Origin of the sequence: Staphylococcus sp. TE8 (assembly GCF_000692055.1) — a bacterium.
Taxonomy (GTDB): domain Bacteria; phylum Bacillota; class Bacilli; order Staphylococcales; family Staphylococcaceae; genus Staphylococcus; species Staphylococcus capitis.
Window position 1 is genome coordinate 621,797 of sequence record NZ_JMGB01000001.1, and the last position, 57,671, is coordinate 679,467.

The 57,671-nt window shown below is 33.0% G+C and carries 43 protein-coding genes and 4 pseudogenes (1 of these 47 cut by a window edge); 43 read left to right on the forward strand and 4 right to left on the reverse strand.

What is annotated here, in order from left to right; genetic code table 11:
- Positions 1 to 260: 260 nt before the first annotated feature.
- The 10 genes from CM54_RS03045 to rplS all read left to right on the forward strand — a co-directional run bounded on the left by CM54_RS03045 (position 261) and on the right by rplS (position 10,737).
- Positions 261 to 494, forward strand: coding sequence for an acyl carrier protein (locus tag CM54_RS03045; protein WP_001830184.1), 234 nt, complete (start codon positions 261 to 263; stop codon positions 492 to 494).
- A gap of 140 nt (positions 495 to 634) precedes the next feature.
- The gene (rnc, locus tag CM54_RS03050; protein WP_211181602.1) at positions 635 to 1,348 is read left to right on the forward strand and encodes a ribonuclease III; all 714 of its coding nucleotides are present in this window, start codon (positions 635 to 637) and stop codon (positions 1,346 to 1,348) included.
- 126 nt (positions 1,349 to 1,474) lie between these two features.
- Positions 1,475 to 5,044 carry a chromosome segregation protein SMC gene (gene smc / locus CM54_RS03055; protein ID WP_037548814.1) on the forward strand — a complete coding sequence of 1,190 codons (3,570 nt, stop codon included), beginning with the start codon at positions 1,475 to 1,477 and terminating at the stop codon, positions 5,042 to 5,044.
- The gene (ftsY, locus tag CM54_RS03060; protein WP_037548822.1) at positions 5,041 to 6,300 is read left to right on the forward strand and encodes a signal recognition particle-docking protein FtsY; all 1,260 of its coding nucleotides are present in this window, start codon (positions 5,041 to 5,043) and stop codon (positions 6,298 to 6,300) included. Before smc ends, ftsY begins: the two co-directional genes overlap by 4 nt.
- Complete coding sequence (locus CM54_RS03065; RefSeq protein WP_037548824.1) at positions 6,287 to 6,619, forward strand: putative DNA-binding protein; 333 nt, start codon at positions 6,287 to 6,289, stop codon at positions 6,617 to 6,619. Before ftsY ends, CM54_RS03065 begins: the two co-directional genes overlap by 14 nt.
- Positions 6,620 to 6,648: 29 nt before the next feature.
- Positions 6,649 to 8,016: a signal recognition particle protein gene (ffh, locus tag CM54_RS03070; protein WP_002435148.1), complete on the forward strand. Its 1,368-nt coding sequence runs from the start codon at positions 6,649 to 6,651 to the stop codon at positions 8,014 to 8,016.
- 486 nt (positions 8,017 to 8,502) lie between these two features.
- A complete protein-coding gene (gene rpsP, locus CM54_RS03075) occupies positions 8,503 to 8,778 on the forward strand; it encodes a 30S ribosomal protein S16 (RefSeq protein ID WP_002453071.1) in 276 nt (91 codons plus the stop codon).
- Between the two features lie 262 nt (positions 8,779 to 9,040).
- A complete protein-coding gene (gene rimM / locus CM54_RS03080) occupies positions 9,041 to 9,544 on the forward strand; it encodes a ribosome maturation factor RimM (RefSeq protein ID WP_030064768.1) in 504 nt (167 codons plus the stop codon).
- Positions 9,544 to 10,281 (forward strand): tRNA (guanosine(37)-N1)-methyltransferase TrmD, encoded by a 738-nt coding sequence (gene trmD, locus CM54_RS03085; RefSeq protein WP_002436296.1) that lies wholly within the window; start codon positions 9,544 to 9,546, stop codon positions 10,279 to 10,281. Before rimM ends, trmD begins: the two co-directional genes overlap by 1 nt.
- 105 nt (positions 10,282 to 10,386) lie before the next feature.
- The gene (rplS, locus tag CM54_RS03090; protein WP_002436293.1) at positions 10,387 to 10,737 is read left to right on the forward strand and encodes a 50S ribosomal protein L19; all 351 of its coding nucleotides are present in this window, start codon (positions 10,387 to 10,389) and stop codon (positions 10,735 to 10,737) included.
- Positions 10,738 to 11,313: 576 nt separating this feature from the next.
- Here rplS and CM54_RS03095 read toward each other — a convergent pair.
- The 4 genes and pseudogenes from CM54_RS03095 to CM54_RS03110 form a co-directional block, all read right to left on the reverse strand.
- On the reverse strand, positions 11,314 to 11,652 hold the full coding sequence (locus CM54_RS03095) for a hypothetical protein (protein WP_037548826.1): 339 nt from the start codon (positions 11,650 to 11,652) through the stop codon (positions 11,314 to 11,316).
- A gap of 39 nt (positions 11,653 to 11,691) precedes the next feature.
- On the reverse strand, positions 11,692 to 11,919 hold the full coding sequence (locus CM54_RS03100; RefSeq protein WP_231469361.1) for a hypothetical protein: 228 nt from the start codon (positions 11,917 to 11,919) through the stop codon (positions 11,692 to 11,694).
- 451 nt (positions 11,920 to 12,370) lie between these two features.
- The gene (locus tag CM54_RS03105) at positions 12,371 to 14,983 is read right to left on the reverse strand and encodes a YfhO family protein (RefSeq protein ID WP_037548828.1); all 2,613 of its coding nucleotides are present in this window, start codon (positions 14,981 to 14,983) and stop codon (positions 12,371 to 12,373) included.
- Positions 14,976 to 17,576: pseudogene (locus CM54_RS03110) on the reverse strand (YfhO family protein). Before CM54_RS03110 ends, CM54_RS03105 begins: the two are co-directional and overlap by 8 nt.
- A gap of 279 nt (positions 17,577 to 17,855) precedes the next feature.
- Between CM54_RS03110 and ylqF the strand changes: the two are divergent.
- The 33 genes and pseudogenes from ylqF to CM54_RS13130 form a co-directional block, all read left to right on the forward strand.
- Positions 17,856 to 18,739, forward strand: a pseudogene (ylqF, locus tag CM54_RS03115) (ribosome biogenesis GTPase YlqF).
- Positions 18,723 to 19,493, forward strand: a complete 771-nt coding sequence (locus CM54_RS03120; protein ID WP_037548829.1) for a ribonuclease HII — start codon at positions 18,723 to 18,725, stop codon at positions 19,491 to 19,493. The pseudogene ylqF and the gene CM54_RS03120 overlap by 17 nt, the downstream one beginning before the upstream one ends.
- Positions 19,494 to 19,600: 107 nt before the next feature.
- Positions 19,601 to 20,767 (forward strand): ADP-forming succinate--CoA ligase subunit beta, encoded by a 1,167-nt coding sequence (gene sucC, locus CM54_RS03125; protein WP_037548831.1) that lies wholly within the window; start codon positions 19,601 to 19,603, stop codon positions 20,765 to 20,767.
- A 21-nt stretch (positions 20,768 to 20,788) separates the two neighbouring features.
- Complete coding sequence (gene sucD / locus CM54_RS03130) at positions 20,789 to 21,697, forward strand: succinate--CoA ligase subunit alpha (protein ID WP_002436344.1); 909 nt, start codon at positions 20,789 to 20,791, stop codon at positions 21,695 to 21,697.
- Between the two features lie 225 nt (positions 21,698 to 21,922).
- The gene (gene dprA / locus CM54_RS03135) at positions 21,923 to 22,795 is read left to right on the forward strand and encodes a DNA-processing protein DprA (protein WP_037548833.1); all 873 of its coding nucleotides are present in this window, start codon (positions 21,923 to 21,925) and stop codon (positions 22,793 to 22,795) included.
- Positions 22,796 to 22,972: 177 nt separating this feature from the next.
- A complete protein-coding gene (gene topA, locus CM54_RS03140; RefSeq protein WP_030064789.1) occupies positions 22,973 to 25,048 on the forward strand; it encodes a type I DNA topoisomerase in 2,076 nt (691 codons plus the stop codon).
- A 25-nt stretch (positions 25,049 to 25,073) separates the two neighbouring features.
- Positions 25,074 to 26,381, forward strand: coding sequence for an FADH(2)-oxidizing methylenetetrahydrofolate--tRNA-(uracil(54)-C(5))-methyltransferase TrmFO (gene trmFO, locus CM54_RS03145; protein ID WP_037548835.1), 1,308 nt, complete (start codon positions 25,074 to 25,076; stop codon positions 26,379 to 26,381).
- Between the two features lie 236 nt (positions 26,382 to 26,617).
- The gene (xerC, locus tag CM54_RS03150; protein WP_037548837.1) at positions 26,618 to 27,508 is read left to right on the forward strand and encodes a tyrosine recombinase XerC; all 891 of its coding nucleotides are present in this window, start codon (positions 26,618 to 26,620) and stop codon (positions 27,506 to 27,508) included.
- Between the two features lie 3 nt (positions 27,509 to 27,511).
- Positions 27,512 to 28,054 (forward strand): ATP-dependent protease subunit HslV, encoded by a 543-nt coding sequence (gene hslV / locus CM54_RS03155; RefSeq protein ID WP_023350393.1) that lies wholly within the window; start codon positions 27,512 to 27,514, stop codon positions 28,052 to 28,054.
- Positions 28,055 to 28,137: 83 nt separating this feature from the next.
- Entirely contained in the window at positions 28,138 to 29,541 is a 1,404-nt protein-coding gene (gene hslU / locus CM54_RS03160) for an ATP-dependent protease ATPase subunit HslU (RefSeq protein ID WP_037548840.1), read from the forward strand.
- Between the two features lie 22 nt (positions 29,542 to 29,563).
- Positions 29,564 to 30,337 carry a GTP-sensing pleiotropic transcriptional regulator CodY gene (gene codY / locus CM54_RS03165; RefSeq protein ID WP_002436324.1) on the forward strand — a complete coding sequence of 258 codons (774 nt, stop codon included), beginning with the start codon at positions 29,564 to 29,566 and terminating at the stop codon, positions 30,335 to 30,337.
- A 253-nt stretch (positions 30,338 to 30,590) separates the two neighbouring features.
- Entirely contained in the window at positions 30,591 to 31,379 is a 789-nt protein-coding gene (gene rpsB, locus CM54_RS03170) for a 30S ribosomal protein S2 (RefSeq protein ID WP_037548843.1), read from the forward strand.
- Positions 31,380 to 31,529: 150 nt separating this feature from the next.
- Positions 31,530 to 32,408, forward strand: a complete 879-nt coding sequence (gene tsf / locus CM54_RS03175) for a translation elongation factor Ts (protein WP_030064793.1) — start codon at positions 31,530 to 31,532, stop codon at positions 32,406 to 32,408.
- Positions 32,409 to 32,544: 136 nt separating this feature from the next.
- Entirely contained in the window at positions 32,545 to 33,267 is a 723-nt protein-coding gene (gene pyrH, locus CM54_RS03180; RefSeq protein ID WP_002436299.1) for a UMP kinase, read from the forward strand.
- A 17-nt stretch (positions 33,268 to 33,284) separates the two neighbouring features.
- On the forward strand, positions 33,285 to 33,839 hold the full coding sequence (gene frr, locus CM54_RS03185; protein ID WP_037548845.1) for a ribosome recycling factor: 555 nt from the start codon (positions 33,285 to 33,287) through the stop codon (positions 33,837 to 33,839).
- Between the two features lie 275 nt (positions 33,840 to 34,114).
- Entirely contained in the window at positions 34,115 to 34,885 is a 771-nt protein-coding gene (locus CM54_RS03190) for an isoprenyl transferase (RefSeq protein ID WP_002436351.1), read from the forward strand.
- Between the two features lie 3 nt (positions 34,886 to 34,888).
- Complete coding sequence (locus CM54_RS03195; protein ID WP_002436308.1) at positions 34,889 to 35,671, forward strand: phosphatidate cytidylyltransferase; 783 nt, start codon at positions 34,889 to 34,891, stop codon at positions 35,669 to 35,671.
- Positions 35,672 to 35,908: 237 nt separating this feature from the next.
- Positions 35,909 to 37,195, forward strand: a complete 1,287-nt coding sequence (gene rseP / locus CM54_RS03200; RefSeq protein WP_037548847.1) for an RIP metalloprotease RseP — start codon at positions 35,909 to 35,911, stop codon at positions 37,193 to 37,195.
- A 19-nt stretch (positions 37,196 to 37,214) separates the two neighbouring features.
- Complete coding sequence (locus tag CM54_RS03205; protein WP_037548850.1) at positions 37,215 to 38,918, forward strand: proline--tRNA ligase; 1,704 nt, start codon at positions 37,215 to 37,217, stop codon at positions 38,916 to 38,918.
- Positions 38,919 to 39,173: 255 nt separating this feature from the next.
- Positions 39,174 to 43,484, forward strand: coding sequence for a PolC-type DNA polymerase III (locus CM54_RS03210; protein WP_155980151.1), 4,311 nt, complete (start codon positions 39,174 to 39,176; stop codon positions 43,482 to 43,484).
- Between the two features lie 224 nt (positions 43,485 to 43,708).
- On the forward strand, positions 43,709 to 44,176 hold the full coding sequence (gene rimP, locus CM54_RS03215; protein WP_002436317.1) for a ribosome maturation factor RimP: 468 nt from the start codon (positions 43,709 to 43,711) through the stop codon (positions 44,174 to 44,176).
- Between the two features lie 20 nt (positions 44,177 to 44,196).
- Complete coding sequence (gene nusA, locus CM54_RS03220) at positions 44,197 to 45,420, forward strand: transcription termination factor NusA (RefSeq protein WP_002436342.1); 1,224 nt, start codon at positions 44,197 to 44,199, stop codon at positions 45,418 to 45,420.
- Positions 45,421 to 45,436: 16 nt separating this feature from the next.
- Positions 45,437 to 45,721, forward strand: coding sequence for an RNase P modulator RnpM (gene rnpM, locus CM54_RS03225; protein ID WP_002436310.1), 285 nt, complete (start codon positions 45,437 to 45,439; stop codon positions 45,719 to 45,721).
- Positions 45,718 to 46,035, forward strand: a complete 318-nt coding sequence (locus tag CM54_RS03230) for a L7Ae/L30e/S12e/Gadd45 family ribosomal protein (protein WP_002436350.1) — start codon at positions 45,718 to 45,720, stop codon at positions 46,033 to 46,035. The genes rnpM and CM54_RS03230 overlap by 4 nt, the downstream gene beginning before the upstream one ends.
- A gap of 4 nt (positions 46,036 to 46,039) precedes the next feature.
- Complete coding sequence (infB, locus tag CM54_RS03235; RefSeq protein WP_023350386.1) at positions 46,040 to 48,214, forward strand: translation initiation factor IF-2; 2,175 nt, start codon at positions 46,040 to 46,042, stop codon at positions 48,212 to 48,214.
- Positions 48,215 to 48,370: 156 nt separating this feature from the next.
- Positions 48,371 to 48,721, forward strand: a complete 351-nt coding sequence (rbfA, locus tag CM54_RS03240; RefSeq protein ID WP_002436301.1) for a 30S ribosome-binding factor RbfA — start codon at positions 48,371 to 48,373, stop codon at positions 48,719 to 48,721.
- Positions 48,722 to 48,869: 148 nt separating this feature from the next.
- Positions 48,870 to 49,787 carry a tRNA pseudouridine(55) synthase TruB gene (gene truB / locus CM54_RS03245; RefSeq protein WP_037548857.1) on the forward strand — a complete coding sequence of 306 codons (918 nt, stop codon included), beginning with the start codon at positions 48,870 to 48,872 and terminating at the stop codon, positions 49,785 to 49,787.
- Between the two features lie 15 nt (positions 49,788 to 49,802).
- The gene (ribF, locus tag CM54_RS03250; RefSeq protein ID WP_002436322.1) at positions 49,803 to 50,774 is read left to right on the forward strand and encodes a riboflavin biosynthesis protein RibF; all 972 of its coding nucleotides are present in this window, start codon (positions 49,803 to 49,805) and stop codon (positions 50,772 to 50,774) included.
- Positions 50,775 to 50,895: 121 nt separating this feature from the next.
- Positions 50,896 to 51,165, forward strand: coding sequence for a 30S ribosomal protein S15 (gene rpsO / locus CM54_RS03255; protein ID WP_002436359.1), 270 nt, complete (start codon positions 50,896 to 50,898; stop codon positions 51,163 to 51,165).
- Between the two features lie 317 nt (positions 51,166 to 51,482).
- The gene (gene pnp, locus CM54_RS03260; protein WP_002436345.1) at positions 51,483 to 53,582 is read left to right on the forward strand and encodes a polyribonucleotide nucleotidyltransferase; all 2,100 of its coding nucleotides are present in this window, start codon (positions 51,483 to 51,485) and stop codon (positions 53,580 to 53,582) included.
- A 233-nt stretch (positions 53,583 to 53,815) separates the two neighbouring features.
- On the forward strand, positions 53,816 to 55,489 hold the full coding sequence (rnjB, locus tag CM54_RS03265) for a ribonuclease J2 (protein WP_002469869.1): 1,674 nt from the start codon (positions 53,816 to 53,818) through the stop codon (positions 55,487 to 55,489).
- A gap of 257 nt (positions 55,490 to 55,746) precedes the next feature.
- Positions 55,747 to 56,602, forward strand: a pseudogene (locus CM54_RS13125) (DNA translocase FtsK 4TM domain-containing protein); the annotation flags it as partial.
- A gap of 95 nt (positions 56,603 to 56,697) precedes the next feature.
- Positions 56,698 to 57,671 (forward strand): annotated as a pseudogene (locus tag CM54_RS13130) (DNA translocase FtsK); its annotated part runs 490 nt beyond the window's last position; the annotation flags it as partial.

The window sequence follows — 57,671 nt, forward strand, 5'->3', positions numbered from 1 at the left end:
GAAAGAAGTATTAAGGCAATTACTTTTTAATGATCACAATGGACAAGCCATTGTGTAAGTATCACTAATCATTAAAATGAAAGTGATACTATATTAGCACTAAAGTGCATCTTAAGGATTACAGTTACTAGCGTAACTGCATAAGAAACACTAAGCACTAAAGTGCTAAGTGTTTCTAAAAATTCTACTTGTATTTTAGAAAGTAAAATGGGAAAATATAGTAGTCTATGGATAGACACTTTTAAAGGAGGTGAATCGACGTGGAAAACTTCGATAAAGTAAAAGATATCATCGTTGACCGTTTAGGTGTTGATGCTGACAAAGTAACTGAAGATGCATCATTTAAAGATGATTTAGGCGCTGACTCACTTGATATCGCTGAATTAGTAATGGAATTAGAAGACGAATTTGGTACTGAAATTCCTGATGAAGAAGCTGAAAAAATCAACACTGTTGGTGATGCTGTTAAGTACATCAATAGCTTAGAAAAATAATAAACTTACATCTGAGTCGTCACTCACGTCGGCTCAGATTTTTTCTTTAGTTTTACTTTATTTTCACGTAAAATTAAGATGTATAATTATTTATTTTAGAGTTAGGAGGTTAGGCAGTGGCTAACCATAAAAAGAGAGAGATGGTCAAAGAATTTCAACAAAAATTTACCAAAAAAATGAATGAGTGGGGTTTTAATTTTAATAATATCGATTTGTATCAACAAGCGTTCTCACATTCGAGTTTTATCAATGATTTTAATATGAATCGACTTGATCATAATGAACGTTTAGAATTTTTAGGTGATGCGGTATTAGAATTGACGGTTTCACGCTATTTGTTTGATAAGCATCCTCATTTGCCAGAAGGTAATCTGACAAAGATGCGTGCAACAATTGTTTGTGAGCCCTCACTTGTAATATTTGCAAATAAAATTGATTTAAATGAACTTATTTTATTGGGTAAAGGTGAAGAAAAAACAGGCGGTAGAACTAGACCATCATTAATATCTGATGCTTTTGAAGCATTTGTAGGTGCTTTATATTTAGACCAAGGTCTAGATACTGTATGGAAATTTGCTGAGAAAGTCATTTTCCCATATGTAGAAGATGATGAATTAGTTGGTGTGGTCGACTTTAAAACACAGTTTCAAGAATACGTACATCGACAAAATAAAGGTGATGTGACCTATCGCCTTATTAAAGAAGAGGGTCCTGCCCACCATAGGTTATTTACTTCTGAAGTTATTTTAGAAAATAATGCAGTTGCAGAGGGTAAAGGAAAGACGAAGAAAGAATCCGAACAAAAGGCAGCCGAGCAAGCTTATAAGTCAATGAAGAAAAATGAGTCATTTTAATGTAGATGAGTGACATCTATAGAGAAGCATACGCATACATAATTATTAATTAATTAGAAATAGTAATAATGAGATTGTATTGTGACATGCTGATAAACTCAACATGAATGTGATAAGGAGAATAAGATGGTTTATTTAAAATCAATAGATGCCATAGGATTTAAGTCTTTTGCCGACCATACCAATGTCCAATTTGATAAAGGTGTGACAGCTATTGTTGGTCCTAATGGTAGTGGTAAAAGTAATATTACTGATGCAATTAAATGGGTATTGGGTGAACAATCAGCTAAATCGTTACGTGGTTCTAAAATGGAAGATATTATCTTTTCAGGAGCAGAACATAGAAAGGCTCAAAACTATGCTGAAGTAAAACTCAAATTAGATAATCATTCTAAAAAATTGCAGATTGATTCAGATGAATTAGTAGTCACTCGGCGTCTATACCGTAGTGGAGAAAGTGAATACTACTTAAATAACGATCGTGCTCGTTTAAAAGATATTATTGAAATCTTTTTAGATTCAGGTTTAGGAAAAGAAGCATTCAGCATCATCTCACAAGGTAGAGTTGACGAAATTTTAAACGCTAAACCTATCGACCGACGACAAATTATTGAAGAATCAGCTGGCGTATTAAAATATAAAAAGCGGAAAGCTGAATCTATTAACAAGTTAGATCATACTGAAGATAATCTAACTCGTGTTGAAGATATCTTATATGATTTAGAAGGTCGAGTTGAACCACTTAAAGAAGAAGCAGCAATTGCTAAAGAATATCAACAGTTATCCAAACAAATGGAACAAAGTGATGTTATCGTTACGGTACATGACATCGATCAATATACGGAAGATAACACTAAATTAGACCAACGTTTAAATGAGTTGAAAAGTCAGCAAGCAGATAAAGAAGCACAACAAGCTCAGGTAAATCAATTGTTGCAAAAGTTCAAGGGCGAACGTCAGCAAGTTGATTATGATATTGAAAAATTAAACTATGAATTAGTTAAAACAACAGAAACATATGAACAACTCACTGGGAAATTAAATGTATTAGAAGAACGTAAAAAGAATCAATCAGAAACAAATGCTAGATATGAAGAAGAACTTGAGAACTTGAATGCTCAGATTGAATCGATTAATCATGAAAAGCAACAAACAAAAGAAACGTTAAATGAACTTAAAGATAAACAGAAACATTTAAATAAAGAAATACAAAATCTAGAGTCAATTCTGTACGTATCTGATGAACAACACGATGAAAAGCTTGAAGAAATTAAGAATAATTATTATACGCTAATGTCTGAACAATCGGACGTTAATAATGATATACGTTTCCTTGAACATACGATTAATGAAAACGAGGCAAAAAAATCTAGATTAGATTCGAGACTTGTTGAAGCATTTAATCAGTTAAAAGAGATACAAAATAATATTAATGAAACTGAAAAAAGTTATAAAATTTCCAAAAAGGCTTTAACAGAAGCGGAACAACACATTCACCGTATTGAAAAAGATTTAACCAAATCTAAAAAACAGCAATCTGAATATGAAGATAAGCTGTATCAAGCCTACAGATATAATGAAAAATTAAAATCTAGAATTGATAGTTTAGCTACTCAAGAGGAGGATTATACGTATTTCTTCAATGGGGTTAAACATATTCTCAAAGCTAAAGATAACGAATTGAGAGGAATTCATGGCGCAGTAGCTGAAGTGATTGATGTTCCATCTCAAATGACTCAAGCAATAGAAACAGCTTTAGGTGCATCACTTCAACATGTCATCGTTGATAATGAGAAAGATGGGAGACAGGCGATTCAATTTTTAAAGCAACGCAATTTAGGGCGTGCGACATTTTTACCTTTAAATGTTATTAAGCCACGACATATTGCGTCAGATATTAAAGAGATAGCTCGTCAAACTGAAGGGTTTATTAATATTGCGTCAGATGCTGTAAATGTTTCTTCCAAGTACCAAAGTGTCATTGAAAATTTATTAGGAAATACAATCATCGTTAATGATTTAAAACATGCTAATGAATTAGCTAGAGCTATACGTTATCGTACTCGAATTGTAACTTTAGAAGGAGATGTAGTTAATCCTGGTGGTTCAATGACTGGCGGTGGTGCACGAAAATCGAAAAGTATTCTTTCTCAAAAGGATGAACTATCAAAAATGCGTCATCAACTTGAGGATTATCAACGCCAAACTGCTGATTTTGAACGTCATTTTAAAGAATTAAAAGACAAGTCCGAACAATTAAGTGAGCAGTATTTCGATGCGAGCCAACAATATAATACGTTAAAAGAAAAAGTGCATCATCATGAATTAGAGTTAGATCGTTTAAAAACACAAGAGACGCATCTTAAGAACGAACATGAAGAATTTGAATTTGAGAAAAATGATGGTTATCAAAGTGATAAAAGTAAAGAAACTTTAACGCAAAAACAGGCGCGTTTATCTGAAATCCAACAACAATTGACTGAATTAGAGAGTGAAATTGAACGTTATACTCAATTGTCTAAAGAAGGAAAAGAATCAACAACTAAAACCCAACAACAACTTCATCAAAAACAATCCGATTTAGCAGTGGTGAAAGAGCGAATAAAATCTCAAAAAGTCGAGATTGAACGTTTAGTTAAACAACAAGAATCAACGCAGCAACAAATTAAGACTGTTGAAGAGAAAATAAGGCTGTTTAATTCTGACGAAATGATGGGTGAACAAGCATTTGAGGATTTGAAATCTCAAATTCAAGAACAAGAAGAGGCACGTGATCAGCTTAATCAACAACATGAAGAACTTAAACAACAACGTATCAATCTAAATGAAACGATTGAGAATAATGAAAGTCAGCTTCAAGTTTGTCATCAAGATATTTTAGCTATCGAAAATCATTATCAAGATATTAAAGCAAAACAATCAAAATTAGATGTGTTGATTAATCACGCAATAGACCATCTGAATGATGTATATCAGTTAACTGTAGAGAGAGCACGCGCTTTATATGAATCTAATGAACCTATTGAAAGTCTACGTAAGAAAGTCAAACTTACGAAGATGTCTATAGATGAGTTGGGTCCAGTAAACTTAAATGCTATTGAACAGTTCGAGGAATTAAATGAACGTTATACCTTCCTCAATGAGCAACGCACAGATTTAAGAGAAGCTAAAGAGACACTTGAACAAATCATTAATGAAATGGATCGTGAAGTAGAAGGACGTTTTAAAGAAACATTCCATGCGGTACAAGACCACTTTACAACTGTCTTCAAACAATTATTCGGTGGCGGACAAGCTGAACTACGTTTAACAGAGGATGATTACTTATCAGCAGGTGTTGATATTATTGTTCAACCTCCTGGTAAAAAGCTTCAACATCTTTCTTTATTAAGCGGTGGTGAACGTGCATTAAGTGCTATAGCATTATTATTTGCAATTCTTAAGGTACGTTCTGCTCCATTTGTTATACTAGATGAGGTAGAGGCAGCGTTAGATGAAGCGAATGTGATTCGCTACGCTCAATACTTAAATGAACTATCAGAACAAACACAATTTATAGTTATTACTCATCGTAAAGGAACGATGGAGTTCTCTGACCGTTTATATGGAGTCACAATGCAAGAGTCAGGTGTTTCTAAGTTAGTTAGCGTTAACCTAAACACTATAGATGAGGTTATGAAGGAGGAACAAGCATGAGTTTTTTTAAACGCTTAAAAGATAAATTTTCAGGTAAAAGTGAAGATGAGATTCAAAAAGAATTAACTGAAGATGTGGAATCAGACGTAACAAGTGATTCGGATGCATCAAGTGAATCAGGTGAACCCAATGTCACTGATACAATCGAAGAGCCTAAACCTAAGAAAAAACCAAAAAAATTAAGTGAAGCTGATTTCGACGAAGATGGTTTAATCTCAATTGAGGACTTTGAAGAAATTGAAGCCCAAAAAATTGGTGCGAAATTTAAAGCTGGTTTAGAAAAATCACGTCAAAATTTCCAAGAACAGTTAAATAATTTAATTGCACGCTATAGAAAAGTAGACGAAGATTTCTTTGAAGCACTTGAAGAAATGCTTATAACGGCTGACGTTGGTTTCAATACAGTAATGAAATTGACAGATGAATTACGTACGGAAGCGCAAAGACGCAATATTCAGGAAACTGAAGATTTACGTGAAGTTATTGTTGAAAAAATTGTCGAGATTTATCACCAAGAAGACGATCATTCAGAAGCAATGAATCTTGAAGATGGTAGATTGAACGTTATCTTAATGGTTGGTGTCAATGGTGTTGGTAAGACCACTACAATTGGTAAGTTAGCATATCGATATCAACAAGAAGGTAAAAAAGTGATGCTTGCAGCTGGAGATACATTCAGAGCTGGCGCAATCCAACAATTAAAAGTTTGGGGAGACCGTGTAGGCGTGGAAGTTGTAAGTCAGAGTGAAGGCTCTGATCCAGCAGCAGTAATATACGATGCAATTAACGCCGCAAAAAATAAAGGTGTAGATATTTTAATTTGTGATACTGCAGGTCGTCTACAAAATAAATCTAACTTAATGCAAGAACTTGATAAAATGAAACGTGTAATTAGTCGAGCAATCCCTGATGCACCTCATGAAGCATTACTATGTTTAGATGCTACAACAGGTCAAAATGCGTTGTCACAAGCGCGTTCATTTAAAGACGTGACAAATGTTTCAGGTATTGTATTAACCAAATTAGATGGTACTGCTAAAGGTGGTATCGTTCTTGCCATACGTAATGAATTGCATATCCCTGTTAAATATGTAGGCTTAGGTGAAAAACTTGATGACTTACAACCATTTAACCCTGAAAGTTACGTATACGGTTTATTTGCTGATATGATCGAACAAAATGAAGACATTCCTGATGAATTAATTGATGAATCATCGAATGAAACTGAAGAAGGTACTCAAGATGGGCCAAGATGATTTAGTTAAAACAATTAGAATGAATTATTTGTTTGATTTTTATCAATCATTATTAACTCAAAAGCAAAAAAGCTATTTGGAATTATTTTATTTACGAGATTATTCATTAAGTGAAATCGCCGATACATTTGAAGTGAGTAGACAGGCAGTTTATGATAATATAAGAAGAACTGGCGATTTAGTAGAAGATTATGAAACTAAACTAGGTTTATATAGAAGATTTGAGAAACGCCAAGAAATTTATGATTTAATGAAACAATCTCTTAATAATCCAAAGTTACTTAAAGAATATATCGCTCAATTAGAAGAGTTAGAGTAGTAATAATTAAAAAAAGGAGGGCACTATTAATGGCATTTGAAGGATTATCCGATCGATTGCAAGCCACGATGCAAAAAATGCGTGGTAAGGGTAAAGTTACTGAAGCGGATATCAAAACAATGATGCGAGAAGTACGATTAGCATTATTAGAAGCCGATGTTAACTTTAAAGTTGTTAAAGAGTTCGTTAAAACTGTTTCTGACCGTGCTTTAGGTTCAGATGTTATGCAATCTTTAACACCCGGCCAACAAGTGATTAAAATTGTTCAAGAAGAACTTACAAGCTTGATGGGTGGAGAAAACACATCTATTAAAATGGCAAATAAACCACCTACTGTTGTCATGATGGTCGGTTTACAAGGTGCCGGTAAAACTACAACTGCTGGTAAATTAGCATTATTAATGCGTAAAAAATATAATAAAAAGCCGATGTTAGTTGCAGGAGATATTTATCGTCCAGCTGCGATTGACCAATTACAAACTGTTGGTAAACAAATTGACATACCTGTATATAGTGAAGGTGACCAAGTTCAGCCTCAACAAATTGTTGAAAATGCATTGAAACATGCTAAAGAAGAACATTTAGATTTTGTCATCATCGATACAGCGGGACGTTTACACATTGATGAAGCGTTAATGAATGAGTTACAAGAAGTTAAAGAAATTTCTAAACCAGATGAAATTATGCTAGTTGTTGACGCAATGACAGGTCAAGATGCTGTCAATGTTGCGCAATCATTTGACGATCAACTAGATGTATCAGGTGTAACTTTAACGAAACTTGATGGTGATACACGTGGTGGTGCTGCACTATCTATACGTTCGGTGACTCAGAAACCTATTAAATTTGTAGGTATGAGTGAGAAATTAGATGGTTTAGAACTATTCCATCCTGAACGTATGGCTTCTCGTATCCTAGGTATGGGTGACGTTTTAAGCTTAATTGAAAAAGCACAACAAGATGTTGACCAAGAAAAAGCTAAAGATTTAGAGAAGAAAATGCGTGACTCTTCATTTACATTGGATGATTTCTTAGAACAATTAGATCAAGTTAAAAACTTAGGTCCTTTAGATGATATTATGAAAATGATTCCTGGAATGAACAAAATGAAAGGATTGGATAAGCTTAATATGAGCGACAAACAAATTGACCATATTAAAGCGATTATTCAGTCTATGACTCCTAAAGAACGTTCAAACCCAGAAACACTAAATGTTTCTCGTAAGAAACGTATAGCTAAAGGTTCTGGACGTTCATTACAAGAAGTCAATCGTCTTATGAAACAGTTCAATGATATGAAGAAAATGATGAAACAATTTACTGGTGGCGGCAAAGGTAAAAAAGGTAAGCGAAGCCAAATGGAGAATATGTTAAAAGGTATGAATTTACCATTTTAATAAACATTTTTAAAACATCGGACAATTTTGTTGATTGTTCGATGTTTATTAATTGTGGAAACCCTAGCTAAAAGCTAGTGTGTAAGTCCCACTAACTAAATAAATATAAAGGTTCGCCTGAGCTAAAGCTCATATACGCCGTGATTGATTGGGAATTATGCTTATAATACCCTAATCAATTGTGCGGGGGCGAGAAGACGAATTCATGATGAATTCTGTCTCGCTCCCATAACCAAATCTACGATTTATTTCATAAATTCAGTAAAGGAACGCCTGAGCTAAAGCTCATGCATAACCAAAACTACGATTTATTTCATAAATTCAGTAAAGGAACGCCTGAGCTAAAGCTCATGCATAACCAAAACTACGATTTATTTCATAAATCTAGATTTGGTAAAGAAAAAAGTCTTTACAAACTTTTGTGTAACTGTTAATATTTATTCTTGTAGAAAATAAAATGAAAACACATAAAGGAGAGTAATTTAAATGGCAGTTAAAATTCGTTTAACACGTTTAGGTTCTAAAAGAAACCCATTCTATCGTATCGTAGTTGCTGATGCACGTTCACCACGTGATGGTCGTATCATCGAGCAAGTAGGTACTTACAATCCAGCAAATGTTAATGCACCAGAAGTTAAAATTGATGAAGAGTTAGCTTTAAAATGGTTACACGATGGTGCTAAACCAACAGATACAGTTCACAACATTTTATCAAGAGAAGGTATCTTGAAAAAATTTGATGAACAAAAAAATGCTAAATAATTAGCTTAAATTGTTGTAAGTCTGAGACATTATTAATGTCTCAGACTTTTTTAACTTTTGGATAGAATTAAACACATTTAAAAGAGGCATGACTTATTCTCTTTTTTCTAAAGTTTCTCTTATATATCATGCTTACATCGTAATTTCCAAACAATTTGAAATGATTGTTATATCACTTTTTATATAACCACGCATACGTGATAAAATATACATAATTCATTTTCAAAAAAGTTAAAAATAGATAGACTAGGAGGGGCGTTGAATGGAAGTAGAAGTAGGACAAATTGTAAATACACATGGAATTAAAGGCGAAATTAAAGTTAAGTCGAATTCAGATTTTACAGAAACACGATTTCAACCAGGTGAAAATTTAATTGTTAAACACAATAATGAAGATATCGAATATACTGTTTCATCTTATCGCATACATAAAGGGTTTCACATGTTAAAATTTGAAGGAATCAACAATATTAATGATATTGAACATCTCAAAGGTGATTATCTATATCAAGAACGTGATCATGAAGATATCGAGTTGGATGAACATGAGTTTTATTATTCGGATATCATAGGATGTACAGTTTTTGATGATACAGATACTCCTATCGGTCGCGTAATTAATATCTTTGAGACTGGCGCCAATGATGTGTGGGTTGTTAAAGGAGATAAAGAGTATCTTATTCCATACATTGAAGATGTGGTTAAAGATATAGATGTGGAAGGTAGATCAATTAAAATTACACCTATGGAAGGATTGTTAGATTAATGAAAATTGATTATTTAACGTTATTTCCAGAAATGTTTGAAGGTGTGCTGAATCATTCGATTTTGAAACGCGCTCAAGATAAAGAAATTATTGATGTAAATACAATAAATTTTCGAGATTATTCAATCAACAAACATAATCAAGTAGATGATTACCCATTTGGCGGTGGGCAAGGCATGGTGTTAAAACCTGAGCCTGTTTTTAATGCTATGGAAGATTTAAAAAGAGATGACGATACGCGTGTGATATTAATGTGTCCTCAAGGTAAACCTTTTACTCAAGAGATAGCTCAAGAGTTAAGTAAATCGCAACATATTGTATTTATTTGTGGTCATTATGAGGGCTATGATGAACGAATCAGAGAGCATCTTGTTACTGATGAAATTTCTATGGGAGATTATGTGCTTACAGGTGGAGAGTTACCTGCAATGACTATGACTGATGCAATTGTGCGCTTGATTCCTGGAGTGTTAGGCAATGAAGCTTCCCATCAAGATGATTCATTTTCAGATGGATTATTAGAATTTCCTCAATATACAAGACCAAGAGAATATAAAGAAATGAAGGTGCCGGATGTCTTATTATCCGGAAATCACGCTCACATTGAACAATGGAGACATGAACAAAAATTGATTCGCACTTACGAAAAACGACCGGATCTTTTAGAAAATTATGAGCTCAGTCAAAAAGATAAAGAAATTTTAGAAACGTACAAAAAGCAATTGAAAAACAAGTAGCGTTATGCTAACATAATTTAAGTGTGAAAAAACACTAAAAATCACTATGATCCGCTGCTATACTTTTGTCTAGGCAAGAACATAGGTTGAAGGAGAGAATTTATAATGAGTAATCATAAGTTAATCGAAGCAGTAACTAAATCACAATTACGTACTGACTTACCTACTTTCCGTTCTGGTGACACTTTACGTGTACACGTTCGTATCGTAGAGGGTTCACGTGAACGTATCCAAGTCTTCGAAGGTGTTGTAATTAAACGCCGTGGTGGAGGAATTTCTGAAACTTTCACAGTTCGTAAAATTTCTTCAGGTGTAGGTGTGGAAAGAACATTCCCATTACACACTCCAAAAATTGAAAAAATCGAAGTTAAACGTCGCGGTAAAGTACGTCGTGCTAAATTATACTACTTACGTAGTTTACGTGGTAAAGCTGCTAGAATCCAAGAAATTCGTTAATCAGCAAACTCGACATTTTCAACACAAGTTATTTGTAACTTGTAATAAAGATAAAGCTTTCAAACATCTTAATCAAAGGTGTTTGAAAGCTTTTTTGTTTCATTTGAATGTTAAGTACTTACAAAATCGTATAAATAAAACACACCATTGTCTTTAAGAATGATATGCCTCCTAAAAGTTGGACTGAAAATCTAAAATTAGGGGCGGACATTTTATAAGTAAATATTACAAATTTTAAATCAAGTTAAAAATAGTTCAAGACTATTTAAATGAATGTCTAAGAATGTCATATTTATACAAAATAACCCATCAACAACTCTGTTGATGGGCAATATTCTAACTTATATTTAATTATTACAATTTAACATTCACTAAAAGGAAATCATTTTCCTCTTAAAAACAGAATTAATATAATAAATCCTGCAACAATATAGTAAAATAATAAAAAATATATCGCATGTATTGGATTGTTGTCTACAATAATTCCTTTATTCCAAATTACTTTAGATATTGTGTACAGACATACAAAAGCCAATGGAAATGCTAATAATATGTATTTTTTCAAAGAACCACATCCTATTTCACTTTACTATTTGCATATCTACTACATTCACCATAAGTCCATGTCAAACTAGCTGCTAATCCAACTACAGTACCTTTACCGCCTAATTTCAATATTATTTTAGCTGCTTTTTGCCAACTTCCTGTAGTCATTGCGTCAATTAAAGTACCCGTAGCAGACACACCTAATATTTCAGGAATTTTATTGTAAAGGCAACCATTACGTACTTTCAGCCATTTCTTCGCATGTTTTTGTTCTGCTGGACTTGCATTTGGCGCATCATCTCCATAATTACCGGCGGCTCTTGATGCTGTTCCGCTATGTTTATATTGATTTGCATCTTGATCTGACAAAAGTAGTCCTTTTTTACTTAACCCATTTATTATTTCTGATTAATATTTGTTATTTTGCAAATTATTCACAATGGTAGATTTTTGATATTCTATAATTTTACCTTCTGACTTTATTGAAGACTGTTCAAACGTAACCTGTAATGCTTGTGCTAATTCATCGACTTCTTTTTGATTAAATTTATGCTCTTCCTCAGCTTTAGAAGAAAATGGAGAAACTACAGTTAATGCTAATACAAACGACAGCAAAGAGATTACAAATCTTGACAATAGTTTATTCATTTTTACAAACAAAACCAAAACTCCAATCTTGATATTTTGTGATACATTTTACTTTTATCATATTGTATAGTTAGGTTTTGTATTATTGCCTATATGTCTGAGTTAATTTCTTAAAGGTCCTATATTAGTTTTTGACTATTGTTTTAAATAATATTATAAATTAATGTCCAAGCGTTATTTATCGCCTGAGAGTTCGCTTTGACTATGTGTAGCATGACCTAGAAAGAAGTATATATGTTCAAAGAGAATCACATATTTCAAAGTATGTCTAAAAAAGGTAACTGGCTATATAATTTTTATAATAATACTAGAATTAAATCAAAATTTAAAGACTTGTCTCCTAAACAACATTGGAAACAAATCTTTAAAATAACATACTGAACTAACGTAGAACTTTTAGGGTTCAATACATAAGTTAACGCAGTGCAAATCAAAATGATTAAACTTTATTTTTTCTTACTTTTTTAGTAAACATGATACTTAAAATGACTCCAATGATACTTAAAATAATTAACCAATAAAAATGTGGCGGTGTGTAAGTCAATCTAATCGTTGTTTGTCCAGCTTTAGCTGGAATTGTAGTCATAATTCCGTTACCTTTTTTTACATCTAAAGGCTTACCGTTGGCTCTAGCTTGCATGCCATTTTCATAAGCTATAGGTAACACGATATATCCGTTATCGTTTTTATTTTTAGTAATCGTATAACCATTTCTCTCTTTTTTTACTTTTACTGAATGTAATTGTTTAGAAGCTTTTTTAAGTGTGTGATAATTTTCCCCATAAATTCCTTTAATCTTAAATCTATACGTACCTTCAGACATATGAATATTAAGTTTGTCTGAAGCTTTCACACGCATTGTCACAGGTGATACCACACGTCGATATTTATATGACAACGCATTTCGATTTTGACTATATTCATTTACGCCAATACTATGTTCCTTATCAGGAGTGAGCAGTTCAACATCCATTTCGAGATACATGTCTTTATACTTTTTAGTTAAAGAATGAGGTAATGTGAGTTGAACGCCTCCATTATTTTTATCTACCTTTAGCTGATTTTTCTTTTTCCATTGTGAATCTTTTAATTGTAGTTGAGCATCATTTAATAGATTTTTATTAGGGCTAAACGTAGTGTTAACACTTTTCGTATTATTATCGAATACCACACCTTGAAGCATCGCTTGTTCTCTATCTAGAGGTGATTTTAAGTTATTAGAATCATAGACTTTATGCGTAATGTGTGCGCTTGGATAAGAAATCGTATTCTTTGAGTGGATCCATTGATCTTTCCCATCTTTGATAAGATTTTTCTTTTTAAATCCATAAGGCATGTTTAAGTCATTGGGATGTCTTAATCTATCTTGTACATTCCATAAAGCCATCAAATTCGCTCGATTACCTAAATAGCGATATGTACTATTTTTATCTACAGGCATGTTGATTTGCATTGTTTTATCATAGTATTTTAAAATTTGACCGTTGAAAATGCTTGAATATAAAGATGTACCATTGTAGTGATATATAAATGGTGAGTTAAGTGCGTAAAATGAAAAATAATCTAATCTTTTCAAAGGATCTAGTTTATCACTAGTCATTTGATTAATTTTATTGTTTAATACTTTACTTCTATAACTTGAATCGTTAATAGTGTCCATCGTAGTTTGGTATGGTTCAATAGTTATTTTTTTTGAATCATTTACCATAATAACTTGTTCAACTAAAAATAGAATAACTAGCCCGATTGCTATCCATTTTCTTTTTAAAAGTGATTTTCTGTATAATAATAAGCCAATAACTATCATTATTATAATTGCAATATACATCCAATTTACAGAGCGATCAGTGTAAGTGATGTAAAAACAGCTATATAAAAATATAGGTATAGCTATAATTAAATAATTCTTTAGAGATAATTCGCTTAAATGTTGTATGAAAAGTGCAATTAAAGCGCCTGATGATAATGCTAAAAAGTAAACCCAACGTCTTTGAGGTAATGAGAACCCATTGAATGCACTATCAAACCATTGTGATAAAGAACCAATGAGTAGTAACCAAGTTGCAACGGCGAATAACTTATAATAATAATGTTGATATAGCTTGAATGAAAATAACGCAATAATTACAATAATAGAAATTGTTATATAAAAACCATCAGTAAATATATTATAATTTTTTTCAAATAAATTGGTTAAAATGGTAATTCCAAATTTAGGATTCTGTGATCTATCATTATTTAAAAATGAAGAAACACCAGTATAAAGACCAAATAAACTTGATAAAACACTTAATAAAGTAGCGATAACTAATATGTAAAATTTTTGCCAACGATTAACAATATCTTGCGGATGTACTGCAATGAGGCGATATATTAAATAAAATCCTAATACAACCGCTTCATAATAACTAAAATAGAAATTAGTGAATAGTGTAAATGTAATTGCAAAGATAAACCATCCTAACTTGCGCTCTCTAAAAAATCTTTCCATAGCCCAAATTGACATAGGTAGCATGATAAGTAAGTTACCATAAAATGACCAAGTAAAATTATAATATGTCATAACGGTAGACATGCCATACAAAATAGTTGCAATAAACATAGGTGCGGGTTTGAATTTCAAATACATAAACAAATAAAAAGTAAAAATCAAAGTAATTACAGTTCGCACATATGCCATAACAAGTTGATTAGTTGGCCAAAAGCTAATGTCATGTGGATTAATATGAATAGTATGTTCAAGTCCCCAAATACATGCAAAATTGATCCACATAAGTGGTGACATTGAGTAGTAATATGCTAATGATTTCACATAATCTCCACCCAAACCAAAAGAGGCATCATAGAACCCTTTAAAAGAAGCAAAATGTTCATACAGATACATTTGGAAAGGCATCATTTGCCTAAAACCATCACCACTTCCACTGAAAACGTCGCCTTTTGTAATGTATTGATAGATAAATGGAAAGTAGAGTATTAATGAAAAGATACAGCTTAATATTAGGATGGATAGAAATCGCCTTTTAGGTGTTTGCCAAAACTTTTTAATCACGGTGAATCCTCATCTTTCTTTTTATTGAATTCGTATATCTTATATATATCATACTAAAAATAATACTTATAAATGAAATAAACATCATTGTTTTCCAATAAGGAGGCTGATATTTAATAATTATAGTTTGATCATTCTTGTTTACTGGAACACCAGTCATCATATAATTTATTTTATGGATGTTAACTTGATGGCCGTCAATATAAGCACGCATACCAGCTCGATAAGGAATATTTATGGTAGCTAAACCTTTAGAGTGTTGACCGAGATTCACTTTCACACCATTTTTAATATCATTGTAATCCATATTAAAGTTTGCATTATGATGTGCAGTTTTGAGTGTCTTATAATTTTCTCCACTGAGATTGAGTAACTTAAATTTGAAACCGCCATTTGGAGATAATTTAATAGAAATATTGCCGTTTTTATCAGGTTGGGTCCGATAAAGTTGTGTGTTTATCCCAGTTTTGTAGACTGAATTATTATAAAGACGGTTATTAAAGTAATTATTAACATTTACAGTGTAATTACTGTCTGGATTACCTCGTTTAATATATAAAGTTATATAAAAGTCCTGATATTGCTTACGGATTTTTTTAGGTATATGAATGTTAACAGTTCCTATATTATTTTTAACTTCTAACTGATTATTTCCTTTACTTTTAATATTCTTAGTAGTTATACGTGCATGTTTTAGTAAATTCTTACTTTGAGAATTGAAATCTTTGCCATTTGAATCTACAATCGCTCCTTTAAGCATTGCATGTTCACGGTCTATCGGTGTTTTTAAGCTTTGACTATTATATAGGTTATTAGTCACTTTAACGCTAGGTAAATTAAGCTGATTTTCATATATGTCATATTGGCCGCTCGATTTCACTTTTTTGAAGTAAGTAGGTATATTATTTTGATATTTTTTTAACATTACATATTTAATTGAGAATAAACTATCGATATTTTGTCTAGCATTAGTCGATTGATAACGACTAAGTGATTCCTATGCTAAATTAATTTTCAAAGCATCATAATAGAAATCCAAGATATTGTGATGAAAGATACTTGAATAGAGACTCAAACCTTTAAAGTTTTGATACATCGGCGTATTGTCCTGCTCGTTAACCCGCCAATCAATACGTTGGTCATCCTTCTTACTATTCTTCATTTCTTTAACTAATGCTCTTTGTAAATCAGAGCTATATAGACTTGAATTCGCATAAAATGTATTCGCACGATCCTGATGGTCTTGGAAGTAAATTTGATTTTTTATAAAAACAAAACTCACCATCATACTTAAGGCAACAATTGAAATAATATAAATATATGTAAGTTGTATGCGAACCTTTCTCTCTTTTAAAAATAAAATTAATAATCCAATAATTGAAACTACCGGTACAAGTATTAACCATGGTAAGAATTTATGATAACAATAGGCGCTAATATAAATAATGAGTTGGGCGATCAAACTTGTAGTGATATATGATTTAACACTCACCGTTCTAAAGTACTTTACATATAGTCCGATTAATAAAGATGATGAAAAGGCTAAAATAAAATGCCAACGCTTCTGAGGTGCTGAAAATCCATTAAAAATTTGATCTATAAGTGGTATAAAAGTAAATATGATGAGTACTACGGTCATCAGTGCAAATAATCGATAATAGTAGTGTCTATATAATTTAAAGGTTAATATACTTTGAATTGTTAAAAATAAAATGACGATAAGATAGTTATCGAAGAATATGTTTGTATTAATATTCAGATGCTCAAAAGTTGGAACATTTCCAGAGAATGATACCCGTCTATTGTTTACGAAACTTTGTACGCTGTGAAAGAAAATAAATAAGCTATTTCCTAAAGCTAATACTGCTGGGATAAGTAAAGTGCACAAGGTTCTTATTCGTGTTGAATCATCATCAGGATGCCTAAACATGATTCTAATTAATGCATAAACACTAGCAATAATTAAAAAATAGTAAGCAAAATAGAAATTATTTATTAATACTAATGTAATAGTTAAGATTAACAGACCACTTTTACGCTGTTGAATTGATTTTTCCATGGCCAATAAAAGTAAAGGTAACCAAATAAACACATCACCGAAAAATGGCCAATAAGCTGTAAATCTGAAATAGAGTGGTGAGATTACAAATAAAAATGCGGTAAATATACTCAAAATTTTATTTTTAGAAATGTATTGAGCATATAAAAATGTACAATAAAGCGCAATCGCCCCCTTAAAAATTGAGACGATTAAAGCGTTATTCATCCAAAACATCACTTGATGTGTATCTAAAGATATGAATAATTTTACAAACGAAATAATTAGAACATTAATGATAAATAATAAATTTGTTGAAAAATAATAACTCAAATCAGTGAAGAAATCCCCACCTAAGCCAAAGTTAGACGCATAAAATAGATTCCCTTGATGCCACTGATTGTAAAGATACATTTGTATTGGAACCATTTGTTCCATGCCATCATTTGGACCAGTTGATAAAATACCATCGTGATAAAAACGATATACGACATAACTATGTCCAATAAGTGATAGCACTATAAATATTACGGTATAACTTAAAACTCTTTTCATTAATTACTCCTAAATAACTTGATGCTTGTTATCTAATTCTCTTATTAGTTATTTAAATTGTAGGCGATAGCGTCAATGAATGAAAGTGATTTTGTTTAAGATATGTGATGTTTACACAAACTTAAATTTTGAGTTATTTAATGTTGTTATTCATTTTTAAAAATAAAAGATAAGCATGTTACACTTAAAGTGGTTGTATAAACAGAATTAAAGTATAATTAATAAGTCGAATTAATTATACGATTATTATAAATTGAACATGAAAGTAAGGTGATATTAATGGCGATACAATGGTATCCAGGACATATGGCGAAAGCTAAAAGAGAAGTGAGTGAGCAACTCAAAAAGGTTGATGTAGTATTTGAGTTAGTTGATGCTCGTATTCCATATAGTTCTAGAAATCCTATGATCGATGAAGTTATTAAACAAAAACCGCGAGTGGTTATTTTAAATAAAAAAGACATGACTAACTTAAAAGAATTAGAAAAGTGGGAAGGATTCTTTAAGGAACAAGGGTTCTTTCCGGTAGCAGTTGATGCTAAACATGGTAAAAATTTAAAAAATGTAGAGGCTGAAGCAATAAAAGCTACGAAAGAAAAATTTGAACGTGAAAAGGAGAAAGGGCTTAAACCGAGAGCGATACGTGCAATGATTGTTGGTATTCCAAATGTCGGGAAATCAACTTTAATTAATAAATTGGCGAAACGTAGTATTGCAGAAACAGGTAATAAACCAGGTGTTACTAAACAACAACAGTGGATTAAAGTTGGGAAATCACTTCAATTGTTAGATACACCAGGAATATTATGGCCTAAATTTGAGGACGAGGAAGTCGGTAAGAAATTAAGTTTGACTGGTGCAATCAAGGATAGTATCGTTCATTTAGATGAAGTAGCAATTTATGGCTTAAACTTCATGATTGAACATGATTTAGAAGGTCTCAGACAACATTACAATATAGATGTAGACAAAGATGCAGAAATTTTAGAGTGGTTTGATGCGATTGGTCGTAGGAGAGGCCTTCTTCAAAAAGGTAATGAAGTAGATTATGAATCAGTCATTGAATTAATCATTAATGATATGAGAAATGCTAAGATAGGTACATATTGTTTTGATATTTTAAAAGAAATGAAGAGTGACTTATAAATGACATTAACAATTAAAGAAATACGTGATCAACTTGCATTAATTCAATCTATAGAAGAACTTGAAGCGCATGTAGCTAATGAAGATACCCGAAAAGGAGTTCAAAAAGCTATAGAATCACGTAAAAAGTATTTAATCAAACAACAAGAACTAGAAAACAATTATATTAGTATGAATCACTATGAAAATGAAATATTGAATCATGACAACGAGGCATTAATATGTGGAATCGATGAGGTAGGACGAGGACCACTCGCTGGTCCTGTTGTTGCTTGTGCAGTCATATTAAATAAAGGCCATCATTATCTTGGGTTAAATGACTCTAAAAAGGTACCAGCTAAACAGCGCTTAATTTTAAATGAAGAATTGAAAAATAATGTTACGAGTTACGCTTATGGAATTGCAACTCCACAAGAAATTGATGACTTGAATATTTATAAAGCTACACAGGTAGCCATGCAAAGAGCGCTTAATCAATTAAGTATTCAACCTACACATTTACTTATTGATGCAATGAAACTCGATAATGATATTCCTCAAATATCAATTATAAAAGGAGATGCTAAAAGTGTTTCAATTGCTGCAGCTAGTATTATGGCGAAAGAATATCGTGATAATTATATGAAAGAATTAGCTAATGATTATCCTAATTACGGATTTGAAAAAAATGTTGGATATGGTACTAAACAGCATTTAGAGGCAATTGACACATTTGGTGTAATAAATGAACATCGCAAATCCTTTGAACCTATCAAGTCGATGTTAAAATAATTTGAATTTTAATTTAATTGCAAAAAATATGGTCTTTCAGTTTACAATAGCGCTTTCATTTTTTATAATTAAAAGGGAACTTAACCTAAGAAACAGGAGGATGGAAGATGAATATCCACGAGTATCAAGGTAAAGAAATATTTCGTTCTATGGGCGTAGCCGTTCCAGAAGGACGAGTAGCATTCACTGCTGAAGAAGCGGTGGAAAAAGCGAAAGAATTAGATTCAGATGTATATGTGGTTAAAGCACAAATACACGCTGGGGGTAGAGGTAAAGCAGGCGGTGTAAAAATTGCTAAATCACTTTCTGAAGTTGAAACTTACGCTAATGAATTATTAGGGAAACAATTAGTTACTCACCAAACAGGACCTGAAGGTAAAGAAGTTAAACGCTTATATATCGAACAAGGTTGCGATATTCAGAAAGAATATTATGTTGGTTTCGTAATTGACCGTGCAACAAACAAAGTTACTTTAATGGCGTCTGAAGAGGGTGGTACTGAGATTGAAGAAGTGGCAGCTAAGACACCTGAGAAAATCTTTAAAGAAACAATCGACCCAGTTGTAGGTTTATCTCCTTATCAAGCACGTCGTATTGCTTTCAACATTAATATTCCTAAAGAATCTATTGGTAAAGCAACTAAATTCTTATTAGCACTCTATAACGTGTTCATTGAAAAAGATTGCTCTATCGTAGAAATTAATCCACTAGTAACTACTGGTGATGGACAAGTATTAGCTCTAGACGCTAAATTAAACTTCGACGATAATGCATTATTTAGACATAAAGATATCGTTGAATTACGTGATTTAGAAGAAGAAGATCCTAAAGAAATCGAAGCATCTAAATATGACTTATCATATATCGCTTTAGACGGTGATATCGGTTGTATGGTTAACGGTGCAGGTTTAGCTATGGCAACAATGGATACTATTAATCATTTTGGTGGAAATCCAGCTAACTTCTTAGATGTTGGTGGCGGTGCTACTAAAGAAAAAGTTACTGAAGCTTTCAAAATCATTTTAGGTGATGACAATGTTAGAGGTATCTTTGTAAATATCTTTGGTGGAATTATGAAATGTGACGTTATCGCAGAAGGTATCGTAGCAGCAGTTAAAGAAGTAGAATTAACTTTACCATTAGTAGTACGTTTAGAAGGTACAAATGTTGAGCGCGGTAAAGAAATCTTAAACGACTCAGGTTTAGCAATTGAACCAGCAGCTACTATGGCTGAAGGTGCACAAAAAATCGTTAAACTTGTTAAAGAAGCGTAAGGAAAGGATGGGAGCACTAAGATGAGTGTATTTATTGATAAAAATACGAAAGTAATGGTACAAGGTATCACAGGGTCTACTGCCCTTTTCCATACAAAACAAATGCTTGATTATGGAACACAAATTGTCGCAGGGGTAACACCAGGTAAAGGTGGACAAGTTGTAGAAGGTGTTCCTGTTTATAATACAGTTGAAGAAGCTAAAAATGAAACTGGCGCTAACGTATCAGTTGTATACGTTCCAGCACCATTTGCTGCAGATTCAATTTTAGAAGCAGCTGAAGCTGAATTAGATATGGTTATCTGTATTACTGAACATATTCCAGTTGTGGATATGGTTAAAGTTAAACGTTATTTACAAGGACGTAAGACACGTTTAGTAGGACCAAACTGCCCAGGTGTTATTACGGCAGATGAGTGTAAAATCGGAATTATGCCTGGTTACATTCATAAAAAAGGTCACGTAGGTGTTGTATCTCGTTCAGGTACTTTAACTTATGAAGCCGTACATCAATTAACTGAAGAAGGCATCGGTCAAACAACGGCTGTTGGTATCGGTGGTGACCCAGTTAATGGTACAAACTTCATTGATGTATTAAAAGAATTTAATGAAGATCCTGAAACTAAAGCAGTAGTAATGATTGGTGAAATCGGTGGTACTGCTGAAGAAGAAGCTGCACAATGGATTAAAGATAATATGAATAAACCAGTAGTAGGATTTATTGGTGGTCAAACTGCACCTCCAGGAAAACGTATGGGACACGCTGGTGCAATTATCTCTGGTGGTAAAGGTACTGCAGATGAAAAAATCAAAACATTAAATGATTGTGGTGTTGAAACTGCAGATACACCATCAGAAATTGGTACAACTTTAATCGAAGCAGCTAAAAAAGCTGGAATCTATGATGAATTATTAACAGTTGATAAATAATTGATAGATTTTTATTAGACTCGAACCTTTAATTAGGTTCGAGTTTTTTTATAGTCTTAGTAGAAGTGATATATATAATAGTAGAAACTCGTCACCGTTTAATGAAAAATGAGTTTGAAAAATTACTCCTTACAATCACATTAAATTTAACACTTATATGTCTTTGAATAGTAATAACCAACTGGGTTAAATTGAGCTATAATACTTCTAAAGGAGTAATGCTTAGTGATTCAACACACTTTATTGAAGCTCTATTGGGCTAATTTCGCCACAACGCAAGTTCATCAATTTATTAAAGAATATCCAGAAGTTATTTCAGAAAACTTACTAATTCAATATGAGATGATTGAGGATTGGGCTAAAAGACAAACCTCATCCACAGTCAGGAGAAAATTGAGCTTATTTAAATCACTTAATACAGAAGTTATATTTCAAGAAATGACTAAAATGAACCTCAAATATTTAACTTACTTTGATAAACATTATCCTCAATTACTTAAAGAAATTTATGATTTTCCATATGTAATTTTTTATAAAGGAAATAAACAACTATTTAACTGCCCTCATACTTTAGCTGTTATAGGCTCAAGAAAGTCAACCTTATATACAACTCAAGCTTTGGAATATCTTTTCCCATCATTTAAATCACTAAAAATGACGATTATTTCCGGATTAGCATATGGTGCAGATACTATAGCTCACCAAGTTGCACTAAAAAATAAACTTCCAACAATAGGCGTTCTTGGCTTCGGCCATTCATATCATTATCCTAAATCATCTTTAAAGACAAGAGAGAATATCGAACGAAAAGGACTAGTTATAAGTGAGTATCCACCTCATTCTCCCATAACCAGATATAAATTTCCTGAAAGAAATAGATTGATTAGTGGACTCGCTCGGGGTCTATTAATTACAGAGGCAGAGAAAATAAGCGGTAGTCAAATAACAGTAGACTGCGCTTTAGAACAAAACCGGAATGTATATGTTTTACCAGGATCAATGTTTAATCCTATGACCAAAAGTAATTTACTTAGACTTCAAGAGGGGGCACAAGTCGTTTTAGATGAAAGTAGTATTCTTTCAGACTACATTTTCTAAAATACTTTTGAATATACCTCTATTTATAGTGAATGACATGTATTAAATTAGTTAAAGTTTTATGTGACAAAATTAATAATATTTGTAACAAAATGTGAATTTAAAAATTAAAACGTTGACAAACACAAAATTAAGCGTTTATCATTTATCTTTAGTAATTCAATTTGCAAGGGGGAAATCACTTTGGCAGATAATTTAGTCATAGTTGAGTCGCCTGCAAAAGCTAAAACCATTGAAAAATATTTAGGAAAAAGATACAAAGTTATCGCTTCAATGGGACACGTACGTGACTTGCCTAGAAGTCAAATGGGTGTCGATACTGAAGATAACTATGAACCAAAATATATTACAATTCGCGGTAAAGGTCCGGTTGTTAAAGATTTAAAGAAATATGCTAAAAAAGCTAAAAAAGTTTTTCTCGCTAGTGACCCCGACCGTGAAGGTGAAGCGATTGCCTGGCATTTATCAAAAATTTTAGAACTAGAAGACTCAAAAGAAAACAGAGTAGTATTCAATGAAATTACAAAAGATGCGGTAAAAGATAGTTTCAAACACCCTAGAGGTATTGAAATGGATTTAGTTGATGCTCAGCAAGCACGTCGTATTCTAGATAGACTCGTGGGTTATAATATTTCTCCTGTATTATGGAAAAAAGTTAAAAAAGGTTTATCTGCAGGACGTGTTCAGTCAGTAGCTCTTCGTTTAGTTATCGACCGAGAAAATGAAATACGTAATTTCAAACCAGAAGAATATTGGACTATTGAAGGGGAATTTAGATATAAAAAGTCTAAATTTAATGCTAAGTTCCTCCATTATAAAAATAAACCTTACAAATTAAATACAAAAGAAGACGTTGAGAAAATTACAACAGCTCTTGATGGAGATCAATTTGAAATTACGAATGTAAATAAGAAAGAAAAAACACGTAATCCAGCTAACCCATTTACTACTTCAACCCTTCAACAAGAAGCTGCACGTAAGTTAAACTTCAAAGCTCGTAAAACTATGATGTTAGCGCAGCAACTATATGAAGGTATTGATTTAAAACGTCAAGGTACTATCGGTTTGATTACTTACATGCGTACAGATTCTACACGTATATCAGACTCTGCAAAGTCAGAAGCTCATAACTATATTACTGATAAATATGGTAAAGAATATGTGTCTAAACGTAAGGCAACCGGTAAACAAGGTGACCAAGATGCCCATGAAGCGATTAGACCTACAAGTACTTTAAGAACTCCAGATGAAATGAAACCTTATTTAACTAGAGATCAACATCGTCTGTATAAATTAATTTGGGAACGTTTTGTGGCAAGCCAAATGGCTCCAGCAATTTTGGATACTATTGCACTCGATGTTACTCAAAATGATATTAAATTTAGAGCAAATGGTCAGACTATAAAATTCAAAGGTTTCATGACACTATATGTTGAAGCTAAAGATGATAAAGAAAATGATAAAGAAAATAAACTTCCTAAATTAGAGGAAGGCGATAAAGTTACAGCAACTCAAATTGAACCTGCACAACACTTTACTCAACCGCCTCCACGTTATACAGAAGCACGTTTAGTTAAGACACTAGAGGAACTTAAAATAGGAAGACCTTCAACTTATGCTCCGACTATAGATACTATTCAAAAGCGTAACTACGTTAAATTAGAAAGTAAACGATTCGTACCAACAGAACTTGGCGAAATTGTTTATGAACAAGTCCAAGAGTACTTCCCAGAAATTATTGATGTAGAGTTTACTGTTAACATGGAAACTTTATTAGATAAAATAGCTGAGGGAGATACGAATTGGCGTAAAGTAGTTGGTGATTTTTATAATAGTTTCAAGCAAGATGTTGAACGTGCTGAAGAGGAAATGGAAAAAATAGAGATTAAAGACGAACCAGCTGGAGAAGATTGTGAAGTCTGTGGTTCACCTATGGTTATTAAAATGGGAAGATATGGTAAGTTTATGGCTTGTTCTAATTTCCCTGATTGTCGAAATACTAAAGCTATTGTTAAATCTATCGGAGTAACATGTCCTAAATGTAATGAGGGTGAAGTAGTTGAACGTAAATCCAAGAAGAATAGAATATTTTACGGATGCTCTCAATACCCTGATTGTGACTTCATTTCTTGGGATAAACCAGTAGGAAGAGAATGTCCTAAATGTAACCACTACTTAGTAGATAAGAAAAAAGGTAGAAGTAGCCAGGTCGTTTGTTCTAACTGTGATTACAAGGAAGAAGTTCAAAAATAGATTAAATTAAATTAGGAGGAAAATGATGACTCAAACAGTTAATGTCGTTGGAGCTGGATTGGCAGGTTCTGAAGCGGCATATCAGTTAGCTCAGCGTGGTGTAAAAGTTAATTTAATTGAAATGAGACCAGTGAAACAAACTCCAGCTCATCACACTGATAAATTTGCTGAACTTGTATGTTCTAATTCACTAAGAGGTAATTCTCTGACAAATGCAGTTGGTGTGCTTAAAGAAGAAATGAGACGTCTGGACTCTCTAATTATTCAAGCAGCTGATAAAGCACGTGTCCCAGCTGGGGGAGCTCTAGCTGTAGATAGACACGACTTTGCTGGTTATATCACTGATACGCTTCGTAATCATCCCAATATAACAGTATTAAATGAGGAAGTTAATCATATTCCTGAAGGATACACAATTATAGCTACAGGTCCACTAACGACAGAACACTTAGCTCAAGAAATAGTTGATATTACAGGTAAAGATCAACTTTACTTTTATGATGCAGCGGCACCGATTGTAGAAAAAGATACAATAGACATGAACAAAGTTTACTTAAAATCTCGTTATGACAAAGGTGAAGCTGCTTATCTTAATTGTCCTATGACAGAAGAAGAATTTAATAGATTTTATGATGCTGTATTAGAAGCTGAAGTAGCACCCGTCAATGAATTTGAAAAAGAAAAATATTTCGAAGGATGTATGCCTTTTGAAGTAATGGCTGAAAGAGGTCGTAAAACTTTACTATTTGGTCCAATGAAACCTGTAGGACTTGAGGACCCTAAAACAGGTGAACGTCCATATGCAGTTGTACAATTGAGACAAGATGATGCAGCAGGAACACTTTACAATATCGTAGGGTTCCAAACACATTTAAAATGGGGCGCGCAAAAAGAAGTTATACGTCTTATTCCTGGATTAGAGAATGTGGATATCGTGAGATATGGTGTGATGCACCGTAATACATTTATCAACTCTCCTGACGTTTTAAATGAAAAATACGAGCTTGAGGGTCATGAGCATCTTTATTTTGCAGGTCAAATGACTGGTGTAGAAGGTTATGTAGAAAGTGCGGCAAGCGGTTTGGTTGCGGGAATTAATCTCGCTCATAAACTTGCTGGTAAAGGAGAAGTTATTTTCCCTAGAGAGACGATGATAGGAAGTATGGCCTATTATATTTCTCATGCTAAAAATGAGAAAAACTTCCAACCTATGAATGCTAATTTCGGCTTATTACCATCATTAGAAAAGCGAATTAAAGATAAAAAAGAAAGATACGAAACTCAAGCAAATAGAGCGCTCGAATATCTAGATAATTATAAACAAACACTTTGATGAGCATAATAGTTCAACTGGGTAGTAAAATAATTACTACCTAGTTTTTTTATGGAATGATTCGATTGTTTTGTGGTGAATAGGTAGTATTTAAATCTTGCATTATAGGTTTAATAATTCAAGGTTTTATAAATTCTTTTTGACATTAATTCTCTAAAGATTTTGAATTGATTACCAAATTACTGTATGCCCTATCATTCATATGCTACAATGCAATATGATGGAGGGGAATTATATTGAATGAAATCCAAAAAACATTTTTATACATGTTGAAGGTAGAAAGAAATTTTTCAGAATATACTTTGAAATCCTATCATGATGATTTGATTCAATTTAATGACTTTTTAGTTAGTGAACATTTAGAATTAGCTACATTTGAATATAAAGATGCTCGAAATTATTTATCATTTTTATATTCACATAATTTAAAAAGAACGACAGTATCGAGAAAAATTTCTACTTTACGTACTTTTTATGAATATTGGATGACTCAAGATGAATCAATAGTTAACCCCTTTGTTCAACTTGTACACCCTAAGAAAGAACAGTACCTTCCTCAATTCTTCTATGAAGAGGAAATGGAAGCTTTATTCCAAACTGTGGAGCAAGATAGTAAAAAGGGCATGCGAGATAGGGTTATTATTGAATTATTATATGCAACAGGAATACGTGTGTCTGAATTAGTTAATATCAAAATTAAAGATATAGATATGAATTTACCTGGAGTGAAAGTTTTAGGTAAAGGAAATAAAGAACGTTTCATTCCCTTTGGTGAATTTTGTAAGCAGAGTATTGAAAGATATTTAGACGAATTTCAACCTAGAAAAACTAATGACCATGAATATCTTATAGTTAATATGAATGGTGCGCCTATTACTGAACGTGGTGTGAGGTATGTTCTTAATGATGTAGTAAAACGCACTGCTGGTGTCACAGATATACATCCCCATAAACTCAGACATACGTTTGCAACGCATTTATTAAATCAAGGTGCTGATTTGAGGACAGTTCAATCTCTTTTAGGTCACGTTAATTTATCAACGACAGGCCGCTATACTCATGTTTCAAATCAACAACTCCGCAAGGTTTATTTAAATGCACATCCTCGAGCAAAAAAAGGAGAGTAAGTTATGAGTAATACTTTACATGCAACAACTATTTACGCTGTACGTCATAATGGTGAAGCTGCAATGGCAGGTGATGGACAGGTTACTCTTGGTCAACAAGTTATTATGAAACAAACTGCTAGAAAAGTTAGACGTTTATATGAAGGGAAAGTGTTAGCAGGATTTGCTGGTAGTGTTGCTGATGCATTCACGCTTTTCGAAAAGTTTGAAACAAAACTACAACAATTTAGCGGTAATTTAGAACGTGCGGCAGTTGAATTAGCACAAGAATGGCGTGGAGATAAGCAGTTAAGACAATTAGAAGCAATGCTTATTGTTATGAATAAAGATGCAATTCTTGTTGTAAGTGGTACAGGCGAAGTTATTGCGCCAGATGATGATCTTATCGCTATTGGGTCTGGAGGCAATTATGCTTTAAGTGCTGGTCGAGCGCTTAAAAGACATGCTTCACAACTTTCTGCTAAAGAAATGGCTTATGAGAGCTTGAAAGTTGCTGCAGACATCTGCGTATTTACTAATGATAATATTATCGTTGAAACATTGTAGTTGAATTGCATAATGTGATTTTATTTTTAAGAATTAGGAAATGAATCTTAGTTACAAAGTAACAAGATGGAGGAATGTTATATATGGATACAAATGGAATTAAATTGACTCCAAAAGATATCGTATCTAAATTAAATGAATACATTGTTGGACAAGATGACGCAAAACGTAAAGTAGCGATTGCATTAAGAAATCGCTATAGAAGAAGTTTATTAGATGAAGAAGCTAAACAAGAAATCGCACCTAAAAATATTTTAATGATTGGACCAACTGGGGTAGGTAAAACTGAAATAGCTAGAAGAATGGCTAAAATAGTTGGTGCACCTTTCATTAAAGTTGAGGCTACTAAATTTACTGAAGTAGGTTATGTAGGTCGAGACGTTGAAAGTATGGTAAGAGACTTAGTTGATGTAGCTGTTCGTTTAGTGAAAGAAGAGAAGAAAGCACTCGTCAAAGATGAAGCGATTGCTAAAGCGAATGATAAGCTTGTTAAATTGTTAGTTCCAAGTATGAAGAAGAAGGCTTCTCAAGGAAATAATCCTCTTGAAAATCTTTTCGGAGGTGCAATTCCTAACTTTGGTCAAAATAATGAAGAAGAGGAAGAGCCACCTACTGAAGAGATAAAAACTAAGCGTTCAGAAATTAAGAAGCAATTAGAAGAAGGTAAACTTGAACAAGAAAAAGTAAGAATAAAAGTAGAACAAGATCCAGCAGCTATGGGCATGCTAGGAACGAATCAAAATCAACAAATGCAAGACATGATGAACCAATTGATGCCTAAAAAGAAAGTTGAACGAGAGGTATCTGTTGAAACAGCAAGAAAAATACTTGCTGATGATTATGCTGATGAACTTATAGATCAAGAAACAGCAAACCAAGAGGCTCTAGAGCTTGCAGAACAAATGGGTATTATCTTTATAGATGAAATTGATAAAGTAGCAACAAATAATCAAAATAGTGGTCAAGATGTTTCACGCCAAGGTGTTCAAAGAGATATTTTACCAATCCTTGAAGGTAGCATGATTCAAACCAAGTATGGTACTGTAAATACTGAACACATGCTATTTATTGGTGCTGGTGCGTTTCACGTTTCAAAACCTAGTGATTTGATTCCAGAATTACAAGGCCGTTTCCCAATCAGAGTAGAACTTGAAAGTCTTTCTGTTGACGACTTTGTCAGAATTCTTACAGAGCCTAAATTATCATTAATTAAGCAATACGAAGCGTTGCTTCAAACTGAAGAAGTGACTGTAAACTTCAATGAAGAAGCAATCAAACGTTTAGCTGAAATTGCTTACCAAGTCAACCAAGACACTGATAATATTGGTGCTCGTAGATTACACACAATTTTAGAAAAGATGCTTGAAGATTTATCATTCGAAGCACCAAATATGCCACATGCTGTTGTAGACATAACACCACAATATGTTGATGATAAACTAAAAACTATCTCAACGAATAAGGATTTAAGTGCATTTATTTTATAATATAAATAGAAGGAGAAAAATTATGAGCTTATTATCTAAAACTAGAGAATTAAACACGTTATTACAAAAACATAAAGGCATTGCAGTAGACTTTAAAGATGTTGCACAAACGATCAGTAGCGTTACAGTCACAAACGTATTTATCGTATCAAGAAGAGGTAAAATTTTAGGGTCGAGTCTTAACGAGTTATTGAAGAGTGAGCGAATTATCAATATGTTAGAGGAAAGACATATTCCTAGTGAGTATACTGAAAAACTTATGGATGTTAAACAAACACAATCTAACATTGACATTGATAATGTTTTAACAGTGTTCCCTCCTGAAAACAAAGACGTTTTTGTAAACAGTAGAACAACTATTTTCCCTATATTAGGTGGAGGAGAACGACTTGGTACACTCGTTTTAGGTCGAGTTCAAGATGACTTTAATGAGAACGACCTAGTTTTAGGTGAATACGCTGCAACTGTAATTGGTATGGAAATCTTGCGTGAGAAACATAACGAAGTTGAAAAAGAGGCTCGTGATAAAGCTGCAATCACAATGGCTATCAATTCACTATCTTATTCTGAAAAAGAAGCGATTGAACATATCTTTGAAGAGTTAGGTGGAAATGAAGGTTTACTTATCGCTTCTAAAGTGGCTGACCGTGTTGGTATTACTAGATCTGTTATTGTAAATGCATTACGTAAATTAGAAAGTGCTGGTGTCATTGAATCACGTTCACTAGGTATGAAAGGTACTTTCATCAAAGTTAAAAAAGAAAAATTCTTAGATGAATTAGAAAGAACAAAATAATTAATAAAACATCAAATATAAAAAAAGAGTGTCAGTTATATCATGAGCGATACTCTTTTTATATGTGATCATAAATATTATTCATTGTTCAGACACAAAGGCATTGCGTTTCTGGACAAGTTATGATATATTAATTGACGGCTATTAAGCCAATACACACATAATTAATGTAAATATAGAGGGTGCAAATCTTTGGATTTGTCTTTATATGAGTTGATTATGGAGGTAAATAACCAATAGGAGGAATTTTAAAATGGCAGTAATTTCAATGAAACAATTACTTGAAGCCGGTGTTCACTTCGGTCACCAAACACGCCGTTGGAACCCAAAAATGAAAAAATATATCTTCACTGAAAGAAATGGTATCTATATCATTGACTTACAAAAGACAGTGAAAAAAATTGAAGAAGCATACAACTTCCTTAAACAAGTATCAGAAGATGGCGGTAAAGTCTTATTCGTAGGTACTAAAAAACAAGCACAAGAATCAGTTAAAGCTGAAGCAGAACGTGCTGGTCAATTCTACGTTAACCAAAGATGGTTAGGTGGAATCTTAACTAACTACAAAACAATCTCTAAACGAATCAAACGTATTTCTGAAATTGAAAAAATGGAAGAAGATGGATTGTTTGAAGTATTACCTAAAAAAGAAGTTGTTGAACTTAAAAAAGAATACGACCGTTTAATTAAATTCTTAGGCGGTATTCGTGATATGAAATCTATGCCTCAAGCATTATTCGTTGTTGACCCTCGTAAAGAGCGCAACGCTATTGCTGAAGCACGTAAATTAAATATTCCTATCGTAGGTATTGTTGACACTAACTGTGATCCAGACGAAATTGATTACGTTATCCCAGCAAACGATGATGCTATCCGTGCCGTTAAATTATTAACAGGCAAAATGGCAGATGCTATCTTAGAAGGTCAACAAGGTGTATCTAATGAAGAAGTAGCTGCAGAACAAAACATCAATTTAGATGAAAAAGAAGAATCTGAACAAGCAGAAACAACTGAAGAAAACACTTCTGTTGAATCAAACTAAGATATAGTTTAAATGGGTGATAAGATACTAATGCTTATCACCTTTTTTTAAAAGTAAAACAAATCGTAATAGAGTATTGGAAATATCACCTAAAATAATGGTAAAATTTGGGTATATCATAAATACAATTATATATTGGAGGAGAAATTAATGGCAATTTCAGCAAAACTTGTTAAAGAATTACGTGAAAAAACAGGCGCAGGTATGATGGATTGTAAAAAAGCGCTAACTGAAACTGATGGTGACATCGATAAAGCAATCGACTACTTACGTGAAAAAGGTATCGCGAAAGCAGCTAAAAAGGCTGACCGTATCGCTGCTGAAGGTCTTGTACACGTAGAAGTTAAAGGAAATGAAGCAGCTATCGTTGAAATCAACTCAGAAACTGACTTCGTTGCTCGTAACGAAGGATTCCAAGAATTAGTTAAAGAAATTGCTAACCAAATTCTTGATAGTAAAGCTGAAACAGTTGACGCTTTATTAGAAACTAAATTATCAAGTGGCAAAACTGTTGATGAAAGAATGAAAGAAGCTATCTCTACAATTGGTGAAAAATTAAGTATCCGTCGTTTTGCTATTAGAACTAAATCTGATAATGACGCTTTCGGTTCTTACCTACACATGGGCGGACGCATTGGTGTGTTAACTGTTGTTGAAGGTACAACTGATGAATCAGCTGCAAAAGATGTAGCTATGCACATCGCTGCAATCAACCCTAAATATGTTTCTTCTGATCAAGTAAGCGAAGAAGAAATCAACCACGAAAAAGAAGTATTAAAACAACAAGCATTAAACGAAGGTAAACCAGAAAACATCGTAGAAAAAATGGTTGAAGGTCGTTTACGTAAATATTTACAAGAAATTTGTGCTGTAGATCAAAACTTCGTTAAAAATCCAGATGAAACAGTTGAAGCATTCTTAAAATCAAAAGGTGGTCAACTTACTGACTTCGTTCGTTACGAAGTAGGCGAAGGTATGGAAAAACGCGAAGAAAACTTCGCTGATGAAGTTAAAGGACAAATGAAATAATCTGTCATAATTTTAACAAGAAAGAAGACACCTATTAAGTTTCCTTTCTAATAGTTTTAGAGCTATAGAAAGGAGCCATCCGTGTCTTCTTTACTTATATATTTTTACATATTTCTACTATAGAGAGGATAAGAAAATGGCTCAAACTTCTAAATATAAACGTGTAGTCTTGAAATTGAGTGGAGAAGCTTTAGCTGGAGATAAGGGATTCGGTATCAATCCAATTATCATCAAAAGTGTAGCGAAACAAGTTGCTGAAGTTGCTAAAATGGACTGTGAAATTGCAGTTATTGTTGGTGGCGGAAACATTTGGAGAGGTAAAACAGGCAGCGATTTAGGAATGGATCGAGGCACTGCTGACTATATGGGCATGTTAGCAACTGTAATGAATGCTTTAGCGTTACAAGATAGTTTAGAACAATTAGATTGTGATACACGTGTTTTAACTTCAATTGAAATGAAACAAGTTGCTGAACCATATATTCGTCGACGTGCAATCAGACATCTAGAGAAGAAGCGCGTAGTTATCTTTGCAGCTGGTATAGGTAACCCTTACTTCTCAACTGATACTACAGCAGCTTTACGAGCAGCTGAAGTTGAAGCAGATGTAATCTTAATGGGTAAAAATAATGTAGATGGTGTTTATTCAGCTGACCCTAAAGTTGATGAAAATGCCGTTAAATATGAACACTTAACTCATATTCAAATGTTACAAGAAGGTTTACAAGTAATGGATTCTACTGCTTCATCATTCTGCATGGACAATAATATTCCATTAAATGTATTCTCAATTATGGAAGAAGGAAATATTAAGCGCGCCGTTATGGGAGAAAAAATCGGTACGCTGATTACAAAATAAATTAGAGGTGTAAAAAAATGAGTGACATTATTAAAGATACTAAAGTTAGAATGCAAAAATCTATCGACAACTTATCACGTGAATTAGCTAACATCAGTGCTGGTCGAGCTAATTCAAATTTACTAAATGGTGTAACAGTTGATTACTATGGTGCACCAACACCAGTACAACAATTAGCAAGTATCAATGTTCCTGAAGCGCGTTTATTAGTCATTTCACCATATGACAAAACTTCAGTTGATGATATTGAGAAAGCAATCATCGCCGCAAACTTAGGAGTTAATCCAACTAGTGACGGTGAGGTTATTCGAATTTCAGTTCCTGCATTAACAGAAGAAAGACGTAAAGAACTAGTTAAAAACGTTAAGAAAATTGGTGAAGATGCTAAGGTTTCAATCAGAAATATTCGCCGTGACATTAATGACCACCTTAAAAAGCAAGAAAAAAATGGTGACATTACTGAAGATGACTTACGAAGCCAAACTGATGACGTTCAAAAAGCTACTGATAATTCTATTAAAGAAATAGATCAGTTAGTAGAGGATAAAGAACAAGATATCATGTCTGTTTAATAAAGAGATTGAGTGAATTAAAAATATTTAATTACTCAAGATACTCATTTAATGTTTAAGAATGAATGAGCTTGACTTGAGGTTTTACTATCTACAAAGTTTCAAACACAACATGAATCTATATGCTTTATTTGTCTAAACTGTACCAAGTAGGACTTTGGTACAGTTTTTTTATTTGCTTATTCAATGGAATAAATGAGTATGATAAAATGGTAGATGATTGTTTAATTAACCTATACAATAAAACAGAGATGATCAGGCTCGGAGGAAAGACCATGTTTAAAAAGCTAAAAAATAAAAATAAGACTGAAAATAATCTAAATAATGATTTAGATTTACATAATATTCCTGAACATGTTGCCATCATTATGGATGGAAATGGTCGATGGGCTAAAAAACGTAAAATGCCAAGAATAAAAGGACATTATGAAGGCATGCAAACAATCAAAAAAATTACTCGAGAAGCGAGTAATATTGGTATTAAATATTTAACACTTTATGCTTTCTCCACAGAGAATTGGTCTAGACCTGAAAGCGAAGTTAATTATATTATGAATCTGCCTGTTAATTTTCTTAAAACATTTTTACCAGAGTTAATTGAAAAAAATGTTAAAGTTGAAACAATTGGATTCGGTGAAGGCTTACCCCAATCAACTATTGAAGCTATTAATCAAGCGAAAGAAAAGACGAAGAATAATACAGGATTAACATTAATTTTCGCTATTAATTATGGTGGACGTGCTGAAATTATTCAAAGTATGAAAGAAATATTTGAAGAGTTACAATCTGCGCATCAAAGTTCTGAAGCTATTGATGAAAATCTATTAAACAAACATTTAATGACTCGCGATTACCCTGATCCGGAATTACTAATTCGTACTTCTGGAGAACAAAGAATTAGTAACTTTTTAATTTGGCAAGCTTCATACAGTGAATTTATTTTTAATGAGAAGTTATGGCCAGATTTCGATGAAAATGAATTAAAAGAATGTTTAAAAATTTATCAATCGCGCCAAAGACGCTTTGGGGGATTAAGTGAGGAGTAAAGTATGAAAGTAAGAACATTAACTGCAATTATTGCCTTATTAATATTCTTGCCATTCTTACTAAAAGGTGGCATGATTTTAATGCTTTTCGCTTACTTATTAGCTTTAATTGCATTAAAAGAACTATTAAACATGAACATGATTAAGTTCTTATCTATACCAGGATTTATTAGTGCATTAGCCTTAATTATTATTATGTTGCCTCAAGATGCTGGGGAATGGGTACAAACTATACAACTTAAAAGCTTAATAGCTATGAGTTTTATTGTCCTAAGTTATACAGTGTTATCTAAGAACAGATTTAGTTTTATGGATGCAGCTTTCTGTCTTATGTCGGTAGCATATGTAGGTATTGGATTTATGTATTTCTATGAAACACGTTCAGAGGGATTACATTACATATTATTTGCCTTTCTAATAGTTTGGTTAACAGATACTGGAGCATATATTTTCGGTCGATTAATGGGTAAACATAAATTATGGCCTGTGATTAGCCCTAATAAAACGATTGAAGGTTTTATTGGGGGAATCATTTGTAGTTTACTCGTACCTTTAATTATGCAATTTTTCGTGAATTTCCATCTAAATATATGGCTGTTATTAATAGTTACAGTGATTTTAAGTATGTTTGGTCAATTAGGAGATTTAGTTGAATCTGGATTTAAGCGACACTTTGGTGTCAAAGATTCAGGCCGTATTTTACCAGGTCACGGTGGTATTTTAGATAGATTTGATAGTTTTATGTTTGTTTTACCACTATTAAATATTTTATTAATCCAAATTTAATTTGTGGTACAGTCTATAAAATAAAATAGATGTTATAATAAAGGAGTTATTGAGATATTGGAGAGAGTGCAATGTCTCTTAACTCCTTTTGAACACTATCACTGTATAAATCTTTAACTACAAATATACATATATTTGAGAATGAATCTAAGCGTATTACAATGTTTTATATTATTTGTTTATTCTAGTACTTAGATTTATTGAAAATTAAACATAATATCAATAGAGGTGTAGAGTATGAGCTATTTAATAACAATAGTTTCATTTATCATCGTATTTGGTGTACTAGTTACTGTACATGAATACGGTCATATGTTCTTTGCTAAAAGAGCAGGTATCATGTGTCCTGAATTCGCGATTGGCATGGGGCCTAAAATTTTTAGTTTTAGAAAAGATGAAACATTATACACAATACGTTTATTACCTGTAGGCGGTTATGTAAGAATGGCTGGAGATGGACTTGAAGAGCCACCAGTTCAACCAGGTATGAACGTAAAAATTAAATTAAATGAAAAAGATGAAATTACGCATATTATTTTAGATGATCAACATAAATTCCAACAAATTGAAGCTATAGAAGTTAAAAAATGTGACTTTAAAGATGATTTATATATAGAAGGTATAACATCTTATGATGAAGAAAGACATCATTACTCAATCGCTAAGAAGGCATATTTTGTTGAAAATGGAAGTCTTATACAAATCGCCCCTAGAGATAGACAGTTTGCACATAAGAAACCATTACCCAAATTTTTAACACTTTTTGCCGGCCCGCTCTTCAATTTTATTCTAGCATTAGTGTTATTTATAGGTTTAGCTTATTACCAAGGTACGCCTACAAATACAATTGGAGAAGTAGTAAAGCATTCACCTGCAGATCAAGCTGGGTTACATAAAGGTGATAAAATTGTTCAAATCGGTGATCATAAAATCAAAGATTTCATTGAAATAAGAAAAGTTTTAGATGAAAATAAAACTTCTAAAACATCAATTAAAGTTCAAAGAGATCATCATACAAAAACAATGCAACTTGAACCTAAAAAGGTAGAAAACAAAATTAGTAAAAATAATAAACAAACAAGTTACCAAATTGGATTTGCACCTAAGCTGGAGCACAGTATCTTTAAACCAATAAGTTTTGGAATTTATAATTTCTTTGATAAAGGTAAATTTATCTTCTCAGCGGTTGTTGGTATGATTGCTAGCATCTTTACTGGTGGTTTTTCATTCGACATGCTTAATGGTCCAGTAGGTATTTACCATAATGTGGACTCAGTTGTAAAGTCTGGTATTATCAACCTAATAGGCTATACAGCATTATTAAGTGTAAACTTAGGTATCATGAACTTATTACCTATTCCGGCGTTAGATGGTGGTCGAATTTTATTTGTATTATATGAGGCTATTTTCAGAAAGCCAGTGAATAAAAAGGCTGAAACAGCTATTATTGCAACAGGTGCATTATTTGTTGTTATTATTATGATTATCGTAACTTGGAACGATATACAACGGTATTTCTTATAATTAGGGAGGAAAATAGAGAATGAAACAATCTAAAGTATTTATACCAACGATGAGAGAAGTTCCTGCAGAAGCTGAAGCACTAAGTCATCGTTTATTACTTAAAGCAGGTTTAATCAAACAAAGTACTAGTGGAATCTATAGTTATTTACCACTAGCAACAAGAGTTTTAAATAACATTTCTAACATCGTACGAGAAGAAATGGAAAGTATTGATGCCGTTGAAATTTTAATGCCCGCTTTACAACAAGCTGAATTATGGGAAGAATCTGGACGTTGGGGAGCTTATGGTCCAGAGTTAATGCGACTCAAAGATAGAAATGGAAGAGAATTCGCATTGGGGCCTACGCATGAAGAGGTTGTAACTTCTCTAGTTAGAGACGAGTTAAAATCATATAAACGTTTACCTCTTACTTTATTCCAAATCCAATCAAAATACCGTGATGAGAAAAGACCTCGCTTTGGATTATTACGTGGTAGAGAATTTATTATGAAAGATGCCTATTCATTCCACGCTGACGAAGAATCATTAGATGCAACATATCAAGATATGTACAATGCATATAGCAGAATCTTCAAGCGTGTTGGAATTAACGCACGCCCTGTAGTTGCTGATTCTGGAGCGATTGGTGGTAATCATACTCATGAATTTATGGCTTTAAGTGAAATTGGCGAAGATACAATTGTCTATAGTAATGAAAGTGATTACGCTGCTAACATTGAAAAAGCAGAAGTTATTTATCATCCTTCAGAAAAACATACTGAAACAGCTGAATTATCAAAAATTGAGACACCTAATGTCAAAACAGCTCAAGAACTTGCAGATTTCCTAAATCGTCCACTAGATGAAATTATAAAAACGATGATTTTTAAAGTAGATGGCGAATTTATTATGATTCTTATAAGAGGGCACCATGAACTAAACGATGTTAAATTAAAAGCATATTTTGGTACCGATAATGTTGAAATGGCTTCACAAGATGAAATCGTAAATTTAGTTGGAGCAAATCCTGGATCTTTAGGTCCAATTCATAATAAAGAAATTAAGATATATGCCGATAATTATGTTAAAGATTTAAATAATCTTGTTATAGGTGCTAATGAGGATGGCTATCACTATGTTAATGCTAATGTCGAAAGAGATTTTAACATTGATGAATATGGTGATTTCAGATTTATTTTAGAGGGCGAAATGTTAAGTGATGGTTCTGGTAAAGCTCAATTTGCTGAAGGTATTGAAGTAGGACAAGTCTTCAAATTGGGTACAAAATACTCTGAAGCTATGAACGCCACTTTCCTTGATAATCAAGGTAAAGCGCAACCATTAATTATGGGATGCTACGGTATTGGCATATCAAGAACACTTAGCGCAATCGTTGAACAAAATAATGATGACAATGGTATTATTTGGCCTAAATCAGTCACACCATTCGATTTACATTTAATAACAATTAACCCTAAAAAAGATGATCAACGCGAATTAGGAGATCAACTTTATGCGCAATTAAATGATAAATTCGATGTTCTTTATGATGATAGAAAAGAACGTGCAGGTGTTAAGTTTAACGATGCTGACTTAATTGGATTACCAATGCGAGTTGTAGTCGGTAAAAGAGCTGAAGAGGGTATTGTTGAGGTCAAACAACGCTTGAGTGGTGAAAGTGAAGAGATTCACGTCAATGATTTAGAAAATTATTTAAAAGATTTATATGACAATTTAAAATAGATTTAGATTTTGAAAGTTAACTAGTTGAAGTAGGGCGGGGAATGAATTTTGAGTTTGAAATTCAAACCTGCTCTTCTTTATTGTTTTAAATATACAAATAATTTCTCATGAAAATTAATCAAATGAGTAGTATAATATGAATCAAATTTGCTATAAGATTTGAGTGTGCAGCAATAGTAGTTCTTATCACATACATAATTAGAATTTAAATAAAAGTATAAGTATTAAAAATTTAAGGTGGTTATTATTTTGGCAATGACAAATCAAGAAAAATTCAAAGTACTTGCCGATCAAATTAAAATATCAAATCAATTAGAGACTGATATTCTAAATGAGGGTGAACTGACTCGAATTGATGTTTCTAATAAGAATAGAACATGGGAATTTCAAATCTCATTACCACGTTTTCTTTCACATGAAGATTACCTATTATTTACTCATGCAATTGAAGAAGAGTTTAAAGAAATAGCCACAGTTACCATCCATTTCTCAATTAAAGATACAACTAACCAAGACGAACATGCATTAAAATACTTTGCCCATTGTATTGATCAAACGAGATTATCACCTAAAGTTAAAGGTCAATTAAAACAAAAGAAATTGATTATGTCTGGTAATGTAATCAAAGTTTTAGTATCCAATGATATTGAACGTAACCATTTTGACAAAGCATGTAATGGAAGTTTAGTTAAAGCTTTTCAAAAATGTGGTTTTAATATAGACAAGATTATCTTTGAAACAGATACTACGAATCATGATGATGATTTAGCCTCATTAGAAGCTCATATTCAACAAGAAGATGAACAAAGTGCTAGAGAAGCTACTGAAAAATTAGAAAAAATGAAGGCTGAAAAGGCTAAACAACAAGATAACAATGAAAGTTCTGTTGATAAGTGTCAAATTGGGAAAACAATTCAAGTTGAAAACATTCGCTCTATTGATTCAATTATCGAAGAAGAATTCAAAGTAGCAATTGAAGGTGTTATTTTCGATATAAATTTAAAAGAACTAAAAAGTGGACGTCATATCGTAGAGCTTAAAGTGACAGACTATACAGATTCTTTAGTTTTAAAAATGTTTACTCGTAAAAATAAAGATGACCTAGACCATTTTAAAGCTTTAAGTGTAGGAAAATGGGTCAGAGCACAAGGACGTATTGAAGAAGATACATTTGTGCGTGATTTAGTCATGATGATGTCAGATATTGAAGAAATAAAAAAAGCACCAAAAAAAGACAAAGCTGATGAAAAACGTGTAGAATTTCACTTGCATACTGCAATGAGTCAAATGGACGGTATACCCAATATTGGTTCTTATGTTGAACAAGCTGCTGAGTGGGGTCATTCAGCTATTGCAGTTACTGATCATAATGTCGTTCAAGCATTTCCAGATGCACATAATGCTGCAGAGAAACACGGTATCAAAATGATTTACGGAATGGAGGGCATGCTTGTTGATGACGGTGTGCCTATCGCTTACAAACCTACTGATCGAGTATTAAAAGATGCTACTTATGTGGTATTTGACGTGGAAACAACTGGTTTATCTAATCAATACGATAAAATTATTGAGTTGGCAGCTGTCAAAGTTCATAATGGTGAAATTATTGATAAATTTGAGCGCTTTAGCAATCCTCATGAACGTTTATCTGAAACTATCATTAACTTAACTCATATTACAAACGATATGTTAACTGATGCTCCAGAAATTGAAGAAGTATTAACTGAATTTAAAGAATGGGTTGGAGACGCGATATTTGTAGCTCATAATGCCTCATTTGATATGGGATTTATTGATACTGGTTATGAGCGCTTAGGCTTTGGACCATCTACTAACGGAGTGATCGATACATTAGAACTTTCACGTACGATTAATACAGAATACGGTAAACACGGTTTGAACTTCCTTGCTAAAAAGTATGGCGTCGAACTTACACAACACCATAGAGCCATTTATGATACAGAAGCAACCGCTTATATTTTCATTAAAATGATTCAACAAATGACGGAACTGGGCGTTCACAATCACAATGAAATAAATAAAAAACTAACAAATGAGGACGCATATAAAAGAGCACGTCCATCTCATGTAACACTTATAGTTCAAAACCAAGAGGGACTTAAAAATTTATTTAAAATTGTGAGTGCATCCTTAGTTAAATACTATTATCGTACGCCTAGAATTCCACGATCTCTTTTAAATGAATATAGAGAAGGTATATTAGTTGGTACTGCTTGTGATGAAGGTGAATTATTTACTGCTGTTATGCAAAAAGACCAAGCACAAGTTGAGAAAATTGCTAAGTACTATGACTTTATAGAAGTTCAACCACCTGCATTGTATCAGGACTTAATGGATAGAGAATTAATCCGAGATAACGAAACATTAACAGAGATTTATCAACGGTTAATTGAAGCGGGAGATAGTGTAAATATTCCAGTTATTGCGACAGGAAATGCACATTATTTATATGAACATGATGCAATTGCACGAAAAATTTTAATAGCGTCACAACCGGGTAATCCTTTAAATCGTACTACATTACCAGAAGCGCATTTTAGAACTACAGATGAAATGCTAGATGAGTTTCATTTTCTAGGAGAAGAGAAAGCTTATGAAATCGTAGTTAAAAATACGAATGAATTAGCAGAACGTATTGAGAGAGTTGTACCGATTAAAGATAAATTATTTACACCTAGAATGGAAGGTGCAAATGATGAGATCCGTGAGTTAAGTTACTCAAATGCTAAAAAGTTATATGGGGAAGATTTACCACAAATCGTTATAGATCGATTAGAAAAGGAATTAGAAAGTATTATAGGTAATGGTTTCTCGGTTATTTACTTAATTTCTCAAAGATTAGTTAAAAAATCACTAGATGATGGTTATTTAGTAGGATCACGTGGTTCAGTAGGATCAAGTTTCGTAGCTACTATGACTGAAATAACCGAAGTCAATCCTTTACCTCCTCATTATATATGTTCACATTGTAAAACAAGCGAGTTCTTTAATGATGGTTCAGTAGGTTCAGGTTTCGATCTTCCTGATAAAAAATGTCCTACATGTGGCAATGAACTTATAAAAGAAGGACAAGATATTCCATTCGAAACATTCTTAGGTTTCAAAGGAGATAAAGTTCCCGATATTGATTTAAACTTTAGTGGGGAATACCAACCAAACGCGCATAACTATACCAAAGTTTTATTCGGAGAAGATAAGGTTTTCCGTGCAGGAACAATTGGTACAGTTGCTGAGAAAACTGCTTTCGGTTTTGTAAAAGGATACTTAAATGATCAAGGTATTCATAAACGCGGAGCTGAAATTGATAGATTGGTTAAAGGTTGTACTGGTGTTAAACGTACGACTGGACAACATCCGGGTGGTATTATAGTAGTCCCTGATTATATGGATATTTATGATTTTACACCGATACAGTTTCCGGCAGATGATCAAAGTGCAGCTTGGATGACAACTCACTTTGACTTCCACTCCATTCATGATAACGTATTAAAACTCGATATCCTTGGTCACGATGATCCAACAATGATACGTATGCTTCAAGACTTATCAGGTATTGATCCTAAAACTATTCCAGTTGATGATAAGGATACGATGCAGATTTTCAGTGGTCCTGAAAGTTTAGGCGTTACTGAAGATGAAATATTATGTAAAACTGGTACATTTGGAGTTCCTGAATTTGGTACTGGATTCGTTAGACAAATGTTAGAAGATACGAAACCAACAACCTTCTCGGAACTTGTACAAATTTCTGGATTATCACATGGTACTGATGTGTGGCTTGGTAATGCTCAAGAATTGATACGACAAGGTATTTGTGATTTATCAAGCGTAATAGGTTGTCGTGATGATATCATGGTCTATCTTATGTATGCAGGCTTAGAACCATCTATGGCCTTTAAAACAATGGAGTTTGTACGTAAAGGCCGTGGATTAACCGATGAAATGGTTGAAGCTATGAAAGAAAATGATGTACCTGACTGGTATTTAGATTCATGCCGAAAAATTAAATACATGTTCCCTAAGGCACATGCTGCAGCATATGTTCTAATGGCAGTAAGAATTGCTTATTTTAAAGTACATCATCCTTTATATTATTACGCAGCGTACTTCACAATAAGGGCTTCTGACTTTGATCTCATCACAATGATTAAAGATAAAACGAGTATACGTAACACTGTTAAAGATATGTACTCACGTTATATGGACTTAGGCAAAAAAGAAAAAGATGTTTTAACAGTTTTAGAAATTATGAACGAAATGGCACATCGAGGGTTCCGTATGCAACCAATTAGTCTCGAAAAAAGTCAGGCTTTCGACTTTGTTATTGAAGAAGATACGCTTATTCCTCCGTTTGTTGCAGTACCAGGTCTAGGTGAGAATGTTGCCAAACGGATTGTTGAAGCACGTGAAGAAGGACCTTTCTTATCCAAAGAAGATTTAAATAAGAAAGCAGGACTTTCACAAAAAGTTATTGATTACTTAGATGAGATGGGATCCTTACCAGGTTTACCAGATAAAGCACAATTATCTATTTTTGATATGTAGTTTTCCCTTGAAAATGATTGCTAATTATCAAATAGATTACCAAAATCAGGAAGTAGGTGCTAAACAATAGAATGTTAATAGCACCTCTATCCCGTCTACAACTTATGAAATTTGTTTAGTATCATGAGTTATGATATACTTTAATTGTGTAAAAAATGATTAAACTCAGGCAGAAGAGTGGGCATATACCCGCTCTTTTCTATTTGCCAAAAAAGGAGGCCTGTATGAGTAAGATTACTGAACAAGTAGAAACTATAATTCAGCCTATATTAGATGATTTAAAATTTGAACTTGTTGAAATTGAATATGTTAAAGAAGGTAAAGATCGCTTTCTTAGAGTATCCATCGATAAAGAAGGTGGCGTAGATCTTAATGATTGTACTTTAGCTTCAGAAAAAATTAGTGAAGCAATGGATGAAAATGACCCTATCCCGGAAATGTATTACCTTGATGTAGCATCTCCAGGGGCAGAACGACCTATTAAAAAAGATAAAGATTTTCAAAATGCTGTAAGTCAACCTATATTTGTTTCACTTTATGCACCAATAGAAGGTGATAAAGAGTGGTTAGGAATCTTAAAATCTGTAGATGAAGACAATATAGTTATGGAAGTAAAAGAAAAATCAAAAACCAAAGAAATTGAAATACCAAGAAATAAAATCGCTAAAGCACGTCACGCTGTTATGATTTAACGTGATGAGGAGGAAAAACTGTGTCAAGTAATGAATTATTATTAGCTACTGAATATTTAGAAAAGGAAAAGAAAATTCCTAGAGAAGTACTTATCGATGCTATTGAAGCTGCGCTAATCACTGCATATAAGAAAAATTATGACAGTGCAAGAAATGTAAGAGTAGAATTGAACATGGACGAAGGTTCGTTTAGAGTTATTGCTCGAAAAGAAGTCGTAGAGGAAGTCTTCGATGATAGAGATGAAGTAGATCTAAGCACTGCATTGGTAAAAAATCCAGCTTATGAAATTGGTGATATCTATGAAGAAGATGTTACTCCTAAAGACTTTGGACGAGTAGGCGCACAAGCAGCTAAACAAGCAGTTATGCAACGTTTAAGAGACGCTGAAAGAGAAATCCTATATGATGAATTTATTGATAAAGAAGAAGATATTTTAACAGGTGTGATTGACCGTGTCGATCATCGCTATGTTTACGTAAATTTAGGTAGAATTGAAGCTGTTTTATCTGAAGCTGAAAGAAGCCCTAACGAAAGTTACATCCCTAATGAACGTATTAAAGTTTATGTAAACAAAGTTGAACAAACAACAAAAGGACCTCAGATTTATGTTTCAAGAAGTCATCCTGGTTTATTAAAACGTTTATTTGAACAAGAAGTTCCAGAAATTTATGATGGAACTGTCATTGTTAAATCTGTAGCACGTGAAGCAGGAGACCGTTCTAAAATCAGTGTTTACTCTGATAATGCAGATATCGACGCAGTAGGTGCATGTGTAGGTTCTAAAGGTGCACGTGTTGAAGCTGTTGTTGAAGAACTTGGTGGAGAGAAAATAGACATCGTTCAATGGAATGAGGATCCGAAAGTATTCGTTAGAAATGCTTTAAGCCCATCACAAGTTCTAGAAGTTATTGTTGACGAAGAAAATCAATCAACAATAGTGGTTGTACCTGATTACCAACTTTCTCTAGCAATAGGTAAACGTGGTCAAAATGCGCGTCTAGCAGCTAAATTAACTGGTTGGAAGATTGATATTAAATCTGAATCTGATGCACGTGAAGCAGGCGTTTACCCTGTAATTGAATCTGAAGAAGTTGCAGATGAAATCGTAAACACTGGTGATGAAGATGTTGAATTTGATGACGTTAATTTAGAAGAATCTAATTTAACAACAGCAGAATTAGCTGCAGAGACTGATGAAGAAAAAGACTCTGATGCTGAAGAAGATAAAAATACAGAAGAATAGATTGGAGTGTTAACTTATGAAAAAGAAAAAAATTCCAATGCGAAAATGTATTATATCTAATGAAATGCATCCAAAGAAAGATATGATTCGAGTAGTCATCAATAAAGAAGGCGAAATCTTTGCAGATGCGACTGGTAAGAAACAAGGTCGTGGAGCATATGTTTCTAAAGATGTTTCTCTAGTTGAAAAGGCTCAACAAAAAGAGTTACTTGAAAAGTACTTTAACGCCTCTAAAGAAACACTAGAGCCGGTATATAAAGAAATTATTCGTTTAATTTATAGAGAAGAGATTCCTAAATGATTAAAGATCAAATATTTAATTTCCTGGGCTTAGCAATGAGAGCAGGAAAAGTTAAAAGTGGAGAATCTGTTATTTTAAACGACATTAAAACCAATAAGATAAAACTCGTAATCGTAGCAACCGACGCGTCTGACAATACTTTGAAAGTTATGAAAGATAAGTGCAATAGCAACCAAGTTCCATTAAGGAATTTTGGAACGAGGGCTGAATTAGGGGGAGCACTTGGTAAAGGCGAGAGAGTTAATATTGGTGTAACAGATAATGGTTTTGCTAAAAAGTTATTATCAATGATAGATGAATATCGTAAGGAGTGATTATATGAGTAAAAAAAGAATTTACGAATATGCAAAAGAATTAAATCTAAAGAGTAAAGAGATTATAGATGAGTTAAAAAGTATGAACGTTGAAGTGTCGAACCATATGCAAGCTTTAGAAGACGACCAAATTAAAGCTTTAGATAAAAAGTTCAAAAAAGAACAAAACACAGACGACAAACAAAATACTCAAAATAATCACCAAAAATCTAATAATAAACAAAATCAAAATAATAAAGGCAATCAATCGAATAAAGATAAACAAAATAACAAAGGTAATCAACAAAAAAACAATAACCAACAAAAGAATCAAAACAAAAAAAATGGTCAGAACAATAAAGGCAAGCAACAAAATAAAAATAATAAAAACAATAAAAATAACAAAAATAATAAACAGCAAAATCAAGCTGCAGAACCTAAAGAAATGCCTTCAAAAATTACTTATCAAGAAGGAATTACTGTTGGTGAATTAGCTGAAAAACTTAATGTTGAATCTTCAGGTATCATTAAAAAATTATTCTTATTAGGAATTATGGCTAACATTAACCAATCATTAGATGAAGAAACACTAGAATTAATTGCAGATGATTATGGTGTGGAAATTGAGCAAGAAGTAGTTATTGATGAAGAAGATTTATCTATTTATTTCGACGATGAAACTGAAGATCCTGATGCGATCGAAAGACCAGCTGTTGTTACAATTATGGGACACGTTGACCATGGTAAGACAACATTATTAGACTCTATTCGTCATACTAAAGTTACTGAAGGAGAAGCTGGAGGTATCACTCAACATATTGGTGCTTACCAAATTGAAAATAATGGAAAGAAAATTACTTTCTTAGATACTCCTGGACACGCAGCATTTACAACTATGCGTGCGCGTGGTGCTCAAGTAACAGATATTACAATTCTTGTAGTAGCTGCTGACGATGGCGTTATGCCACAAACAATTGAAGCAATCAACCACGCAAAAGAAGCAGATGTCCCTACAATTGTGGCAGTTAACAAAATTGATAAACCAACTGCAAATCCTGACCGTGTAATGCAAGAATTAACGGAATATGGTTTAATCCCAGAAGATTGGGGCGGTGACACAATCTTTGTACCACTTTCTGCTTTAAGTGGTGATGGTATCGAGGATTTACTAGAAATGATTGGACTTGTTGCAGAAGTTCAAGAACTTAAAGCCAATCCTGACAAACGTGCAGTAGGTACAGTTATTGAAGCTGAACTTGATAAATCACGTGGACCAGCTGCTTCCTTATTAGTACAAAACGGTACATTAAACGTTGGTGATTCAATTGTAGTAGGTAATACGTATGGTCGTATCCGAGCAATGGTTAATGACTTAGGTAAACGTATTAAATCAGCAGGCCCTTCAACACCTGTAGAAATCACTGGTATCAATGATGTACCACTTGCTGGAGATCGATTTGTAGTATTTAGTGATGAGAAACAAGCACGTCGTATAGGTGAAGCGCGTCATGAAGCAAGCGTGATTCAACAACGTCAAGAAAGTAAAAATGTTTCATTAGATAACTTATTTGAACAAATGAAACAAGGTGAAATGAAAGATTTAAATGTAATTATTAAAGGTGACGTTCAAGGTTCAGTAGAAGCATTAGCTGCTTCATTAATGAAAATTGATGTAGAAGGCGTAAATGTACGTATTATCCACACTGCAGTAGGTGCAGTTAATGAATCAGACGTAACATTAGCAAATGCTTCTAATGGTATCATCATTGGCTTTAATGTACGACCAGATGCTGGCGCAAAACGTGCTGCTGAAGCTGAAAATGTTGATATGAGATTACACCGCGTTATCTATAACGTAATTGAAGAAATTGAATCTGCTATGAAAGGTTTACTGGACCCTGAATATGAAGAACAAGTGATTGGTCAAGCTGAAGTTCGTCAAACATTCAAGGTGTCTAAAGTTGGTACAATTGCTGGTAGTTACGTGACTGAAGGTAAAATCACACGTAATGCGGGTGTACGAGTAATTAGAGACGGTATTGTATTATTCGAAGGTGAATTAGATACATTAAAACGTTTCAAAGATGATGCTAAAGAAGTAGCTCAAGGTTATGAGTGTGGTATTACTATTGAAAAATATAATGACCTAAAAGAAGGCGACATTATCGAAGCGTTTGAAATGGTTGAAATTCAACGATAATAAATGTTTGAACTAATGAAATCTCCTCGCTATTTAGTAAAATAGGGAGGAGATTTTTAATAAAGCACATTGCTAAGAATAATATGATTTAATAAAATATTACTTGCTAAAGTAAATTTAATTTTAAAGAAAAATAAAATAAAGAGGTGAAATAAGATGAGTAATATGAGAGCTGAACGTGTTGGAGAACAAATGAAACAAGAAATCATGGATATCGTTAATAATAAAGTAAAAGATCCAAGAGTAGGATTTCTAACTATTACTGATGTTGAACTAACTAATGACTTATCTCACGCCAAAGTTTATCTCACAGTATTAGGTAGTAAAAAAGAGGTCGACAACACATTTAAAGCACTTGAAAAAGCTAAAGGTTTCATTAAATCTGAGCTAGGTTCAAGAATGCGTTTAAGAATTATTCCTGACTTAACATTTGAATATGATGAATCAATAGAATACGGAAATAAAATTGAACGCATGATTCAAGATTTACACAAAGAAGATAAATAAATTCTCAATTATAGTAGGTAGGCAGATTCATACAAATTTAAATGTATCTGATTACCTACTTTTTTATATAAAAATAGTGGGCAATTATATCTAAAGAGATGTTATAATGATTGAGGTAAAATTAACTGTAGATTAAAGGTGTGACAACATGTATAACGGTATATTACCCGTATTCAAAGAAAGAGGTTTGACGAGCCATGATGTAGTTTTTAAACTTAGAAAAATATTAAAAATGAAGAAGATCGGACACACAGGTACGTTGGACCCTGAAGTGGATGGGGTTCTTCCAATATGCCTTGGTAATGCTACTAGAGTGAGCGATTACGTGATGGAAATGGGAAAAACATATAAAGCTGAAGTTACTCTAGGAGTAAGCACAACAACTGAAGATCAAACTGGGAATACATTAGAGGTTAAAGGAATTGATAAAGACGATGTTACAGAACGGGATATTGATCAAACGCTTGAGAAATTTTTAGGCGTTATCGAACAAATTCCACCAATGTATTCATCAGTTAAAGTTAAAGGAAAAAAACTTTATGAGTATGCCCGTAATAATGAAGAAGTCGAAAGACCTGTAAGACATGTTCTTATCAAAAATATTTATAGAACTTCAAATTTAACTTTTCAAAACAACCAATGTCATTTTGAAATTGAAGTGAGTTGCGGTAAAGGCACATACATCAGAACTTTAGCTACTGATATTGGTAAGAAATTAGGTTATCCAGCGCATATGTCACGTTTGACAAGAGTTTCCTCAGGTGGTTTTCAAATCGACAAAAGTTTTAAATTAGAACAAATTAAGGACATGCATGAGCATGATTCATTACAAGATAAGCTATTTCCTATAGAATATGGCTTAAAAGGATTGCAAGAGATTGAAATAAATGATGAAGCATTTAAGAAAAGAATTTTAAATGGACAAAAATTTAATGTTAAGGACTTAGATCAAGAAATAGAGTCACAGTTTGTTTTTATTGATCAAATGTCAAAAAAAGCATTAGCCATTTATATGGTACATCCTGAGAAGATAAATGAAATTAAACCGAAAAAAGTATTTAACTAAAGGAGAAATACATTTATGAAAGTGATAGAAGTTACCCATCCCATTCAAAAAGATCAATTAATTAATGAAAATGTTGCGATGGCGTTTGGTTTCTTTGATGGCATGCATAGAGGTCACGACAAGGTGTTTCAAGCTTTGAATCAAAAAGCGGAAGAAAATAATCTAAAGAAAGCTGTAATGACATTTGACCCGCATCCATCTGTGGTTTTGAATCCCGAACGTAAACGTACGACTTATTTAACACCACTTTCAGATAAACTAGAAATGATTGAACATCATGACGTAGATTACTGCATAGTTATTAATTTTTCTTCTCGTTTCGCTAGCGTCACTTCTGAAGAATTTATTCAAGAATATGTAATTAATAATAATGTAAAAGAAGTGATTGCTGGATTTGATTTTACTTTTGGGAAATTCGGAAAAGGAAACATGACTGTTTTACAAGAATCTAATGATTTTAAAACTACAATCGTAGGTAAACAAGAATTGGATTCTGAAAAGATTTCAACAACCGCTATAAGAGAAGCATTAACTGAAGGCAATTTAAGAAAAGCAAACGAAGAACTTGGTTATCTTTATAGAATTAAAGGAACAGTTGTTCAAGGAGAGAAACGAGGCAGAACTATAGGCTTCCCAACGGCAAACGTTCAACCAAGCGACGATTATGTGTTACCAAAAAAAGGTGTATATGCTGTTAGTATGGAAATTGGTCCAGAAAGTAAAATATATAGAGGAGTGGCCAATGTAGGAGTTAAACCAACTTTCCATGATCCAGCTAAAGCTGAAGTCGTTATAGAAGTAAATATTTTTGATTTTGATGAAAATATTTATGGCGAACGAGTTACTGTGTATTGGCACTATTTCTTGAGACCGGAAGTTAAATTTTCAGGTATAGATCCATTAGTTGAACAAATGAATGAAGATAAAGACCAAGCAAAATATTTATTATCTGTTGATTTCGGTGATGATGTATCGTATAATATTTAAAGTTGAGGAAGAAAAGTTAAGATAAATAGCTTACTTCTAAAATACCTTTTTCTTAGTAGGTCGAGTCTCCGACGCCTAACTCAGATTAAGGAGTTAAATTATATTAAGGAGGAAATTGATTATGGCAATTTCACAAGAACGTAAAGATGAATTAATTAAACAATACCGTGTACACGAAACTGATACTGGTTCTCCAGAGGTTCAAATCGCTGTTTTAACTGCAGAAATCGCTGCATTAAACGAGCATTTACGTGAACACAAAAAAGACCACCATTCACGTCGTGGATTATTAAAAATGGTAGGTCGTCGTAGACACTTATTAAACTACTTACGTAGTAAAGATATTCAACGTTACCGTGAATTAATTAAATCATTAGGTATCCGTCGTTAATCTTAATATAGAATTACGAAAGTACCAGTTGAATGATACTTTTATTATAGTTTACTACTAAATAAATTTAATTAAGATGACTGTTTGAAAGCACTTTTCAAACGAGGAGTCAAAATGCATTACGACGGGATTTTACTATTAGTAAATGAGCTAGTCATGCATAAGACGACAAGGAGTGAAAGAGCTTGTCTACAGTCAAAGGAAAGCACCAGTTGAATGGTACTTTCCTTTTTTTATTATCGTACATAATAAAAAATATAAAAATATGTGAATAAATGATATGATGTAAGTAATAGAATGAAGAGAGGAGATTCATAATGTCTCAAGAGAAGAAAGTTTTCAAAACTGAATGGGCTGGACGCTCTTTAACGATTGAGACAGGGCAATTAGCTAAACAAGCTAATGGTGCTGTGTTAGTACGTTATGGAGATACAGTTGTGTTATCAACTGCTACTGCTTCAAAGGAACCTAGAGATGGTGACTTTTTCCCATTAACAGTGAACTATGAAGAAAAAATGTATGCAGCAGGTAAAATTCCTGGTGGATTTAAAAAAAGAGAAGGACGACCAGGTGATGAAGCGACGCTGACAGCTCGTTTAATCGATAGACCTATTCGTCCCCTTTTCCCTAAAGGATACAGACATGATGTTCAGATTATGAATATCGTCTTAAGTGCTGATCCAGATTGTTCACCTGAAATGGCTGCAATGATTGGTTCTTCAATGGCTTTAAGCGTCTCAGATATTCCTTTCCAAGGACCAATCGCAGGCGTAAACGTAGGTTATGTTGATGGAAATTATGTTATTAACCCTTCAGTTAATGAAAAGGAAGTTTCTAGATTAGATTTAGAAGTAGCTGGCCATAAAGATGCCGTAAATATGGTAGAAGCTGGAGCTAGTGAAATTACAGAAAGTGAAATGCTTGAGGCAATCTTCTTTGGACATGAAGAAATCAAACGTTTAGTTGCATTCCAACAAGAAATCATCGATCATATTCAACCTGAGAAACAAGAATTTATTCCAGTTGAACGTGATGAAGCTCTCGTTGAAAAAGTAAAAGCTTTAACTGAAGAAAAAGGATTAAAAGAAACAGTTTTAACTTTTGATAAACAACAGCGTGATGAAAATCTAGATGCGCTAAAAGAAGAAGTAGTTGCACATTTTATTGATGAAGAAGATCCAGAAAACGAAGCGCTTATTAATGAAGTGTACGCAATTTTAAACGATTTAGTGAAAGAAGAAGTTAGACGTTTAATTGCAGATGAAAAAATTCGTCCAGATGGTCGAAAAGTAGATGAAATACGACCACTTGATTCAGAAGTTGGCTTGCTTCCAAGAGCTCATGGTTCTGGATTATTCACACGTGGTCAAACACAAGCGTTATCCGTGTTAACGTTAGGTGCTTTAGGTGATTATCAACTTATTGATGGTTTAGGGCCAGAAGTAGAAAAACGCTTTATGCATCATTATAATTTCCCTAACTTCTCAGTAGGTGAGACAGGACCTGTTCGTGCACCAGGACGTCGTGAAATTGGTCATGGTGCTCTAGGTGAAAGAGCTTTACGTTATATTATTCCTGACACAGCTGATTTCCCTTACACAATTCGTATAGTAAGTGAAGTATTAGAATCAAATGGTTCTTCTTCACAAGCATCAATTTGTGGTTCAACATTAGCTTTAATGGATGCCGGCGTACCTATTAAAGCTCCTGTAGCGGGTATTGCAATGGGTCTTGTGACTCGTGATGATAGCTATACTATTTTAACTGATATTCAAGGTATGGAAGACGCACTTGGTGATATGGACTTCAAAGTGGCTGGTACTAAAGAAGGTATTACTGCTATTCAAATGGATATTAAGATAGATGGATTGACACGTGAAGTTATTGAAGAAGCACTTGAACAAGCACGTCAAGGCCGATTAGCTATTATGGATCATATGCTACAAACAATTGATCATCCTCGAAAAGAACTAAGTGCTTATGCACCGAAAGTTGTTACTATGCATATTAATCCTGATAAAATCAGAGATGTTATAGGACCTGGTGGTAAAAAAATTAACGAAATTATTGATGAAACAGGTGTCAAATTAGATATCGAACAAGACGGTACAATCTTTATAGGTGCTGTAGATCAAGCTATGATTGATCGTGCGAAAGAAATTATTGAGGATATTACACGTGAAGCTGAAGTAGGTCAAGTTTATAATGCTAAAGTTAAACGTATTGAGAAATATGGTGCTTTCGTCGAATTATTCCCAGGAAAGGACGCATTACTTCACATTTCACAAATATCTAAAGAACGAATCAATAAAGTTGAAGATGTATTAAACATTGGCGATTCAATTGAAGTTAAAATTACAGAAATTGATAAACAAGGTCGTGTCAATGCATCTCATAAAGCTTTATTAGATGATTAGATTTAACTATTAAGGTTGAGTATTCTTAAATGAATGCTCAACCTTTTTATTTTATTGTAAAAAATAAAATCAGTTTAAAAGTTTCATTTCAATTAGTTATTTTAATTTAAATGATAATTCAAAATGTTCAAGCGGTTCAACCGTGCAATAATAGTGTACATCACGCATATTTTAACTTATAATAAATGGTGAGTTTATATATGGACGGGTCATTATTTATAGGAGGTAACATTTTGAGTTTAATAAAGAAAAAAAATAAAGATATTCGCATCATACCACTTGGTGGTGTAGGCGAAATCGCTAAAAATATGTACATCGTTGAAGTAGACGATGAAATGTTTATGTTAGATGCGGGATTAATGTTCCCTGAAGATGAAATGTTAGGTGTGGATATCGTTATTCCTGACATTCAGTACGTAATTGAAAATAAAGATAAATTAAAAGGTATTTTCCTTTCACATGGTCATGAGCACGCAATTGGTGCAGTTAGCTATATTTTAGAGCAAATTGACGCGCCAGTTTATGGTTCTAAATTAACGATTGCACTTATTAAAGAAAATATGAAGGCCCGTAATATTAAGAAAAAAGTGCGCTACTATACAGTATCTCATGATTCAGTAATGAAATTTAAAAATGTGAATGTGAGCTTCTTTAATACTACACACAGTATTCCAGATAGCTTGGGGATTTGCATTCATACTTCTTATGGTTCAATTGTATATACAGGAGAATTTAAATTCGACCAAAGTTTACATGGTCAATATGCACCTGATATGAAGCGCATGGCTGAAATTGGTGATGAAGGTGTATTTGCTTTAATTAGTGATTCTACAGAAGCAGAAAAACCTGGCTATAACACTCCTGAAAATGTCATTGAACATCATATGTATGACGCATTCACTAAAGTTAAAGGAAGACTTATAGTTTCTTGCTATGCATCTAATTTTATTCGCATACAACAAGTTCTAAATATAGCTAGTAAATTGAATCGAAAAGTATCATTCTTAGGTCGCTCACTTGAAAGTTCATTTAATATTGCTCGTAAGATGGGATATTTTGATATTCCGAAGGATTTATTAATTCCTATCAATGAAGTTGATAATTATCCTAAAAATGAAGTTATTATTATTGCAACTGGTATGCAAGGCGAACCTGTAGAGGCTTTAAGCCAAATGGCTCAAAAGAAACATAAAATTATGAATATTGAAGAAGGCGATTCAGTATTCTTAGCAATCACGGCTTCTGCTAATATGGAAGTAATCATAGCTGATACTTTAAACGAACTTGTACGTGCAGGGGCACACATCATCCCTAACAATAAAAAAATCCATGCTTCAAGTCATGGTTGTATGGAAGAATTAAAAATGATGTTAAATATAATGAAACCTGAATACTTTATTCCAGTGCAAGGTGAATTTAAAATGCAAATTGCTCACGCTAAATTAGCAGCAGAATCAGGTGTAGCACCTGAAAAGATTTTCTTAGTTGAAAAAGGTGATGTGATCAATTACAACGGTAAAGATATGGTACTCAATGAAAAGGTAAATTCAGGTAATGTACTTATCGATGGTATTGGTGTCGGAGACGTAGGTAATATTGTCTTAAGAGACCGCCATTTATTAGCTGAAGATGGAATTTTCATTGCTGTTGTCACGCTAGATCCTAAGAATAGACGTATCGCTGCAGGACCTGAAATTCAATCAAGAGGGTTCGTTTATGTTAGAGAAAGTGAAGAATTATTAAATGAAGCCGAAGAAAAAGTGCGTACAATTGTAGAAGCAGGTTTACAAGAAAAACGTATAGAATGGTCTGAAATTAAGCAAAATATGCGAGATCAAATTAGCAAATTATTATTTGAAAGCACGAAACGTCGTCCAATGATTATTCCAGTAATTTCTGAGATTTAATCTTAATAAATAACATTTGAAGAGGTTGGGACAATTGTGTATAGCAAATCATTTAAGTGATTTAAGGTGATTATGCTCTGCAACGAGGTCTTCTTAATTTTTGTTCAAACATATCTAATTGGGATATAAGAATAATTGAGATGGCTTTAAACAATTAATTGTCCCTGCCTCTTTCATCTTATTAAATATATACATAATAGTTATTATTAGGCCGTAATTAAATAACTGTGAAAGATTAAAAAAGAAGGTGTGAAATCTTGCCACAAACAAAGAAAAAAACAACGAATAGAAGGAAAAGTAATGCTACGCGTAAAAATAGTAAAAGAAAAAAACAAAATGAGAGCCCTTTACGCTACATCATTGCTATTGTCATAATCATTCTTGTCGTTTTAGGAGCTTTTCAATTAGGCATAGTTGGTCAAATGATTGATAGTTTCTTCAATTATCTATTCGGTATGAGTAGATTTCTGACTTATATTTTAGTGATTCTAGGTACAGTCTTCATTACATATTCTAAAAAAATTCCTAAAACGCGTCGAAGTATTGGTGCGCTTGTTTTGCAACTTGCTTTGCTATGTATAACGCAACTTTATTACCATTTTAGTAAAGGCGTGTCATCTGAAAGAGAGCCAGTATTATCATATGTTTATAAATCATATGAACATACACACTTTCCTAACTTCGGAGGAGGTTTAATAGGTTTTTACTTATTTAAATTATTAATACCTCTTATATCAATAGCTGGCGTTATAATTATTACTGTTCTACTAATAGCTTCAAGTATCATACTTTTATCAAACTTAAGACATAGAGATGTAAGTAAAAGCCTATTTGAAAGTATGAAATCATCTAGTAAAAGTGCTTCAGAATCATTTAGAGACAAAAGAGAAACGAGTAAAGCTAGAAAAGAAGAGAGGGCTCAATTAAAAGCAGAGAGATCTGAAGAGAAAAAGAGAAAGAAAGAACAAGAAAGATTGCAACAAGAAAATGTCAAAGATGTTAGTGATCTTCCTGAAGTTCCGCAAAATAATGACATACCTATTTACGGGCACAGTGACCAAGAAGATAAAAGCAATAGTGCACCTAAGACACGTAAAAAGCGTATTTTTGATCATGAGGCTAATAGTAGTGAAATCACTTCAAACTCACAAGATATTAAACAGAGTGACAACAAAGGTAATGTTTCAAGTTCTAATGAAGACAATGATAGTAGTAACGCTGAAGGATCAATCTCTGAAGCTGGAGAAGTAGCTAATGTGGAGTATGTGGTTCCACCTTTATCATTACTTAATCAACCAGCTAAACAACAATCTACTTCTAAAGCTGAAGTTCAAAGAAAAGGTCAGGTCTTAGAATCTACAATGAAGAATTTTGGTGTCAATGCGAAAGTGACCCAAATTAAAATTGGTCCTGCGGTAACTCAATATGAAGTTCAGCCAGCTCAAGGTGTTAAAGTAAGTAAAATCGTTAACTTACATAATGACATTGCTTTAGCATTAGCAGCGAAAGATGTTCGTATAGAAGCTCCTATTCCTGGACGTTCAGCAGTAGGAATCGAAGTTCCTAATGACAAAATTTCATTAGTATCACTTAAAGAAGTTTTAGAAGAGAAGTTTCCATCTCAACATAAATTAGAAGTTGGTATTGGACGAGATATATCTGGAGAACCTGTATCTATACAACTCAATGAAATGCCTCATTTACTTGTAGCAGGTTCTACAGGTAGTGGTAAATCAGTATGTATCAATGGAATAATCACAAGCATTTTACTCAATGCTAAGCCGCATGAGGTAAAACTTATGTTAATTGATCCGAAAATGGTAGAATTAAACGTATATAATGGCATACCTCATCTACTTATCCCGGTAGTAACTAATCCACACAAGGCATCGCAAGCGCTTGATAAAGTAGTTGCAGAAATGGAACGTCGTTATGATTTATTCCAACATTCTTCAACAAGAAATATCGAAGGATATAATCAGTATATTCGTAAACAAAATGAAGAGTTAGAAGAGAAACAATCAGAACTTCCTTACATTGTAGTTATTGTTGATGAGTTAGCAGATTTAATGATGGTCGCAGGTAAAGAAGTTGAAAATGCGATTCAACGAATTACTCAAATGGCTAGAGCTGCAGGTATTCATTTAATAGTAGCCACTCAAAGACCTTCAGTAGACGTAAT

Excerpts from the sequence above, each read along its gene's own strand:
- rnc (WP_211181602.1), top strand. The coding sequence starts at position 635 with ATGGTCAAAGAATTTCAACAAAAATTTACCAAAAAAATGAATGAGTGG.
- smc (WP_037548814.1), top strand. The coding sequence starts at position 1,475 with ATGGTTTATTTAAAATCAATAGATGCCATAGGATTTAAGTCTTTTGCC.
- ftsY (WP_037548822.1), top strand. The coding sequence starts at position 5,041 with ATGAGTTTTTTTAAACGCTTAAAAGATAAATTTTCAGGTAAAAGTGAA.
- CM54_RS03065 (WP_037548824.1), top strand. The coding sequence starts at position 6,287 with ATGGGCCAAGATGATTTAGTTAAAACAATTAGAATGAATTATTTGTTT.
- ffh (WP_002435148.1), top strand. The coding sequence starts at position 6,649 with ATGGCATTTGAAGGATTATCCGATCGATTGCAAGCCACGATGCAAAAA.
- rpsP (WP_002453071.1), top strand. The coding sequence starts at position 8,503 with ATGGCAGTTAAAATTCGTTTAACACGTTTAGGTTCTAAAAGAAACCCA.
- rimM (WP_030064768.1), top strand. The coding sequence starts at position 9,041 with ATGGAAGTAGAAGTAGGACAAATTGTAAATACACATGGAATTAAAGGC.
- trmD (WP_002436296.1), top strand. The coding sequence starts at position 9,544 with ATGAAAATTGATTATTTAACGTTATTTCCAGAAATGTTTGAAGGTGTG.
- rplS (WP_002436293.1), top strand. The coding sequence starts at position 10,387 with ATGAGTAATCATAAGTTAATCGAAGCAGTAACTAAATCACAATTACGT.
- CM54_RS03120 (WP_037548829.1), top strand. The coding sequence starts at position 18,723 with ATGACATTAACAATTAAAGAAATACGTGATCAACTTGCATTAATTCAA.
- sucC (WP_037548831.1), top strand. The coding sequence starts at position 19,601 with ATGAATATCCACGAGTATCAAGGTAAAGAAATATTTCGTTCTATGGGC.
- sucD (WP_002436344.1), top strand. The coding sequence starts at position 20,789 with ATGAGTGTATTTATTGATAAAAATACGAAAGTAATGGTACAAGGTATC.
- trmFO (WP_037548835.1), top strand. The coding sequence starts at position 25,074 with ATGACTCAAACAGTTAATGTCGTTGGAGCTGGATTGGCAGGTTCTGAA.
- hslV (WP_023350393.1), top strand. The coding sequence starts at position 27,512 with ATGAGTAATACTTTACATGCAACAACTATTTACGCTGTACGTCATAAT.
- hslU (WP_037548840.1), top strand. The coding sequence starts at position 28,138 with ATGGATACAAATGGAATTAAATTGACTCCAAAAGATATCGTATCTAAA.
- codY (WP_002436324.1), top strand. The coding sequence starts at position 29,564 with ATGAGCTTATTATCTAAAACTAGAGAATTAAACACGTTATTACAAAAA.
- rpsB (WP_037548843.1), top strand. The coding sequence starts at position 30,591 with ATGGCAGTAATTTCAATGAAACAATTACTTGAAGCCGGTGTTCACTTC.
- tsf (WP_030064793.1), top strand. The coding sequence starts at position 31,530 with ATGGCAATTTCAGCAAAACTTGTTAAAGAATTACGTGAAAAAACAGGC.
- pyrH (WP_002436299.1), top strand. The coding sequence starts at position 32,545 with ATGGCTCAAACTTCTAAATATAAACGTGTAGTCTTGAAATTGAGTGGA.
- frr (WP_037548845.1), top strand. The coding sequence starts at position 33,285 with ATGAGTGACATTATTAAAGATACTAAAGTTAGAATGCAAAAATCTATC.
- CM54_RS03190 (WP_002436351.1), top strand. The coding sequence starts at position 34,115 with ATGTTTAAAAAGCTAAAAAATAAAAATAAGACTGAAAATAATCTAAAT.
- CM54_RS03195 (WP_002436308.1), top strand. The coding sequence starts at position 34,889 with ATGAAAGTAAGAACATTAACTGCAATTATTGCCTTATTAATATTCTTG.
- rseP (WP_037548847.1), top strand. The coding sequence starts at position 35,909 with ATGAGCTATTTAATAACAATAGTTTCATTTATCATCGTATTTGGTGTA.
- CM54_RS03205 (WP_037548850.1), top strand. The coding sequence starts at position 37,215 with ATGAAACAATCTAAAGTATTTATACCAACGATGAGAGAAGTTCCTGCA.
- CM54_RS03210 (WP_155980151.1), top strand. The coding sequence starts at position 39,174 with ATGACAAATCAAGAAAAATTCAAAGTACTTGCCGATCAAATTAAAATA.
- rimP (WP_002436317.1), top strand. The coding sequence starts at position 43,709 with ATGAGTAAGATTACTGAACAAGTAGAAACTATAATTCAGCCTATATTA.
- rnpM (WP_002436310.1), top strand. The coding sequence starts at position 45,437 with ATGAAAAAGAAAAAAATTCCAATGCGAAAATGTATTATATCTAATGAA.
- CM54_RS03230 (WP_002436350.1), top strand. The coding sequence starts at position 45,718 with ATGATTAAAGATCAAATATTTAATTTCCTGGGCTTAGCAATGAGAGCA.
- infB (WP_023350386.1), top strand. The coding sequence starts at position 46,040 with ATGAGTAAAAAAAGAATTTACGAATATGCAAAAGAATTAAATCTAAAG.
- rbfA (WP_002436301.1), top strand. The coding sequence starts at position 48,371 with ATGAGTAATATGAGAGCTGAACGTGTTGGAGAACAAATGAAACAAGAA.
- truB (WP_037548857.1), top strand. The coding sequence starts at position 48,870 with ATGTATAACGGTATATTACCCGTATTCAAAGAAAGAGGTTTGACGAGC.
- ribF (WP_002436322.1), top strand. The coding sequence starts at position 49,803 with ATGAAAGTGATAGAAGTTACCCATCCCATTCAAAAAGATCAATTAATT.
- rpsO (WP_002436359.1), top strand. The coding sequence starts at position 50,896 with ATGGCAATTTCACAAGAACGTAAAGATGAATTAATTAAACAATACCGT.
- pnp (WP_002436345.1), top strand. The coding sequence starts at position 51,483 with ATGTCTCAAGAGAAGAAAGTTTTCAAAACTGAATGGGCTGGACGCTCT.